Source organism: Duganella lactea, assembly GCF_009857505.1.
Classification (GTDB): domain Bacteria; phylum Pseudomonadota; class Gammaproteobacteria; order Burkholderiales; family Burkholderiaceae_D; genus Rugamonas; species Rugamonas lactea.
The window spans coordinates 1-56972 of the sequence record NZ_WWCP01000010.1 but is presented as its reverse complement, the minus strand read 5'-3'; the positions used below and the strand labels follow the sequence as shown (position 1 = coordinate 56972).

General features: G+C 64.2%; 51 protein-coding genes (1 of these 51 running past the window's edge). 30 read left to right on the top strand and 21 right to left on the bottom strand.

The window, feature by feature from the left end; translation table 11 throughout:
* The 3 genes in view from GTP44_RS10720 to trxB are tightly spaced (at most 13 nt apart) and all read left to right on the top strand, a layout consistent with a single transcriptional unit that may run on beyond the window.
* A protein-coding gene (locus GTP44_RS10720; RefSeq protein WP_371867198.1) for an FAD:protein FMN transferase crosses the window boundary here: on the top strand, positions 1–119 show its final stretch. 775 nt of this gene lie to the left of the window's left edge; the window shows 119 of its 894 coding nt (coding positions 776–894); the start codon falls outside the window, past its left edge; its stop codon occupies positions 117–119.
* Positions 116–1951, top strand: a complete 1836-nt coding sequence (dsbD, locus tag GTP44_RS10715) for a protein-disulfide reductase DsbD (RefSeq protein WP_161019411.1) — start codon at positions 116–118, stop codon at positions 1949–1951. Before GTP44_RS10720 ends, dsbD begins: the two co-directional genes overlap by 4 nt.
* A gap of 13 nt (positions 1952–1964) precedes the next feature.
* Positions 1965–2912, top strand: a complete 948-nt coding sequence (trxB, locus tag GTP44_RS10710; protein WP_160990859.1) for a thioredoxin-disulfide reductase — start codon at positions 1965–1967, stop codon at positions 2910–2912.
* Positions 2913–2989: 77 nt separating this feature from the next.
* On the opposite strand, the gene GTP44_RS10705 is transcribed toward trxB, so the two are convergent.
* Positions 2990–5260 (bottom strand): TonB-dependent receptor, encoded by a 2271-nt coding sequence (locus GTP44_RS10705; protein WP_161019410.1) that lies wholly within the window; start codon positions 5258–5260, stop codon positions 2990–2992.
* A 499-nt stretch (positions 5261–5759) separates the two neighbouring features.
* Here GTP44_RS10705 and GTP44_RS10700 point away from each other — a divergent pair, with 499 nt between their 5' ends.
* The 4 genes from GTP44_RS10700 to GTP44_RS10685 all read left to right on the top strand — a co-directional run bounded on the left by GTP44_RS10700 (position 5760) and on the right by GTP44_RS10685 (position 10421).
* Complete coding sequence (locus tag GTP44_RS10700; protein WP_161019409.1) at positions 5760–6755, top strand: BMP family lipoprotein; 996 nt, start codon at positions 5760–5762, stop codon at positions 6753–6755.
* A gap of 87 nt (positions 6756–6842) precedes the next feature.
* The gene (locus GTP44_RS10695; RefSeq protein ID WP_160990862.1) at positions 6843–8372 is read left to right on the top strand and encodes an ABC transporter ATP-binding protein; all 1530 of its coding nucleotides are present in this window, start codon (positions 6843–6845) and stop codon (positions 8370–8372) included.
* Positions 8369–9442, top strand: coding sequence for an ABC transporter permease (locus GTP44_RS10690; protein ID WP_202424046.1), 1074 nt, complete (start codon positions 8369–8371; stop codon positions 9440–9442). Before GTP44_RS10695 ends, GTP44_RS10690 begins: the two co-directional genes overlap by 4 nt.
* Before the next feature lie 7 nt (positions 9443–9449).
* The gene (locus GTP44_RS10685; RefSeq protein ID WP_160990863.1) at positions 9450–10421 is read left to right on the top strand and encodes an ABC transporter permease; all 972 of its coding nucleotides are present in this window, start codon (positions 9450–9452) and stop codon (positions 10419–10421) included.
* Here the strand turns inward: GTP44_RS10685 and GTP44_RS10680 are convergent.
* Positions 10418–10774, bottom strand: coding sequence for a c-type cytochrome (locus GTP44_RS10680; protein ID WP_161019408.1), 357 nt, complete (start codon positions 10772–10774; stop codon positions 10418–10420). The two genes, GTP44_RS10685 and GTP44_RS10680, sit on opposite strands and share 4 nt — an antisense overlap.
* On the bottom strand, positions 10771–11346 hold the full coding sequence (gene nudK / locus GTP44_RS10675) for a GDP-mannose pyrophosphatase NudK (protein ID WP_161019407.1): 576 nt from the start codon (positions 11344–11346) through the stop codon (positions 10771–10773). The genes GTP44_RS10680 and nudK overlap by 4 nt, the downstream gene beginning before the upstream one ends.
* Before the next feature lie 69 nt (positions 11347–11415).
* Here nudK and GTP44_RS10670 point away from each other — a divergent pair, with 69 nt between their 5' ends.
* Positions 11416–12183: a DeoR/GlpR family DNA-binding transcription regulator gene (locus GTP44_RS10670; protein WP_161019406.1), complete on the top strand. Its 768-nt coding sequence runs from the start codon at positions 11416–11418 to the stop codon at positions 12181–12183.
* 23 nt (positions 12184–12206) lie between these two features.
* Entirely contained in the window at positions 12207–13118 is a 912-nt protein-coding gene (locus tag GTP44_RS10665) for a substrate-binding periplasmic protein (RefSeq protein ID WP_229256872.1), read from the top strand.
* 13 nt (positions 13119–13131) lie between these two features.
* Here GTP44_RS10665 and GTP44_RS10660 read toward each other — a convergent pair whose 3' ends face one another.
* From GTP44_RS10660 to puuE, 10 genes are all read right to left on the bottom strand, one after another.
* Positions 13132–14190 carry a S1/P1 nuclease gene (locus GTP44_RS10660; protein ID WP_161019405.1) on the bottom strand — a complete coding sequence of 353 codons (1059 nt, stop codon included), beginning with the start codon at positions 14188–14190 and terminating at the stop codon, positions 13132–13134.
* Complete coding sequence (locus tag GTP44_RS10655) at positions 14187–15410, bottom strand: phospholipase D-like domain-containing protein (protein WP_161019404.1); 1224 nt, start codon at positions 15408–15410, stop codon at positions 14187–14189. The genes GTP44_RS10660 and GTP44_RS10655 overlap by 4 nt, the downstream gene beginning before the upstream one ends.
* A 2-nt stretch (positions 15411–15412) precedes the next feature.
* Entirely contained in the window at positions 15413–17107 is a 1695-nt protein-coding gene (locus GTP44_RS10650; protein ID WP_161019403.1) for a bifunctional metallophosphatase/5'-nucleotidase, read from the bottom strand.
* Between the two features lie 158 nt (positions 17108–17265).
* A complete protein-coding gene (locus GTP44_RS10645; RefSeq protein WP_161019402.1) occupies positions 17266–20694 on the bottom strand; it encodes a TonB-dependent receptor in 3429 nt (1142 codons plus the stop codon).
* Between the two features lie 595 nt (positions 20695–21289).
* Positions 21290–22735 (bottom strand): amidohydrolase family protein, encoded by a 1446-nt coding sequence (locus tag GTP44_RS10640; RefSeq protein WP_161019401.1) that lies wholly within the window; start codon positions 22733–22735, stop codon positions 21290–21292.
* Positions 22736–22749: 14 nt separating this feature from the next.
* Positions 22750–24057, bottom strand: coding sequence for a guanine deaminase (gene guaD, locus GTP44_RS10635; RefSeq protein ID WP_160990871.1), 1308 nt, complete (start codon positions 24055–24057; stop codon positions 22750–22752).
* A 30-nt stretch (positions 24058–24087) separates the two neighbouring features.
* Positions 24088–25080, bottom strand: a complete 993-nt coding sequence (gene xdhC, locus GTP44_RS10630; protein WP_161019469.1) for a xanthine dehydrogenase accessory protein XdhC — start codon at positions 25078–25080, stop codon at positions 24088–24090.
* Positions 25080–27383 carry a xanthine dehydrogenase molybdopterin binding subunit gene (gene xdhB / locus GTP44_RS10625; RefSeq protein ID WP_229256871.1) on the bottom strand — a complete coding sequence of 768 codons (2304 nt, stop codon included), beginning with the start codon at positions 27381–27383 and terminating at the stop codon, positions 25080–25082. Before xdhB ends, xdhC begins: the two co-directional genes overlap by 1 nt.
* An 8-nt stretch (positions 27384–27391) precedes the next feature.
* Positions 27392–28861 carry a xanthine dehydrogenase small subunit gene (gene xdhA / locus GTP44_RS10620; RefSeq protein WP_161019400.1) on the bottom strand — a complete coding sequence of 490 codons (1470 nt, stop codon included), beginning with the start codon at positions 28859–28861 and terminating at the stop codon, positions 27392–27394.
* 7 nt (positions 28862–28868) lie between these two features.
* Complete coding sequence (puuE, locus tag GTP44_RS10615; protein ID WP_161019399.1) at positions 28869–29822, bottom strand: allantoinase PuuE; 954 nt, start codon at positions 29820–29822, stop codon at positions 28869–28871.
* Positions 29823–29931: 109 nt separating this feature from the next.
* Between puuE and uraH the strand changes: the two genes are divergently transcribed.
* The 7 genes from uraH (at position 29932) to GTP44_RS10580 (ending at position 37345) form a co-directional block, all read left to right on the top strand.
* A complete protein-coding gene (gene uraH / locus GTP44_RS10610; protein ID WP_161019398.1) occupies positions 29932–30285 on the top strand; it encodes a hydroxyisourate hydrolase in 354 nt (117 codons plus the stop codon).
* A 20-nt stretch (positions 30286–30305) separates the two neighbouring features.
* Positions 30306–31799, top strand: a complete 1494-nt coding sequence (locus tag GTP44_RS10605; RefSeq protein ID WP_161019397.1) for a tetratricopeptide repeat protein — start codon at positions 30306–30308, stop codon at positions 31797–31799.
* 3 nt (positions 31800–31802) lie between these two features.
* Positions 31803–32249: a hypothetical protein gene (locus tag GTP44_RS10600; protein ID WP_160990876.1), complete on the top strand. Its 447-nt coding sequence runs from the start codon at positions 31803–31805 to the stop codon at positions 32247–32249.
* On the top strand, positions 32246–32860 hold the full coding sequence (locus GTP44_RS10595) for a VOC family protein (protein ID WP_161019396.1): 615 nt from the start codon (positions 32246–32248) through the stop codon (positions 32858–32860). Before GTP44_RS10600 ends, GTP44_RS10595 begins: the two co-directional genes overlap by 4 nt.
* Before the next feature lie 97 nt (positions 32861–32957).
* Complete coding sequence (locus GTP44_RS10590) at positions 32958–34247, top strand: HlyC/CorC family transporter (protein ID WP_161019395.1); 1290 nt, start codon at positions 32958–32960, stop codon at positions 34245–34247.
* A gap of 124 nt (positions 34248–34371) precedes the next feature.
* Positions 34372–36105 carry a type IV-A pilus assembly ATPase PilB gene (pilB, locus tag GTP44_RS10585; protein ID WP_161019394.1) on the top strand — a complete coding sequence of 578 codons (1734 nt, stop codon included), beginning with the start codon at positions 34372–34374 and terminating at the stop codon, positions 36103–36105.
* A 10-nt stretch (positions 36106–36115) separates the two neighbouring features.
* Entirely contained in the window at positions 36116–37345 is a 1230-nt protein-coding gene (locus tag GTP44_RS10580) for a type II secretion system F family protein (protein ID WP_160990880.1), read from the top strand.
* Here the strand turns inward: GTP44_RS10580 and GTP44_RS10575 are convergent.
* Entirely contained in the window at positions 37342–38079 is a 738-nt protein-coding gene (locus GTP44_RS10575) for a sensor histidine kinase (protein WP_161019393.1), read from the bottom strand. The genes GTP44_RS10580 and GTP44_RS10575 overlap by 4 nt on opposite strands.
* Before the next feature lie 200 nt (positions 38080–38279).
* Between GTP44_RS10575 and GTP44_RS10570 the strand changes: the two genes are divergently transcribed.
* From GTP44_RS10570 to GTP44_RS10555, 4 genes are all read left to right on the top strand, one after another.
* Entirely contained in the window at positions 38280–39152 is an 873-nt protein-coding gene (locus tag GTP44_RS10570) for a prepilin peptidase (protein ID WP_161019392.1), read from the top strand.
* Positions 39149–39781, top strand: coding sequence for a dephospho-CoA kinase (coaE, locus tag GTP44_RS10565; protein ID WP_160990883.1), 633 nt, complete (start codon positions 39149–39151; stop codon positions 39779–39781). The genes GTP44_RS10570 and coaE overlap by 4 nt, the downstream gene beginning before the upstream one ends.
* 96 nt (positions 39782–39877) lie before the next feature.
* Complete coding sequence (zapD, locus tag GTP44_RS10560; protein ID WP_161019391.1) at positions 39878–40633, top strand: cell division protein ZapD; 756 nt, start codon at positions 39878–39880, stop codon at positions 40631–40633.
* A gap of 8 nt (positions 40634–40641) precedes the next feature.
* Complete coding sequence (locus GTP44_RS10555) at positions 40642–40815, top strand: DNA gyrase inhibitor YacG (RefSeq protein ID WP_160990885.1); 174 nt, start codon at positions 40642–40644, stop codon at positions 40813–40815.
* 6 nt (positions 40816–40821) lie between these two features.
* On the opposite strand, the gene GTP44_RS10550 is transcribed toward GTP44_RS10555, so the two are convergent.
* The 4 genes from GTP44_RS10550 to secA all read right to left on the bottom strand — a co-directional run bounded on the left by GTP44_RS10550 (position 40822) and on the right by secA (position 46282).
* Positions 40822–41238, bottom strand: a complete 417-nt coding sequence (locus GTP44_RS10550; RefSeq protein ID WP_161019390.1) for an NUDIX domain-containing protein — start codon at positions 41236–41238, stop codon at positions 40822–40824.
* The gene (locus tag GTP44_RS10545) at positions 41235–42104 is read right to left on the bottom strand and encodes an ATP-binding protein (RefSeq protein ID WP_161019389.1); all 870 of its coding nucleotides are present in this window, start codon (positions 42102–42104) and stop codon (positions 41235–41237) included. The genes GTP44_RS10550 and GTP44_RS10545 overlap by 4 nt, the downstream gene beginning before the upstream one ends.
* A gap of 1 nt (position 42105) precedes the next feature.
* Entirely contained in the window at positions 42106–43344 is a 1239-nt protein-coding gene (argJ, locus tag GTP44_RS10540; protein ID WP_161019388.1) for a bifunctional glutamate N-acetyltransferase/amino-acid acetyltransferase ArgJ, read from the bottom strand.
* Between the two features lie 154 nt (positions 43345–43498).
* Positions 43499–46282: a preprotein translocase subunit SecA gene (secA, locus tag GTP44_RS10535; RefSeq protein ID WP_161019387.1), complete on the bottom strand. Its 2784-nt coding sequence runs from the start codon at positions 46280–46282 to the stop codon at positions 43499–43501.
* 212 nt (positions 46283–46494) lie between these two features.
* Between secA and GTP44_RS10530 the strand changes: the two genes are divergently transcribed.
* Positions 46495–46977 (top strand): DciA family protein, encoded by a 483-nt coding sequence (locus tag GTP44_RS10530; protein WP_229256870.1) that lies wholly within the window; start codon positions 46495–46497, stop codon positions 46975–46977.
* Between the two features lie 27 nt (positions 46978–47004).
* On the opposite strand, the gene GTP44_RS10525 is transcribed toward GTP44_RS10530, so the two are convergent.
* From GTP44_RS10525 to GTP44_RS10515, 3 genes are read right to left on the bottom strand one after another with little or no spacing between them, the layout of a single operon-like run.
* On the bottom strand, positions 47005–48366 hold the full coding sequence (locus tag GTP44_RS10525; RefSeq protein ID WP_161019385.1) for a vWA domain-containing protein: 1362 nt from the start codon (positions 48364–48366) through the stop codon (positions 47005–47007).
* On the bottom strand, positions 48366–49004 hold the full coding sequence (locus tag GTP44_RS10520; protein WP_161019384.1) for a TadE/TadG family type IV pilus assembly protein: 639 nt from the start codon (positions 49002–49004) through the stop codon (positions 48366–48368). The genes GTP44_RS10525 and GTP44_RS10520 overlap by 1 nt, the downstream gene beginning before the upstream one ends.
* Positions 49001–49450: a TadE/TadG family type IV pilus assembly protein gene (locus tag GTP44_RS10515; RefSeq protein ID WP_161019383.1), complete on the bottom strand. Its 450-nt coding sequence runs from the start codon at positions 49448–49450 to the stop codon at positions 49001–49003. The genes GTP44_RS10520 and GTP44_RS10515 overlap by 4 nt, the downstream gene beginning before the upstream one ends.
* Positions 49451–49821: 371 nt before the next feature.
* On the opposite strand from GTP44_RS10515, the gene GTP44_RS10510 reads away from it, so the two are divergent.
* The 9 genes from GTP44_RS10510 to GTP44_RS10470 all read left to right on the top strand — a co-directional run.
* Positions 49822–51504 (top strand): sensor histidine kinase, encoded by a 1683-nt coding sequence (locus GTP44_RS10510; RefSeq protein ID WP_229256875.1) that lies wholly within the window; start codon positions 49822–49824, stop codon positions 51502–51504.
* A 15-nt stretch (positions 51505–51519) separates the two neighbouring features.
* Entirely contained in the window at positions 51520–52185 is a 666-nt protein-coding gene (locus GTP44_RS10505; protein WP_161019381.1) for a response regulator transcription factor, read from the top strand.
* A 6-nt stretch (positions 52186–52191) separates the two neighbouring features.
* Complete coding sequence (locus GTP44_RS10500) at positions 52192–52782, top strand: nucleotidyltransferase family protein (protein ID WP_229256869.1); 591 nt, start codon at positions 52192–52194, stop codon at positions 52780–52782.
* Positions 52783–52948: 166 nt separating this feature from the next.
* Entirely contained in the window at positions 52949–53116 is a 168-nt protein-coding gene (locus GTP44_RS10495; RefSeq protein WP_202412815.1) for a Flp family type IVb pilin, read from the top strand.
* 181 nt (positions 53117–53297) lie between these two features.
* Positions 53298–53444, top strand: a complete 147-nt coding sequence (locus GTP44_RS10490; protein WP_202424045.1) for a hypothetical protein — start codon at positions 53298–53300, stop codon at positions 53442–53444.
* Between the two features lie 115 nt (positions 53445–53559).
* Positions 53560–54135, top strand: a complete 576-nt coding sequence (locus tag GTP44_RS10485) for an A24 family peptidase (RefSeq protein WP_161019380.1) — start codon at positions 53560–53562, stop codon at positions 54133–54135.
* Between the two features lie 8 nt (positions 54136–54143).
* Positions 54144–55532: a DUF8689 domain-containing protein gene (locus GTP44_RS10480; RefSeq protein WP_229256868.1), complete on the top strand. Its 1389-nt coding sequence runs from the start codon at positions 54144–54146 to the stop codon at positions 55530–55532.
* Positions 55529–56395: a Flp pilus assembly protein CpaB gene (gene cpaB / locus GTP44_RS10475; RefSeq protein ID WP_161019379.1), complete on the top strand. Its 867-nt coding sequence runs from the start codon at positions 55529–55531 to the stop codon at positions 56393–56395. The genes GTP44_RS10480 and cpaB overlap by 4 nt, the downstream gene beginning before the upstream one ends.
* 17 nt (positions 56396–56412) lie before the next feature.
* Positions 56413–56972: pilus assembly protein N-terminal domain-containing protein (locus GTP44_RS10470; RefSeq protein WP_229256867.1), on the top strand; the 560-nt coding region annotated here is incomplete at its 3' end.

Sequence of the window (56972 nt, the reverse complement as noted above, 5' to 3'; positions counted from 1 at the left end):
GCAGCTGCACCACCACCGCCATGCTGCTGGAGCAGGACGGCCTGGACTTCCTGGAACGCTGCGGCATGAGCTACCTGGCCATCGACCACACAGGACAAATTTTTCGGAGAACCACATGAAGGCGATATTTAACTGGCTGTGCGCGCTGCTGCTGGCGGCATGGCTTCCCCTGGCGGCGGCGGACGACTTCCTGCCGCCCGAGCAGGCCTTCGTACTGAAGGCGGAACTGCGCGACGCGCATACCGTCAAGCTGCACTGGGCCATTCCGCCCGGCTACCACCTTTACCGCGAGCGGCTGTCGTTCACCGGCCCCGGCGTCGGCCAGCCGCAGCTGCCACCCGGCAAGCGCAAGTTCGACGAGAACTTCGGCAAGGAGATGGAAACCTATTACAACGCGCTCGACCTCGACGTGCCGGTCAGCGGCACCGGGGCGCTGACGCTGACGGTCGGCTATCAGGGCTGCGCCGACGCCGGCCTGTGCTACCCGCCCGAGACGCGCAGCTTCACCATCGACCCGGCGGCGCTGGGCGTGCTGACGGCGCTGGCCGGCGGTAGCACCGACGCGGCGCCGGCCGCTGCAACGGCGACCACGGCTGCCGCCAGCGCCACGGCCGCGGCCGCGGCGGCACCGGAACACGCCGAGGACGACGCCTCGCTGGCCCAGCGCATGCTGCAAGGCGGCAGCGTGTGGCGCATCGGCGGCGCCTTCCTGGTGTTCGGCCTGCTGCTGTCGTTCACGCCATGCGTATTGCCGATGGTGCCCATCCTGTCGTCGATCATCGTCGGCGAGGGCAACGTGACGCGCCGGCGCGGCCTGCTGCTGGCCGCCGCCTACAGTCTCGGCATGGCGCTGGTCTACACCGCGCTCGGCGTGGCGGCCGGCATCGCCGGCGAAGGCCTGGCCGGCGCGCTGCAAAAACCGTGGGTGCTGCTGACCTTCGGCGCGCTGTTGTTCGCGCTGGCGCTGTCGATGTTCGACGTCTACCAGCTGCAACTGCCGGGCGCGCTGCAAAGCAAGTTGAGCGAATCCAGTGGCCGCCAGAGCGGCGGCAAGATCGCCGGCGTGTTCGTCATGGGCGCGCTGTCGGCGCTGATCGTCGGCCCGTGCGTGGCCGGCCCGCTGGCCGGCGCCCTGCTCTACATCAGCAAGACCGGCAACGCCGTCACCGGCGGCTGGGCGCTGTTCGCCATGGCGACCGGCATGAGCGTGCCGCTGCTGCTGACCGGACTGTCGGCCGGCAGCCTGCTGCCGCGCGCCGGCGCCTGGATGAACCACGTGAAAAGCGTGTTCGGCCTGATGCTGATCGCGGTGGCGATCTGGATGATCGGCCCGGTGCTGCCGGTGACCGCCAGCATGGCGCTGTGGGGCGCGTTCGCCATCCTGTGCGCGGTGTTCCTGCGTCCGGGCACGGCGGTGCCGGCCGGCGCCGGCATCGGCACCTATGCGGCCAAGGCGCTGGGCGTGGTGTTCCTGCTGATCGGCCTGTTCCAGCTGATCGGCGCGGCCAGCTCCGGCACCGACGTGCTGCAACCGCTGGCGCACCTGCGCGGTGGCGGCGGCGGCGCGGCCGGCGGCAACGCCGCCGAGCATGCCGAGCCACGCTTCACCCGCATCCGCACCGTGGCCGAACTGGACCAGGTACTGGCCAGCACCAGGCAGCCGGTCATGCTCGACTTCTACGCCGACTGGTGCGTGGCCTGCAAGGAGATGGAGCGCATGAACTTCTCCGACAGCCGCGTGGCCGGCGCCATGCGCGGCATGCAGCTGATCCAGGTAGACGTGACCGCCAACAACGCCGACGACCGCGCGCTGATGAAGCGCTTCCAGCTGTTCGGCCCACCCGGCATCATCCTGTTCAACGCCAGCGGCCAGGAAGTGGCGCCGGCGCGCGTGATCGGCTTCATGCCGCCCGATGCCTTCCTGCGCCAATTGCAGCGCACCGCCAGCTAAAGAGAACCAGAACATGTCCAACCATTCCCGTTTGCTGATTCTGGGCTCCGGCCCGGCCGGCTATTCCGCCGCCGTGTACGCGGCCCGCGCCAACCTGCAACCGACACTGCTCACCGGCATTCAGCAGGGCGGCCAGCTGATGACCACCACCGACGTTGAAAACTGGCCCGCCGATCCGCTCGGCGTACAAGGGCCGGAGCTGATGGAACGCTTCCAGCGCCACGCCGAACGCTTCGGCACGCGCATGTTGACCGACCATATCCACACCACCTATCTGCACGAAAAGCCGATCCGCCTGGTGGGCGACGCCGGCGAGTACACCTGCGACGCGCTGATCATCGCCACCGGCGCGTCAGCGCAATACCTCGGCCTGCCGTCGGAACAGGCGTTCATGGGACGCGGCGTGTCCGCGTGCGCCACCTGCGACGGCTTTTTCTACCGTGGCCGCGAAGTGGCCGTCATCGGCGGAGGCAACACAGCGGTCGAGGAAGCGCTGTATTTGTCCGGCCTCGCAGCGCGCGTGACGCTGGTGCACCGGCGCGACAAGTTCCGCGCCGAACCGATCCTGATCGACCGGCTGATGGACAAGGTCAAACACGGCAACGTCGCCCTGAAACTGGACACCACGCTGCAGGAGGTGTACGGCGACGAAAGCGGCGTGACCGGCGTGACGCTGCAACGCCACACCGGCGAGCTGCAACATCTGGCCGTGCACGGCCTGTTCGTGGCCATCGGCCACCGGCCCAACACCGGCATCTTTGAAGGCCAGTTGGCGATGCACAACGGCTACATCAAGACCCGCGGCGGCAGCGGCGGCATGGCGACCCAGACCTCGGTGGCCGGCGTGTTCGCGGCCGGCGACGTGCAGGACCACGTGTACCGCCAGGCCATCACCAGCGCCGGCACCGGCTGCATGGCGGCGCTGGACGCGCAACGCTATCTGGAACAGCACGATAGCTGAGGCCAAATGGACCGATCCCCGCCGGGCGGCAAGCGCGGCGGGGATCGGTGAGGGACGACAACGGCGGATGAAACGGCTTAGAAGTTCATCTTGAACGTGGCGCCGTAGGTGCGCGGTTCGTTCAGCATGCCGGTCAGGTTGTTGAACTCGATCGCGCTGAGCGGCACGATCTTGTCGGTGATGTTGCGGCCGAAGGCGGCCACTTCATACTTGCCGTCGCCCCACTTGTAGCCCACGCGCAGGCCGCCTTCGGTCAGTGGCTTGGCGGTGTACTCGACCGCGGTGTACAGGAAGAAGTTGTACTTGCTGCGGTAGCTCCAGTCGGTGATCGCATACAGCTCGCCATTGCCCACGTCGGTGCTGTACTTCAGCGAGAAGTTGGCCTGGTTGCGCGGCGCGCGCGGCATGTCGTTGCCGTCGATCAGCACGTAACCAGGGTAGCCCGGCGCGGCGACGTTGGTCGGCGTGCAGCCCATGCCCAGATTGTTGGCGCCGTTACCGCAGTACTGCACGCGCACGTTCTTGTCCTTGATCTCGGTGTCGTTGAAGCTGTAGCCCAGCGAGCCGCTGAAGCCGTAGCCCAGGTTGGCTTGCAGGTCCAGCTCGATACCCTGACCGGTGACCTTGTCGGCGTTCAGCAGGCGGTTCATGTTGACGCCGCCGCTGCCGGCAGTCAGCTGCTTGTCCTTGACGCGGTACTGGAACACGGTGGCGCTCAGGCGCGCGCGCTTGTCGAACAGATCCTGCTTGATACCGGCTTCATACGACAGCGCTTTCTCGACGCCGGCCATGGTCGGCACATCGGCCAGGCCATTCAGGCGCCCCTGCATCGACGGCGCACGGTAGCCGGTGGCCACGCGCACGAAGGCGTTGGTATCCTTGGTCAGCTCATAGGTGCCGCTGAGGTCCCAGCTGACATTGTCGGTCTTGCTATCCAGCGTATGCGGTACGGTAACCAGCACGTTGGCGGCGTTGTAGTCGGTGCGCGAGGCGGAGAAGTCTTTCTTGTCGTCGGTGTAGCGCAGGCCGGCGCGCAGTTTCAGCTTGTCGGACACGGCATAGTTGACCGAGCCGAAGGCTGCCCACGATTTCGATTTCTGATTCTGGCGTGCGTAAGGGATGTTCTGCGGGTTACCCGGCGCCAGGCTGTCGAAGCTGATACTGTCGATCTGGATCGCTTCGTTGAAGTAGTACAGGCCGCCGATCCATTGCAGCGGGCCCTTGTAGTTGGACTCGGCGCGGAACTCTTGCGTGAACTGCTTGTGGTTCGGCAGCAGGTCGGCGGTTTCCACCACGAACGGGATGCGGCCCGGGCCATACGGTGGCGCGTACACGGCGCCATAGCCGCCGTCCACGTCGGCGCGGCTGTTGAAGTCCAGCTTCTCGTAGCCGGTGATCGAGTGCAGCGTGATGTCGTTCAGGTTGTACTTCAGGCGAATGCTGCCGCCCTGGGTTTTCAGCTTCTGATAGTTGATGCCGTCGGTCGGGTAAGAGCCGTAGTCGAAGCCATCGACCAGATCGTTGGTGCCCTGCTTCAGAATGTTGGCGCGGAACAGCGTGGCGCTGCCGTGGTAGTTACGCTGATGATAATTGAACAGCGCCTCGAAGTCTTTGTTCGGCTTGACCAGCGCTTGCAGGCGGAAGGCGTTGTCGCCGTAGCCTTCAAAGTCCTGGGTGCCCTTGCCTGGGGTCGGGTTGGTGTTGTGCACGCGGTTGCCGCGGTGCTGGCTGGTGCCGGAGAAGCGCAGCGCCACGGTGTCGCTGACCGGGATGTTGAACGCGCCCTCGGCGGTCTTGGCCGAGTAGTTGCCGACGCCGAACTGCACATAGCCTTCCTGCTTGAACACCGGCTTGGCCGAGTCGAACTTGATCACGCCGGCCGGCGAGTTACGGCCGAACAGCGTGCCCTGCGGGCCGCGCAGCACCTCGACCTGGTCGACGTCGAACACCGGGAAGCCTTTCAGCATGGCGTTTTCCATGACGATGTCGTCCATCACGTAGCCGACCGGCTGCGAGGCGTTCAGGTCGAAGTCGGTGTTGCCCAGGCCGCGGATGTAGAACCGCGGGAAGGCGCGGCCGTAGTCGGACTCGATGTTCAGCGACGGCGTGCGGCCGGACAGGATACGGATGTCACCGGCGCCGGCGGTCAGCGTGTCCAGCTTGTCGCCCTTGATGGTGGCGATCGACATCGGCACGTCCTTGATGTTTTCCGCGCGGCGCTGGGCCGTGACGATCACGGTTTCCAGCTGGTTGGCGCTGGTTTCCTGTGCCTGTGCCAGAGGAAAAGCGCTGGCGACGGCGAGTGCGATCATGCTCGATCGCACGGCGATACTGCGTTGCTTGCTCATTGGTCCTGCTCCCTTAAGTTATATGGTGATCGTGTGGTTTTAGTTATAACGATATACACATTACCAAACATGCTAGCACGGAAGAAATCGCCGGAAAGTGAACTTTTGCAGTTCTTGATTCATATCTATTTTGTATAAATAGCCAAGAAAAAACGAATTTGTCGTACATATTGGCGCTGGTGCATAGTCATGGATCGGCCAAAACCGCGCCATTGACCGGCTTTCTCTATGAAACCGGGTGACGTAAGGCCGATGGAAGTTTGTCCATTAGGACAAAAAAGCAACACGAGAAAAATTTTTAATTCGGTGGCCGCTGTTGTTGCATTGCGACATGGATGACGAAACCAGACGAACGTTTGCCAATTGCAATTCCTGCAATCTTTTGACAAGTTACTAGCACTTACCGCCTGTAATCAGGCATTTACAGGAATAAAACGGCCAGCCAGTACATGTTCCGCCCAATAAAAATATACAATAACGAACTTCCAGGAGCCTATTCATGAAACTTTCACAACTTAGTTTGACGGTTGCAGCATTGTTTGTCGCTGCCAGCGCGTCCGCGGCAGACCCTAAGCTGGGCATCGTGTATGACGCAGGCGGCAAGTTCGACAAGTCGTTCAATCAGTCCGCTTTCGAAGGCGCCACGCGCTTCAAAAAAGAAACCAACATCAATTTCATCGAGGTGCAAGCCTCCAGCGACACCCAGGCTGAGCAGGTGATGCGCGGCCTCGCCCGCAAGAACCTGGACCTGATCGCCGCCATCGGCTTCGCCCAGCAGGCGGCCGTGCAGAAAGTCGCCAAGGAATTCCCCAAAGTCCGCTTCGTGCTGATCGACGGTGTGGCCAACGGCGCCAACGTCAACTCCATCACCTTCAAGGAAGAAGAAGGCTCCTACCTGGTGGGCGTGGCGGCGGCCATGGCGTCCAAGTCGAAGAAACTGGGCTTCATCGGCGGCGTCGACATTCCACTGATCCGTACCTTCGCCTGCGGCTACGCGCAAGGCGCCAAGTCCGTCAATCCGAAGATCGACGTCACCTCCAACATGGTCGGCACCTCGTCCGACTCGTGGAACAACCCGGCCAAGGGCGGTGAACTGGCCCGCTCGCAATTCGACCGCGGCGTTGACGTGGTGTTCGCGGTGGCCGGCGGTTCGGGCCTGGGCACGCTGCAGACGGCCAAGGAAAAAGGCAAGCTGGCGATCGGCGTCGATTCCAACCAGAATCACCTGTACCCTGGCAGCATCCTGACCTCGATGGTCAAGCGCGTCGACAACGCCGTCTATGACTCGTTCATGCAGATGAAGAACGGCACCTGGAAGGCTGGCGTCACCGCCAAGGGCCTGAAGGAAGGCGGCGTCGATTGGGCGCTGGACGAGAACAACCGCAAGCTGATCACGCCGGAAATCGAAAAGCGCGTGACGGGCGCGCGCAAGGATATCATCGACGGCAAGGTCAAGGTCATCGACATCCGTTCGGGCGCGGCCTGCCCAGCCTGATATTCGCCTGAACATTGAGCGCGCCGCCGGGGAATCGCCCCGCGCGGCGCGTTTAACATTTTATCTAACCGCACCAAAAACGATCCTATGCAGCCAGCAGTAGAATTTCGCGGCATCGCCAAGCACTTCGGCGCTGTGAAAGCGAACACGGACGTCAGCTTCGCCATCGCCAAGGGCTCGATCCACGGCCTGGTGGGCGAGAACGGCGCCGGCAAATCGACCCTGATGAGCATCCTGTACGGATACTACCGCGCCGATGGCGGGGAGATCCTGCTCGATGGCCAGGCGCGCCGCATCCACAACAGCCAGGAGGCGATCGCCCTCGGCATTGGCATGGTGCACCAGCACTTCATGCTGGTCGAGAACATGACCGTGCTCGACAACGTGATGCTGGGCAGCGAGGGCGGCTTCCAGCTCAAGCCCAAGCGCGCCAAGGTGGAGGCTGAACTGCGCGACATCTGCGCCCGCTACCGCCTCGACGTCGACCCGCTGGCCACGATTCAAGACCTGTCGGTGGGCGCGCAGCAGCGCGTCGAGATCCTCAAGCAGATCTACCGCAGCGCCAGCATCCTGATCCTGGACGAGCCGACCGCCGTGCTGACCGCGCAGGAAACCGCGTCGCTGTTCGAGATCCTGCGCCTGTTCAAGGAACAGGGCAAGACCATCATCCTGATCACCCACAAGCTGCAGGAGATCCTCGACATCACCGACACCGTCACCGTGATGCGCGGCGGTCGCGTGATCGGCGCCGTGCCGACCGCCGACACCACCAAGGAAGCGCTGGCCAACATGATGGTCGGCCGGCCGATCGAGAACAACCTGCCGCGCGCGCCGTACCATCCCGGCGCGCCGGTGCTGCAGGTGCAAGACCTGCAACTGCTGGACGACCAGGGCGTCAAGCTGCTGGCCGACATCGGCTTCACGCTGCGCGCCGGCGAGATCGTCGCGGTGGCCGGCGTGTCCGGCAACGGCCAGAGCGAGCTGATGGAAATTCTGTCGGGGATGCGCCTGCCGACCTCCGGCCAGCTCGACTTCCTCGGCCAGCCGCTGCCGTTCGCCGGCCGCGCCGACGCCGATGGCCTGCCGCGCACCTTCCGCGAACTGGGCATCGGCCACGTGCCGGAAGACCGCCTGCGCGACGGCGTGGTCAAGGCCTTCTCGGTGATGCACAACACCATCTTCGGCTACCAGGACAAGCTGAAGAACCGCTGGGGCCTGCTCAACTTCAAGGCCATCGCCGGCCGCTGCGCGGAGCTGATGCGCAACTTCGACGTGCGCCCGAACAACCACGACCTGCGCATCGGCCTGCTGTCCGGCGGCAACCAGCAGAAAGTGGTGATCGCGCGCGAAGTGCTGGCGCGGCCGAAGCTGATGCTGGTCGGCCAGCCGACCCGCGGCGTCGACATCGGCACCATCGAGAGCATCCACGCCCAGCTGCTCAAGCTGCGCGACGAGGGCGTCGCCATCTTGCTGGTCTCCGTGGAGCTGGAAGAAGTGCGCGCGCTGGCGGACCGTATTCTGGTCATGTGCGGCGGCCGCATCACCGGCGAACTGAAAATTGAAGAATTCGACACCACCCGCATCGGCCTGCTGATGGGGGGCGAACACAAATCATGAATAAAGACCTGCCACGCTGGGCAACCGCGTTTGTCATGCCCGTCCTCAACCTGCTGTCGGCCCTGCTGGTGACGGCGCTGGTGATTCACTTGCTGGGCGAGAGCCCGACCGAATCACTGGCGATCCTGATCAACAGCGCCGTCGTCAATCCGGAGGGCCTGAGCTACACGCTGTTCTACGCCTCGACTTTCATCTTCACCGGCCTGGCGGTCTCGATCGCCATGCAGGCCGGCCTGTTCAACATCGGCGCCGAAGGCCAGATGTACTTCGCCGGTCTGGGCCTGACCTTGGCCATGCTAAGCTTCGACAGCACGCTGTCGCCGTGGCTGCTGATTCCGGTCGGCATGCTCGGGGCGGCGCTGTTCGGCGCGCTGTGGGCCTTCGTGCCCGGCTACCTCCAAGCCAAGCGCGGCAGCCACGTGGTGGTCACCACCATCATGTTCAACTACATCGCCGCGTCGCTGATGAACACCGTCATCGTCAAGCTGGTGCCGGCGGGCGAGCAGAATCCGGCCAGCCGCGCCTTCAGCGCCGCCGCCGAGATGCCGCGCCTGAACCAATGGCTGCCGGTGCTGGGCGAGACGCCGCTCAACATCAGCTTCTTCATCGCCATCCTGGCGCTGGTGATCTACGGCGTGGTGGTGTCGCGTTCGGCCTGGGGCTACAAGCTGCGCGCCACCGGCCTGAACAAGCACGCCGCGCACTACGCCGGCATCCGCATCAGCAAGATGATCATCATCGTCATGCTGATCTCGGGCGCGCTGGCCGGCCTCGGCTCGGTCAACTCCATCATGGGCTCGACCCACTACCTGTCGCTGAACTTCGTCGGTGGCGCCGGCTTCATCGGCATCGCCATCGCGCTGATGGGCCGCCAGCATCCGGTCGGCATCTTCCTGTCGGCGGTGCTGTTCGGCGCGCTGACCCAGGGCGGCTTCGACCTGTCGCTGGAAAAGCAGAACATTCCGCCGGAAACCGTGATCCTGATTCAGGGCCTGATCATTCTGTTCTGCGGCGCGATGGAAAACCTGTACGCGCCGGTCATCGCCAAAGCGCTCAACTTCAAGAAGTGAGAACGATATGACCTTAGACGACCTGCATATCGGCAGTATTCTGGTGTCCACCGTGCGCAACGCGCCGGTGCTGATTTTCGCCGGCATGGCCGGCCTGTTCGCTGAACGCTCGGGCGTGATCGACATCGGCCTGGAAGGCAAGATCCTGGCGTCGGCCTTCGTCTCGGCCGCCGTTGGCTTCACCACGCAGAACCCGTGGTACGGCGTGATGGCCGGCATCCTGGTGTCGGTGCTGCTGGCAACGCTGCAAGCGTATGTGGCGATCACGCAGAAGGGCAACCAGCTGGTGGCCGGCATCGCCATCAACATCGCCATGAGCGGCTTGACCTTCGTCGTGGCGCAGTACATCTTCCAGCAGGGCGGACGCACGCCGGACCTGGGCTCGGCGCGTCTGTTCGACGTGGTGCTGCCGGGTTCGGCGGCGGTGGAAGGTATCCCCTTCATCGGCTGGCTGTATGCGCACCTGATCGGCGGCCACTCGGTGCTGGTCTACCTGGCGTTCCTGCTGGTGCCGCTGGTGCACTGGGTCATCTACCACAGCCGCTTCGGCCTGCGCCTGCGCGCCTGCGGCGAGAACCCGCACGCGGCCGATGCGGCCGGCGTCAACGTCGAGCGCCAGCGCTACATGGCGATGATCATCGCTGGCGTGCTGTGCTCCTTCTCGGGCGCCTACCTGTCGATCGTGCAGAGTGGCTTCTTCCTGCGTGACATGTCGGCCGGCGCCGGCTATCTGGCGCTGACCGCCATGGTGTTCGGCAACTGGCGTCCGCTGCACACCTTCCTCGGTTGCCTGATGTTCGGCTTCTTCGGCGCGGTGCAGATCCAGATCGAGGGCGTGGAACTGCCGGTGGTCGGCCGCGTGCCGGGCGCGCTGATCCAGATGGTGCCCTACGTGCTGACGGTGATCGTGCTGGCCGGCCTGATGGCCAAGTCGGTGGCGCCGAAGGCGCTCGGCACGCCGTTCGTGAAGTCGCGCTAAAACGTCTTCAAATAGGACAGCAGGTCGGCGACCTGCTGTTCGTCCTTGATTCCCCAGAAGCGCATGCTGGTGCCGGGCACCACGTCATGCGGCGCGCGCAGGTAGGCCGCCAGATTCTTCTCGGTCCACACCAGGCCGGACTTCTTCATCGCTTCCGAATACTTGTAGTCCCTGGTCGACGCGGCCTTGCGGCCGACGATGGCGTTCAGCTGAGGCCCGTAACCGGCGCTCGCATACGGGCCCACCGCGTGACACGATGCGCAGCGCTGGAACAGCAGCGCGCCGTTCTTCGGATCCCCCGCCGCGTGGGCCGGCGTGGCGGCCAACAAAACGATCAATAACAGTGTTTTCATAACAGATGCAACGCCGCGTATTGCAGCAGCATGATGGTTTTACCGTCGGCGATCTCGCCCGAGGCGATCATCTGTAACGCGTGATCCAGCGGCAGTTCCAGCACCTCGATATCCTCGCCCTCCTCGGCGATGCCGCCGCCCTCACTGGCGCGCGACGCGGCGTCGTACTCGGCCACGAAGAAGTACAGGCGCTCCGTCACCGAACCGGGACTCATGAAAGCCTCGAACACCTTGCGCACCTCGCCGACGCGATAACCGGTTTCCTCCTCCACCTCGGCCTTGATGCGTTCCTCCGGACTGGCCCGGTCCAGCAGGCCGGCCGCCGTCTCGATCAGGAAGCCGTCATGGCCGTTGCCGTAGGTTGGAAAGCGGAACTGCCGCACCAGCAGCACGGTGCGCCGCGCGCGGTTGTACAGCAGGATGGTGGCGCCGTTGCCACGGTCGTAGGTTTCGCGCGTCTGGCGCTGCCAGCTGCCGTCGCGGCGGCGGTAGTCGAAGGTGGTCTTCTTCAGCAGGAACCAGTCGTCGGACAGGGTCTCTACCTGATGGATGCGGATATGGTCGTCGGGCATGCTGTTCTCCTGATTGCGTTTTTTTACGATATCATGCAGTATCATGCAATATCAAGAAAATTCGTGCATATGCTGACACGCCAACGCAAGGAACTGCTGCTCGCCCGCCTGAAACAGGATGGGCAGATCGTCGCCCGCTCGCTCAGCGAGGAACTGGGTCTGTCCGAAGATACCATCCGCCGCGACCTGCGCGAGCTGGCCGCCGAAGGCCTGCTGCAACGGGTGCACGGCGGCGCGCTGCCGCTTGACCTGCCGCCGTCGCCGGCGATGGGCAAGTTCAGCGAACGCCAGCGCCTGTCCAGCGACGCCAAGCCGGCCATCGCCCGCGCCGCGGCGGCCATGATCACGCCGGGCCAGGTGGTGTTCATCGACGGCGGTACCACCGCCGTGCAGCTGGCGCGCGCGCTGCCGCCAGACCTGAGCTGCACGGTGGTGACGCACAGCCCGTCGGTGGCGGTGGAACTGGCCGAACATGCGGCGGCGGAGGTGATCCTGATCGGCGGCCGGCTGTTCAAGCATTCCATCGTGGCGATGGGCACGGCGACGCTGGAGACGATTGCCCAGATCCGCACCGACATCTACTTCATGGGCGTGTGCAGCGTGCATCCGGAATCGGGCATCAGCACTGGCGATTTCGACGAGGCCGGCATCAAGCGCGCCATCAGCGCCATGGCGCGCCGCACCGTGGTGCTGGCCTCGCCGGAGAAGCTCGATACGGCGTCGCCGTACCAGATCGCGCCGCTGTCGCACGTCAGTGCCATCATCGTCAGCGGCGACGCGCCGGAAGCGCTGCTCAAGCGTTATCGGAAACTCGGCATCGAGGTCACCAAGGCTTAACATTGGCATGGCAAACTGACTGGATGACGAAGCCTGACGCTTTTACAAAAATCCTGCGCTGGCCGCTGCTGCTGACAGCGTTATGGCTGGTGGCCGGCGCTGCCGGCGCGATGAACCGCTTGGTCTATCCGCTCACCACGCTGGACGACGCCGACAGCCGCTACGAGTACGACTGGGCAGTGCTGCGCGAGGCCTTGCGGAAGACCGAGCCGCGCTACGGGCCGTTCACGATGCGCCAGTCGACGCACGCGATGTCGTCGCCGCGGGTGGCGCAGGAACTGCTGACGCCCGGTGGCCGCATCAACATCTTCGCGCGCGCCACGTCGCCGGAGCTGGAGCGGCAATTCCTGCCGGTGCGGCTGCCGATCGACAAGGGCTTGCTGGGCTACCGCATGTTCCTGGTGCGCAGCGATGATCTGCCACGCTTCGCCGCCGTCAACACGCTGGATGATTTGCGCAAGCTGCGCGTCGGCCAGGGCGCCGGATGGATCGATGTGCCGCTGCTGCGCGACGCCGGCTTCAGCGTGGTGGAAGGCAGTAGCTATCCCGGGCTGTTCGCGATGCTGAGCGCGGGCCGCTTCGACTGGTTCTCGCGCGGCATCGACGAGGCCCAGCGCGAGTGGCGCGAGCGCCATGCGGCCTTCCCGCGCATGGTGATCGAACCGACCCTGTTGCTGCACTATCCGCTGCCGTTGTACTTCTTCCTGCGGCGCGACGACGAAGGCAAGCTGCTGGCGCAGCGCATCACCGACGGCATGGAGATGATGATCAAGGATGGTTCGCTCAACGCCCTGTTCCAGCGCTACAAGGGCGCGAGCATCAAGGCCGGCGCGCTGGCCGGGCGGCGCCTGCTGCAACTAAAGAATCCCCATCTGCCGCCAGAGACGCCGCTGTCGCGCGGCGAACTCTGGTTCAATCCCATCACCGGAAAATAAACCCCGTCATTGGTTACGGCCAGATCGCTTTCAGCACGGCGGCCAGATGATAGCCGCCCTGAATCAACTGCGCACGCGCGGCGGCGGACGACGGCACCGGATAGTTGTCCGGAATCGCCAGCGGCCAGACGTTATAGACCTCCCCCTTCTTGCTGGTCTGCTGCCCCATAGGACCCGGCACCACGTCGGTATAAGCCAGCTTGGCCACGGTCAGCGTCTGATCCGCCCACTGGTACGGCCAGGTCACGGGATCGCCAGTGTTGGCGGCCACCACTGGATTGCCGGCGATGACCATCTGCGCGAACTGCTCCGGCGTGCGTGCACCGATGCGGCGGAACGCGTAGTTGACCACCGTGGTATCCCAGTACGAGTGGAACGCGCGCGTGGTCGGCGCCGGACGCGCTGGCGTGGTCGCCGGCTTCTCCTCTTCCGGCGCCGCCGGAATCAGCTCCGCGCTCTTGGCCGTCAGCTTGATGTCGTCCAGTTGCAGGTTGTTGCCGCCGGTCGTGCCGAAAGCCTCCTTGTCATCCAGCTGCTTTTGCGTCGGTACCACGAAGCCGCCGTTCTTGCCGATATAACCCTCGCCCACATGCAGCGGCTGCGCGATGTCGCCGCTCAGGTGCGTCAACATCAGCAGCGCCTGGCGCGGCGTGAAGTTGTGCGGATTGGTGGTGGCGTCGCCCTTACCTTGCAGCACCGCGATGCACTGCTTCAGCGTCTGCACGATGTCATGATCGGTGGTGCCGACGCCATGGTCCTCGTAGTGCGACAGCTGGAACGGCACGTCGGTGTAGTGGTATTCGCTGTGCTGCGGATTGGCGGTGGTGTAGGCCACCATCTCCTCCGTTTGCGGGCCGCAGTAAGTGCCCTTCACACAGTCGGCCCACGAGGCCACTTTGGCCAGGCTTTCGCCGGGCAGCAGCAAGGCCCGCACCTGCTTCTCGGCGTTGCTGCCCTTGATCAGCTGATCGGCGATCGCGCCCACCGCGCGGTGGCCGTCATTGCCCCAGGCTTGGGCGTTCAGGGAAACGAAGGCGCTGCTCAGCGCCAGTATGCATGCGAGCTTCTTCATTCAGGACTGCCTTTCGCTGGCTTGGGATATTGTTTGTTGATGTCGAGCGGCTGCGCATAGGACGAGGTCCAGGTCTGCTCCTGCAACGCCGCCAGGCGCTGGGCCATCTTCTCGTTGCGCATCACCACTTCCAGATTGCGCGACAGGTCGAAGTAGCCGCCGGCCCAGTTGCTGGTGCCAACCCACGCCACCTGATTGTCGATCACCATGGTCTTGCTGTGGATGACGCGCGCGAACGGCACGAAACCGGTCGATGCCACCGGCAGCGTCACCACGCGGATCTCCACGTTTGGCAGGATGGCCAGCGATTTGAGATACACCTGCGCCGGCTGCTCCAGGTTCCAGTTGGAGACCATCAGCTTAATCTTGACGCCGCGATTGGCGGCGGCGCGCACCGCGTTGTCGATCACCGCATAGTAAGGACGCGTGCCTTTCGGACCATAGCTCAGCGGCGCGTAGTCCAGCAACTGGATGCGCACTTCGCTCTTGGCCTCCGCCAGCAGCGCCGGCAGGCCGGTTTCGGAGTCGCCCACGCCGGCCGGGTTGTATTGGTTGGGACTGGCCAACAGGAAGGTCGGCTGATGAATGTCCGGCAGCGCCGTCTTCACATTCAGCACCGGCGCGATCTGGCCGGCCGCGGTCAGCGCCTGCGCGCGCCAGTCCTGGTTGAAGATCGCCAGTACCTGGCCCACCACTTTCGGATCGGTGATGCGCAAGCCGGTTTCGTGGATATGCTCGAACGAGCGCCAGTCGAAATTCTGGCTGCCGATGAAGGCGGTTTTACCATCGACCACCAGATACTTGGCGTGGATGATGCCGTTACCGGTCAGCTTGTTGAAATCGAGGATGCGCAGGTCCAGGTTGGGAATCGCCTTCAGGCGCTCGATGGTCGGCTTCTCCGACAGGCCCACGCCCTTTTGATCGAGCAGGAAACGGATCTTCACGCCACGCTTGCCGGCCGCCTCCAGATGCTCAACGACTTTGTCGAACACGCTGCCCGGCTTGATCACCGCGTAGAACTGGCCGATGACGATTTCGCTCGTGGCGTTGTCGAACATCTCGGTCCACACCTGCGCGGGGCTGCGCAGATCGTCGCTGTGCAGCGGCGTTTCGACCGGCGCGGTCTGCACCAGCTCATAGCCGGGAATCGAAAACTCGGCGTGCGCCGGCGCGGCCAGAACACCCGCCGCCATCAGGGCGGAAACTAAAATACGGCGCATCATTACTCCCCTTGTACGTTCTTGTAGCGAGCCTGTGGTTCGGCGGAGCCGGCAGGCTTGTTGTCGCGTTCACGCTTGACCAAATACTGGGTCAGCGCATCGATGTCGCGAATATTGGTCGGGGCGCGGTTGCTGCCTTTCTTAAAGACCGGAAAACCGTCGCCGCCCTCGGCCAGGAAGTTGTTGGTCACCACGCGATAGGAGGTGTTCATGTCCAGCCGCTCGCCGTTCAGCTTCACGCTGTCCGGCACGACCCGCTGGCCTTCCGGCTTGAACTCGTCCCACGCGTAGGTGAAGCCATCCGATACTTGCAGCAGACCGCGAACGCTATCGCGGCCGCCGACCCACTGCTCTTCCAGCAGCTCGACGATCTGCGCGCCGCGCAGGTTCATCGCCACCAGCGTGTTCCCGAACGGCAGAACCGCCATGGCCTGGCCCAGCGTGACCACATTGCCGGCGGTGGATTCCAGATCCTGGCGGATGCCGCCCGAATTCTGCAGCGCGATCTGCGCGCCGAACGGACGGCCCGCCAGCAGCATGGAATCCGCCACCAGATCGCCCAGCGCGGATTCACCCTCGGTTTTTTTACCGCGCTTCACGCTCGGCAAGGCGATCTTCGCCACCGGACGCGCCAGCGCGGCAGTGCTGCTGGCGCGGGTCTTTTTCAGATAAGCGTCCAGCGCCGGATCGGCCGGCCATTTACCCGGCACCATCACTTCCTGCCGCGCGCTGACATCGCGCAGGCTGTTGCTGTTGGTGTCCACGGTCAGCGTGATGCGACTCATGACATGGCCCCCCATGTCGGACTGCGTGACCAGGCGGTCGCCCACCTTGCACAGATAGCCCTGATGCGAGTGGCCGCTGATGACCAGGCGAATCGACGGATCGAGGCGCTTGACCACATCCACGATCGGGCCTGTCAGATTGGCGCAATCCTGCTGGTCGAATTTATCGGTGGTCTTGCCGCCCTGGTGGATCAGCGCCACGAACACGCCGACGCCTTGCTTGCGCAGTTCCGGCAGCTGACGGTTGATGGCGTCCGCCTCGTCGACGAAATCCAGTCCGGCGATGCCGGACGCCAGCGACGACTCGGCGGTCTCGCGCAGCACGGTGCCGATCAAGCCGACCTTCACGCCGTGGGCGGTTTCGATTTTGTAGGCCGGCAGCACCGGCTTGCGGGTGCTCATGTCGATCACGTTGGCGGCCAGGTACTGGAACTGCGCGCCCTGATACGTGCCCTCGAATTTGCAGGCCTTGTCGGGGCGCGGCGACACGCAGCCACCCTTCTGCTGGCGCAGCAGCTCGATGCGGCCCTGGTCGAATTCGTGATTGCCGACCGAGGTCGCGCGCAGGCCAAGCAGATTCATGGCGCCGATGGTCGGCTCGTCGGCCCACATCGAGGAGATGGCCGGGCTGGCGCCGATCAAGTCGCCGGCGCCGACCAGCAGCAGTTGCGGATCTTCCTTGCGCCACGCCTGCAAGGCCGCGCCCAGCGTGTCGATGCCGCCGGCCTGGATCACGCGCTCGCCGCCGCCGTTGACGCTGTCCCAGGTGTATTTGCTGGCTTCGATATTGCCGTGGAAGTCGTTCAGCGTCACCAGCTGGACTTCGGCCACACCGGGCGGCAAGGGCGGTCGGGACAGCGCGGCGCAGCCGCTCAGCATGGCCAGCGCGATCAGGCTAAGATTTTTTTTCATTGCGTATGAATCGGGACGTAATCGAATATTGTACAGCGCAACCGAGCTGCAATTACAGGCAATCGGCGGCTGGTAAATACTACGTTACAAATAAAAAACGGCTGATGTCGCCACCAGCCGTTTTTGATCATGTGCCTTTCAGGCCAGTCTTGCCGAGCTTAGAACTCGTACTTGACGGTGGCTTGAACTGCCCACTGCGATTCGCCTTTGACCTGGCGGATATCGACCGATTCCACGTCACGCACACGGTAGATGTACTTGCCGTTAGCATCCAGACCCTGGTAGTCGACGAAGCTGCGTGCCAGACCGCCGTTGGTCTGGAAGCCGACTTCGTTGATACGGCCCCACTTCTTGTTCAGCAGATTGCCGACGTTGAAGATGTCGAACGAGATCGTGCCTTTGTGGCCAGTCCACAGACCAGGGATTTCCTGGGCGATGCGCAGGTCGATGCTGTTGGTCCATGGAGCGAAGTCGGTGTTACGCTTGACCACGCCGCCGGCAGCGCGTTTCAGCACGCCGTTACTGTTGACCACGCTCCAGAAGCGGTCTTCGTTGGCGTGGCTGGTGGCGCTGTCGCCGTAGAAGATCACTTCGCCCGAACCCGGTTTCGACGGGATGTACATCAGGTCGTTACCGGCCATGCCGTCACCGTTCAGGTCATTGTTGACGGTCCAGCTGTACGGTTTGCCCGAACGGCCTTCATAGAACAGGCCGAAGGTGGTGTTGTACGCGCCGAACAGACGCTTGCGGAAGTTAATCAGCGCGCTGATCCGGTCTTTCACCAGGTAGTTCGAGTTGGCGTTGGTCTCTTCGTTAGGATTGAAGACCGAGCGGCTGGCGAAGTTCGACGACGAGGTCGACGAGGTCAGCGGCGAGACTTCTTTGGCGTCGGTGTAGGTGTACGCCAGCGACCAGCTCCAGCCGCCGATCATCGGACGCGACAGCGACACGGTGGCGACGTTGGAACCGCCCTTGTCGGTCTTGGTGGCGACCAGCACGTTGTTGAAGGCCGAATTGCTCAATGCCTTGGCGGTGAAGCCAGTGCAAACCCCGTTGGTGAGCGAACCGCCGGTGGCGCTCCAGCACGCTGGGTTGTAGCCCTGTGCGTTGTAGTACAGCGCGCGGCCATCGGTACCGGTACGGGTAGCCGCACCCAGGTTGGCGTTCTGATAGTAGATCGCGTCACGCGCCTTGGTATTCAGGTATTCCATACCCAGCACCAGGTTGTACCATGGCAGTTCCATTTCCAGCGCGATGTTCGACTTCCATACCGACGGCTGGCGCAGGCCTTGCGCCAGCACGTCGACGTTGGCGGCCGGTACCGAACCGGTGAAGCTGGTCACCTGCTTGTTGATGTCCGGGCTATACAGGCCATCGGTCGCTGGGCAGGCTGCATAGCCGCCAATGCCGCAACCCACGGTGCGGGTCTGCACGCCGGTGTTCGAGAACGGGTTGGACAGCCATACGGTCAGAGCCGAACCCTGGAACAGGCCGGCGCCGCCGCGCACTTGCATCTTGCGCGCGGTATCGAAGGTGTAGTTGAAGCCGACGCGCGGCTGCACCAGGCTCTGGCCGTCGAAGGTGTTGGTGTTGTCAAGACCGAAGCCGCCGGTGGCGCGGGTGTTGGTGGCTGGATTGCCGGCCACCATGGCCTGCGCCACAGTCGCATTGCGCAGCGGACGGCCGCCAACGCCGGTCTTGTCCACACGCACGCCGTAGTTGACGGTCAGGTTGGAGTTGACAGTCCAGGTGTCCTGCACGAACAGGCCATAGTTCTTCATATCGAACTTCGAGACCGCATCGTCCAGCGTCAGGCCGGCGTTGGCCACCTGTACGCTGTACGAGCTTGGACGGCCGCGGCGGAAGTTCTCCAGCACCGCCGCTTCGTTCTGCGCATTGGTCGCGGTCGCGCAATTCAGGGTGCCGCCGTTCAGGAACTGATACGAAATGTTGCTGGAACAGTTGAAGGTGTAGTTGCCCCAGACGTTTTGCAGGAAGGCGTTGTACACCTCGTTCTTGCTGTAGTCCGCACCGAACTTGACTTCGTGGTCGCCCAGCGACCAGTTACCCGCGCCGTAGGCGTCGGTGGTCTTGGTGCCCAGGACGTTGCGCTGGCGGCTGTTATCGGTACCGAAGTTGATGAAGCGGTTGCCCGTCGAGATGGTCGATGGCGTGCCGGCTGGCAGCGCGCCCGAGAACTGCAGGCCGACCAGTGGCAGGCTGGCGTTCAGTTTAGGCAGCGAATCATAATCGCGGCTCGACAGCTTGAACTCGGTCGAGAAGGTCGGGGTCCAGTCGGACAGCAACTGGGCGACCTTGGTCTCAATGGTCTTGTTCTGCTGATACCACTCGGAGTTCAGCGAAATGCCGGTGGCCGACAGGCCGGAGAACTGCGGTTCGCTCTGATCGGTCTTCGAGTAGCGGAACATGGCGCGGTGGTTGTCGTTGATGTTCCAGTCGACTTTCACCAGTTTGTCGGTGACGTTCAGCGCGGTGCCGGCTGGCACCTCGCTGGTGCCGATGTCGATGCCATAGGTATTCTTGGCGATCGACTGGGCCGAGGCGATGGCCGACGACGTCACGCCGACGTTGGTCATCGAGCTGCCCAGCGGGCCGTAGGATGGCGCGGCGCGGGTCGATTCCAGCTTTTCCCAGTTCACGAACATGAACAGCTTGTCCTTGACGAGAGGGAAGCCCAGCGTGCCACCCTTGGTGGTTTCTTTGAACGGCGCTGGCGCCGCGTAGGTGTCGTTGGTGGCGTTGTAGCGGTCGCCGGCCAGCTTGTCGTTACGGAACACGTAGTAGACGCTGCCCTTGACGGTGTTGGTGCCGGACTTGGTGACGGCGTTGATGTTGCCGCCGGTGTAGCCCTTCTGGGTGACGTCATAGTTGGCGACGTTGACCTGCACCGACTGGATCGCCTCGATCGAGATCGGCTGCTTGGCGGTCGGCGAACCCGACGCTTCCAGGCCGAAGGTGTCGTTGACCGACACGCCGTCGATGGTCAGCGAGTTGTAGCGCGAGTTCTGACCGGCCACGGACATTTCGCCGCGCTCTTTGTCGGTCTGCGACACGCGTGGGTCGGCACGGGCGTAGTCTTGCAGGTTACGGTTGATCGAACCCTGGATCGCCAGTTCGGTCGCGCTGATGCTGGTGCCGGCGCCCATCGCGGTACGCGAGAATTTTTCCGAACGGCTGCTGCCGGCCACGGTCACGGACTGCATCTGCGCGGCGGCCACCGGACCGCCGAGGGTGGCGTCCACGTTGGCGGTTTCGGCCAGCTGGATGAAGACGTTCTCGCGCACTTCGGTCACGCCGTCCTTGGTAATCGTAATCGTATACGGCCCGCCGGTACGCAGACCACGCTGGACGTAACGGCCTTCAGCGTCGGTGACGACGTTGGTGACCGAACCCGACTCCGTGTGCAGGATCGACACGGTGGCGCCGGCCGCAGGCTTGCCATCGCCGACCGAAATACGGCCGCCGATCGCGGAGGTGGTGTTCTGGGCGAGGGCCGGTACTGTCGCTAGCGCGATAGACAGGCTGAGCGCAATTTGCGTCAGCTTGAGCCGTTTATGATTGATCATTGTATAACCTCAAAAAAGACTAATAGTTATATGAAACCCCGCTGGTGGCAGGTATTCCTCTTTACGTTTGCTGCAACTGGTCTGAGCCGTCAACACCCAGCGTGCCAAGGGCAGCGGGTGAGTTTAACGACCGAATGTGTCAGGGTTATGACATCAACAAGGGCGTAACAGGGGCGATGGACGCCATGTCAGCCGGTAAATCTGGCAATAAAATATTGCCTTTTTGGATCGATTCTGTGAACTATGCAATAAGCAAAAAGCGGCGACAAATTCAATTTATCTTATATATTGAGACGATAAACATATAAATAAGTCATGCTCTGGTCATCAAAACATGCATCACGTATCAGCCTGTCAACATGCGGCGAAATTATATGCCAGCCGGACCAAGATGAAATCCATTCAATATCAAATAAATAAAAAGTCTGAACCGAGATTCGAATTTATGTCGTAAGCAGGCCACATAGTTATCAGAAAAAAACTTGCCGTGGATAACTGTTGTGTTTTATATCAGCGCGAGAAATGCGCCGGGCAGGGAAACGAGTTTGTAACAACCGGGGCGTTTGTGGATTAGACGCCACAAACGCCCCGTTTTTCAGCGGCCGGCCGGCGACTTGGCGCCGGCGATCTCCGCCTCGAATTTGGTGAATTTGCCGTCCAATGCCTTCAACAAGCGTTGTTTATCGGCGTCATTGAGGAAGGAATAACGGATGCTGTCGTATGACAGTTTTTTCACTTCCGCATAATCCGGCTGGTAGCGCGCCGCATACAGCACGTATTCGCCGGACAGATTATTGCGCGACACACCGGCATCATCGGTCGACAGCACATACGGCACGCCATATTTGCGGAACAGCGTGACCGGGTGCGCCTGATCCTTGATGCCCAGGATAAAGTCGTTGCTGCTCAAATTGACTTCGACCGGGATCTTCTGATCACGCATTTTTTTCATGATGGCCAGCGGATTGCTCTCGTGGGCAATGTCCATGCCGTGGCCGATGCGGCTGGCGCCGGCGACATCGATGGCGTCCTTGATGTGGAAGGTCAGGCCTTCCGGCTCCACCATGCCCAGCGACAACTCGCCGGCGTGCAGCGCCAGTTTCACCTGCGGATATCTCGACTTGAGGAATTTGAACATCTGCATGTGCAGCGCATAGTCGCGCATCGACACATGCACGCTCTCCTGGCCGACGATGTTGACGCCGACGATCTTCGGATTCGAGGTGGCCAGCTTGAAGCTGGAGACGATCTGCGAGTACACCTGCGACGGCGACAGGAAGCGCAGCGCGAACGGCTGGTAGCGCAGCGTGAAGTTGGCATCGTCGATGCCGACACTGACCGTGTCCACATTCTTCAGGTAAGAGCTGATCCAGCCCTGGAAGGCCTGATCTTTTTCCAGCTTGGCCGACAGCGCGGCGAAATCGGCTTCGGTCACGCCGGCGGACAGCGCTTTCTTGTCAAAGTCCGCATCCTGCGCGATCGGCGCGATCTCGTAGATCGTTTCGATGTAGCTGACGTTTTCCTGAATGGCACGCTGCTTCAGGCGTTGCAGGCCATCCACCGCGTTGGTCGACGCCACCGGATTGAAATAGGCGAAGGTGTCGAAGAACTGGCGATCCGGCGGCGACTGGATGGCGCCGTGGTTGTAGAAATCCTTGTCCGACCAGCGCTGCAGCAGATTGGCCAGCACGGTGTTGTCAGTCAGGACGCCCTCACCCGACAGGCAGCCGGCGTAGGGTTTGACCTTCTCAATGGTGTAATTGGTCTTGTTGACGCAGAAGCCTTCCTTGTCCACCCACTCCAGATACTGCTCGGCGTAGATCGCGCCCGAGTAGTGGTGATGCAGATCGCCGCCCTTGGGCATCAGCGTGAAGAACATCGTCAACTCGGCCAGTTTTGGCTCCTTGCCCGGCGCGACCAGCGACGCGAAGTGGCGCTTGGTGGCTTCCTCATTGGCGTTGGCGGCGTGCGCCTGCGGCATGGCGCAGAACACGGCGGCGGCCAGTGCGGCGGCCTTCAGGCTGGCGATGTTTTTCTTCATGGTCGGGTCCTTGGTTAACTCATTTCACGGGCATGCACCTGACGGCCGGCGGCATAGGTGGCAGCGATCGCGCGGTCGTCGCCCAGCAGCGCCAAAGCGAACAGCAGCTCTTCCAGACTGTTGCCGCGCGACGTGCGCCGCTGCAGCAGCGGCGTCGCCTGCGGGTCGATGACGATGAAGTCCGCCTCTGTCCCGGCAGCGAAATTGCCGATGGTGCCTTCGAGCTGCATGCTGCGCGCGGCGCCCAGCGTGGCCAGGTAGAACATGCGCAAAGCCGGCAGATAACTGCCCTTCAAGCGCGCTACTTTATAGGCTTCATTCATTGTTTGCAACATCGAGAACGAGGTGCCACCGCCCACGTCGGTGGCCAGCGAGAGCAGCACGCCGGCATCGTCGGCGCGCTCGAAGTCGAACAGGCCGCTGCCGAGGAACAGATTGGAGGTCGGGCAGATGGCGGCGGCGGACTGGGTTTCGGCCATGCGCCGGCGGTCCTGCTCATCGAGCCAGATGCAGTGGCCATACATGGCGCGCGGGCGCATCATGCCGTAGCTGTCGTAGACGTCGATGTAGCTGCGCGAGTTGGGGAACAGCTCGCGCACCCACGCGCATTCGGCCTCGTTTTCGGATACGTGGGTCTGGATGTAGGTGTCAGGATAGGCGGCCGCCAGTTCGCCGGCCAGCTGCAACTGGCGCTCGCTGGACGTCGGCGCGAAGCGCGGCGTGATGGCGTAAAGCGCGCGGCCGCGCTTGTGCCAGCGCTGGATCAGCGCTTCGGTGTCGCGGGCGCTGGTTTCGGCGGTGTCGCGCAGGAAGTCGGGGCAGTTCCGGTCCATCATCACCTTGCCGGCCACCATGCGCAGGCCGCGCTGCTCGCTGGCGGCGAAGAAGGCGTCCACCGATTGCGGGTGTACGGTGCAGTAGACCATGGCGGTGGTGGTGCCGCAGCGTAGCAGCTCGTCGAGAAAGAAGTCGGCCACGTTGGCGGCATGCTTGCTGTCCTCGAACTGGCGTTCGGACGGGAAGGTGTAGGTTTCCAGCCATGGCAGCAAGCCTTCCGACGGCGAGGCGATCATGTCGGTCTGCGGGTAGTGGATGTGGGTGTCGATGAAGCCCGGCATCAGCAGCTTGCCGCTGTAGTCGTGCACCACGGCGCCGGCGGGAAGCGTGGCGTGCAGCGCGGCGTAGTCGCCGGCGGCTTTGACTTTGCCGTCCTCGACGATCAGCAGGCCGTCTTCGTGCCAGTCGTGAGACCGTTCGTTGAAGGCCGGATCGGCGAGAAAGTGCAGCAAGCTGCCACGATAGGCTTGCAGGTTGGTGGTCATGTTGGTCTTTCTTGAATCTGAATGCGTAGTTTAGCTTGCGACAGCCAGCCGTGCCGGCGCGTTGAGTGCGGCGGTTTGCTGCCGCTCCCACACCATCAACAATTGCGCGCACACGGAGGCGGCGATGGCGGCGGGGAGTTTGCTGGAGATGCCCGGTAATCCGATGGGGCAGACCATGTTGTCGATACGGTCTTGCGGGACGCCGCGCGCGGCCATGCGACGCTCGAATTGTACCCGCTTGGTGTGCGATCCGATCAGTCCGAACCAGCCGACGTTTTCTCTCGTCAGAATGGCTTCGGTCAGGCGCTGGTCCAGTGCGTGGCTGTGGGTCATCACGAGGTAGCTGGCGTCCGCAGGCGCAGCGGTCACGCAGGCTTCCGGCATGTCGGTCGCTTCCACGGTGACGTTGACCGGCGGGTCTGCGGGGAACATGTCCTCGCGCTCATCGACCCAGGTGACGGTGCACGGCAGCTCGCCCAGCAGGCGCATGATGGCCGTGCCGACATGGCCGGCGCCGAACAACACCAGATGCGCGCGTGGCGCCAGGCAAGGATCGGCCAGCCAGCGCCGCCCCTGCGCGTCGCGCAGCACATGCGTGCCGCGCTCGCGGTCGACGGCCGGGATGCTGGACTCGCCGGGGCCGAGCAGCAGCGCGGTGGCCGGGCCGTCGATGGCGCTGAGGCGCCAGTGGTCTTCGCGCGGTCGCGCGCGCAGACCGGCCAACACGGCGGCCAGTTCGGGGCCGACCAACTCAAACGCCAGATGCACCACGCCGCCGCAGCACTGCCCCAGCGTCGGGCCGAGCGCATAACGTTCCAGACGCGCCGTCGCCGCGCCTTTCAGCATCTCACGCGCCAACGCCACGGCGCACATTTCCAGATGCCCGCCGCCGATCGTATCGTGCTGACCGCGCGCCGTCACCAGCATCTTGGCGCCCGGCTCGCGCGGGCCGGAACCCTCGACGATCACCACAGTCACCAGCACCGCCGGTTGCGACACTTGCGTTGTCAGCCAGACATTCATCACGCCATCACTTCCACAATCGACACCGCCCGCAAGATCTCCTCGCTGGTGGCCGGCGCGTTCAATGGCGGATTCACCCGATGCCCGCCTACCGCAGAAATCGCGTCGCGAATCGCGAAGAACACCGAAAACGGCAGCAGCAATGGCGGCTCACCCACCGCCTTCGAGCGGTGGATACTGTCCTCCACGTTGCCGTTATCGAACAGCTTCACGCGGAAATCCTCAGGACAATCCGAAATCCCCGGAATCTTGTAGGTGGACGGCGCATGCGTCATCAACTTGCCCGCCGCATTCCACCACAGCTGTTCGGTGGTCAGCCAGCCCATGCCCTGAATGAACGCGCCTTCGACCTGGCCGATATCGATGGCGGGATTCAGCGAACGACCGGCATCGTACAGGGCATCGGCGCGCAACAGCTTCCACTCGCCGGTCAGCGTATCGACCACCACTTCGGAAACCGCCGCGCCATACGCATAGTACGAGAACGGATGCCCATTCATTGTCTTCGCGTCCCAGTGCAGGCCGGGGGTCGCGTAGAAACCATCGGACCACAACTGCACGCGCGCCAGATACGCCTTCTGCACCAGCTCCGCGAACAGCACATTGTGCCCGTTCACCTGCACATGGTTATCCTGGAAGCGAACCGGCTGGCCATCGTCATCGCCATACAGCTTGACCGCATACGCGGCCAGACGTTCACGAATCTGCCGCGCCGCATCCTGCGCCGCCTTGCCGTTCAAATCCGCGCCGGTAGACGCGGCGGTCGCCGAGGTATTCGCCACCTTGCTGGTATCCGTGGCCGTGATACGCACCTGCGACAGATCAAGGCCCAGTTCATGAGCGACCACCTGCATCACCTTGGTGTTGATGCCCTGCCCCATCTCCGTGCCGCCATGATTGACCAGCACCGAACCATCGACATACACATGCACCAGCGCGCCCGCCTGATTCAGGTGCGTGACATTGAACGCGATGCCGAACTTCAGCGGCGTGAACGCAATCCCCTTTTTCAGCACCGGGCTGGTGGCGTTGAATGCCTCAATCGCCTTGCGGCGCGCGCGGTATTCGCTGGTCTGCTCCAGTTCCGCCGTCAACGCCTCAATGATGTTATCGACAATCTGCTGGCCATAGGGCGTCACGTTGCGCTCAGTCTTGCCGTAGAAATTGAGCCGGCGGATATCCAGCGCATCACGCCCGAGGTTACGCGCGATCTCGTCGATGATGTACTCGATCGCAATCGCACCTTGCGGGCCGCCGAAACCGCGAAATGCCGTATTCGACTGCGTATTCGTCTTGCCGCAACCAGCGCGAATATCCACGTCCGACAGGTAGTAGGTGTTATCGAAGTGGCAGACCGCCCGCGTCGCCACGGGTCCCGACAAGTCGGCTGAGAAACCGGCTCGCAAGGTCATGTCCACGCGCGCCGCGAGAATCTTGCCGTTGTCGTCGTAGCCCACCTCGTACTCGTAGTAGAAGCAGTGACGCTTGCCGGTGACCAGCATGTCGTCATCCCGGTCGGCGCGCAGCTTGACCGGACGGCGCAACATGGACGCGGCAATGCCGGCCGATGCCGCCCACAAGGCGGACTGCGACTCCTTGCCGCCGAAGCCTCCGCCCATGCGGCGGCACTCCACTTGCACCTTGTGCGAATGCACGCCGATGGCATGCGCCACCACGTGCTGCATTTCGCTCGGATGCTGCGTAGAGCATTGCACCAGCAGGCCGTTGTCTTCTTTCGGAATCGCATAGGCGATCTGGCCTTCGAGGTAGAACTGTTCCTGGCCGCCGACAAACAACTGGCCCTTGACCACGCGCGGCGCGGCCTCGAAAGCGGCCTGGTAATCACCACGTTTCAACTGCATCGGCGGCAGCACATACGCGCCGGCGGCCTTGGCTTCCTGCGGCGTGAAGATCGCCGGCAGTTCCTCATACGCGACCACCGCCTTGCGCGCGGCGCGGCGCGCGTTGTCGTGCGTATCCGCCACCACGATGAAGATCGGCTGACCGACATACATCACTTCCTCGACAGCCAGAATCGGATCGTCATGGATGATCGGCCCGCAATCGTTGGTACCGGCAATATCAGCCGCGGTGTAGACCGCCACCACACCCGGCGCGGCGCGCACCGGCGCCAGATCCATCGCCGTGATGCGCGCATGGGCCTTGGACGACAGACCCAGCGCCGCATGCAGCGTGCCTTGCAGCTCGGGGATATCGTCGGTATAGGTGGCCTGACCCAGCACATGCAGCTCGGCCGATTCGTGCGGGCGCGATACGCCTACCGCTGTCCATTCATTCATCATGGCCTCCTTCATGCGCGGCACGCGAAAGCGTTGACGGCGTCCGCCGCGAGCGGCGCATCGGGGCGCGTCTCCAGCCAGAAGCGGCGCAACAGGTTCTGCGCCGTCTGCATGCGGTAGGTGCTGGATGCACGCATATCCGACAGCGGCGCGAAGTCCTGCTGCAACTGGTCCATCGCCACGCGCAGATTGGCCTCGCTCCAGCGCAAGCCAATCAGCGACGCTTCAGCGCGCGCGGCGCGGCGCGGCGTTGCCGCCATGCCGCCGAAGGCGATGCGCGCGTCCCGCACCGTGCCGTCTTCCAGCCTGAACGCAAACGCCGCGCACACCGCGGAGATATCCTGGTCGAAGCGCTTGGCCAGCTTGTAGGTACGGAACCGCACATTCTGCCGAGGCAGCGGCACGCGCACGGCGGCGACCAATTCGTCGGCCTGCAAATCCTTCTTCTGATAGTCCAGATAAAAAGCTTCCAGCGGCAGCACGCGCCGGCCGGATGGACCTTGCAGCACAACCTCGCTGCCCAGCGCGATCAGCCACGGCATCGAATCGCCGATCGGCGAACCGTTGGCGACATTGCCGCCCAGCGTGCCCGCGTTGCGGATCGGCAGCGACGCAAAGCGCTGCCACAATTCGCTCAGCTGCGCCGGATACAGCTCGCACAGCGCCGCATAGGCGTCATTCAGCGATACGCCCGCGCCAATTTCCAGCATGCCGTCATTCTGCCGCACGCTTTGCAGCGCGCCCACATGGCCGAGATAAATGATGTCGCCCAACGCGCGCATCTGCTTGGTGACCCACAGGCCGATGTCGGTGGAGCCGGCCAGCAGCGTCGCATGCGGATGCGCGACGCGCAGCGCCACCAACTCTTCCAGCGTGCGCGGGGCGTGGAACGACTGCCCCTGCGCTGTATAGGTCGAACCGGCCTCGCGCCGCAAGGCCTGCAACTGGCGCGCCAGCGCGTCACGGTCGAACGACACTTTCGGCAGCTCGGTCATGCGTCGCGCGGCGTCGATGATCGGCCGGTAGCCGGTGCAGCGGCACAGGTTACCGGACAGGCAGTCGTCGATCTCCTTGCGCGGCGCCGGCTGGCCGTCTTGGTCGAGGTACATGCCCCACAAGGACATCACAAAGCCCGGCGTACAGAAACCGCATTGCGAGCCGTGACACTCGACCATCGCCTGCTGCACCGGGTGCAGCGCGCCGTCCGGCTGCCGCATGTCCTCCACCGTGAACAGCGCCTTGCCGTCCAGCGTGGGCGCGAACTGGATGCAGGAGTTGACCGCCTTCATCTCCAGCTGGCCGGCGGCGTTCAGACTACCGACGACCACCGTGCAGGCGCCGCAGTCGCCCTCGGCGCAGCCTTCTTTGGTGCCGGTGCAATGCAGGTCCTCGCGCAGGTGCTGCAGCACGGTGCGAGTGGGTGCGGCGTCGTGGATTTCCTGAACTGCGCCACGGAAGTAAAAGCGTATCGGGTCGGACATCGGAATCTCATTCAGCAAATGGGTGAACCTTGCGCCAGTGTTCGGCGATATCGATACGGCGCGTGATCCAGACGTTGTCGTGGCTTTGCACGTAGTCGAGGAAACGCGCCAGCGAGGCCGCGCGCGCCGGACGTCCAACAATGCGGCAATGCAGGCCGATGGACAGCATCTTGGGCTGATTCAGGCCGTTGGGATCACCTTCGGCATACAGCACGTCGAAGGCGTCCTTCAGGTAATCGAAGAACTGCGTGCCGGCGTTGAAGCCTTGCGCGGCGGCGAAGCGCATGTCGTTGGTGTCCAGCGTGTACGGCACGATCAGTTGCGGCGCGCTGACGGCCACACCGTCAGCGTTGGTGTAGTCGACCTTCTGCCAGAATGGCAAGTCGTCGCCGTAATAGTCAGCGTCGTAGCGGAAGCCGCCGTGCTCCATCACCAGCCGGCGCGTCTGCGGCGAATCGCGGCCGGTGTACCAGCCTTGCGGTGCGCTGCCGGTCAGTTCGCGGATGATGTCCACCGCTTCTTTCATGTGCGCGCGCTCGGTGGCTTCGTCCATGTTCTGGTAGGTGATCCAGCGCAGGCCGTGGCAGGCGATTTCGTGGCCCAGTTGCTGGAACGCCGCCACCGCCTCCGGATGCCGCTTGAGCGCCATCGAAACGCCGAACACCGTCAGCGGCAGCTTGCGCTCCTCGAACATGCGCAGCAGCCGCCACAGACCGGCGCGCGATCCATATTCGTACAGCGACTCCATGCTCATGTGGCGGTTGCTGAACGAGGCCGCGCCGATGATCTCGGACAGGAAGGTCTCGGAGCCGGCGTCGCCGTGCAGCACGCTGTTCTCGCCGCCCTCTTCGTAATTCAACACGAATTGCAGGGCGACGCGGGCCTTGTCGGGCCACTGCGCGTGCGGCGGTTTCGGGCCGTAGCCGATCATGTCGCGCGGGTAGTTGTCGTAAGTGGTCATGGCGCTGGCAAGTCTATGGGGAATATAACTCTAATCATATATGCGCAGATCCGTGGCAGTATATGATTTACTGAATAGATACCTGTCACAAGCAAATATAGGACCAATCATGGGCAAACTCAGTACGCACGTTCTCGACATCGCGCAGGGCAAGCCGGGCGCCGGCGTCAAAGTGGCTTTGTATGCGGTCGGGCTGCGGGGTCGCACGCTGCTGAAGAACGACGTCACCAATGCCGACGGCCGCTGTTCCGCCCCGTTGCTGGAAGGCGATGCACTGAAACAGGGCAAATATGAGCTGGTGTTCAGCGCCGGCGACTATTTCGCGGCGCAGGGCGTGGCGCTGCCGGAGCCGCGCTTTATCGATGAGGTAACGCTGGCGTTCGGCGTCGCCCACGCGGAGCAGAACTACCATGTGCCGCTGGTGGTGTCGCCGTGGTCCTATTCGACTTACCGCGGAAGCTGAAATGATAAGATGCGGGCACTATGACTGAATCACTGGCCGCATCCCTCCTTGAACAAGCCGTCTCCCTGCATCAGCAGGGACGGCTACAGCCGGCGCAGGCGCTGTACCGGCAGGTCCTCGAACTCAATCCACGGCAATTTGATGCGCTGCATCTGCTGGGCGTGATCGCGCGCCAGCAGGGCGACGCCGCCGGCGCCATCGACCTGATCGCGCGTGCGATCGCGGTCAACGACAGCCAGGCCGCCGCCCACTGCAATCTTGGCGTGGCGCTGCTGGACCTCGGTCGGGCCGAGGAGGCGCTGGCCAGCCACGAGCGCGCGCTGGCGCTCCATCCTTCCTATGCGCTGGCCTGGAGCAATCGCGGCAACGCGCTGCGCCGGCTTGGCAGACCGGATGAGGCGCTGGACAGCTACCAGCGCGCGCTGGCGATTCAGCCGCAATACGCCGAGGCGCACTGCAACCGCGCCATCGTCCTGCAGGATCAGGGACGCTATCTGGACGCGCTGGGCGCGGCCGAGGACGCGCTCAACCTCAAAGACCGCTACGCCGACGCCTGGCTGGCACGCGGCCACGCGCTGCACTGCCTGCGCTATCTGCCGGAAGCGGTGGAAAGCTTCGACCGCGCCATTCATCTGCGTCCCGACTGGGCGGAGGCGTACAGCGCGCAAGGCGCCTCGCTGCATCGGCTGGGCGAATTCGCGGCGGCGCTGGACAGCTACGATCAGGCGCTGAAGCACAAACCCGATGACGCGCTGGCGCACTACCAACGCGGCAACGCGCTGCGCTCTTTGGGCCGGCGCGAGGAAGCCGTCGACGCCTACCGCGCCGCGCTGGCGCATGGCGACAATCCCGAAACCATCGCCTTCGCGCTGGCCTCCGTCGGCGCAGGCGAAACGCCGGCCACGCTGCCCAACGATTATGTGCGCTCGCTGTTCGACCAATACGCCAACCACTTCGACCAGCATCTGACCGAAGTACTGGGCTACAAAACGCCGGCCGTGCTGGACGCGCTGCTGCGCCACGTGGCGCCATCGTCCGAGCTATCGACGCTGGACCTGGGCTGCGGCACCGGCTTGTGCGGCCCGTACCTGCGGGCTTACTCGCGCAAGCTGCACGGCATCGACCTGTCACAACAAATGCTGGACAAGGCGGCGCAACGCGGCCTGTACGACGAACTAACCTGTGCCGACCTGCTGGCCTATCTGGACGGCCGCGACGCCGCCTTCGACCTTGCGGTCGCCGCCGACGTCTTCGTCTACATCGGCGATCTGGCGCCGGTGTTCCGCGCGGTGCACGCGGCGCTGCGTCCCGGTGGACGCTTCTGCTTCTCGGTCGAAGCCGGCGAAGGCGCCGACTACGTGCTACGCCCCTCCAACCGCTACGCTCACACGCTGGCCTACCTGCAACGCCTGGCCACAGAAACCGGCTTCACCGTACTGGCCACGCAGGCGCTGGACGCGCGCGAAGAAAACGGCGCGCCGATCGCCGCCCATGCACTGATTATGACGAGGTAGCCCATGGCTGAAAAAATCACGATGCGCAAAGTGATGACCGACGATCACATGGTCACGCTGGAGATCAGCGTCAGCAATGTCGTCTCGGTCTTTTGCAACGAAGTCTACGTCGGGCAGAGCGAGCTGGCGAATACCGTGGCGCGGCTGGAGCAGTTCAAGACGCAGATCTATGGCGGCATCTGTGATCTGCGCTTCGGCGAGTTTGGACCGGAATACGCGGCGGGTGGATTTCACGCCCGCTTACAGTTTATCGAGCGCGGGAAGATCTGCATCACGATTCACATGCAAACCAATTTCTTCGACTTCGGCAAAAAGCATGTCGCCAACGAGGCCCATATGCACTTGATGACCGAACCGGCACTGCTGGATGATTTTATACGAGCGCTGGATGCGATCAGCAACGGCCATTGTGACGAAGCCACGCTGGAAGTGCGGACGCCTTGGCAATGAAACCAGACCACATCTTCATCCGCGCGACACCTGGCGCGCCGGAAGCCGAGGCGCTGCGCGCGTTTGGTCTGACCGAGGGCAGCGGCAACGTGCATCCCGGCCAAGGCACGGCCAACCGCCGCTTCTTCTTCGCCAACGCCTTCCTCGAACTGCTGTGGATTGCCGACGCGGCGGAAGTCGCCAGCCCGCTGACCGCGCCGACCACGCTGGGCGAACGCCTGTGTGCCGACAGCGCCGCCTCGCCATTCGGCATCTGCTTCCGCGATGCCGGCACGCCGGCTTTCCCAGTGTTCGACTACCAGCCATCCTATCTGCCGCCGGGCATGAGCATCGGCATCGCCAGCGAAGCGCCGCTCTCGGAGCCGATGTGGTTCTACCTCGCCGGCGGCAAAAGCCTGCCACCGCCGCCCGATCACGCGGCGGGCCTGAACCGCATCAGCGCCGTGCGCTGCACCCTGCCGGCTGTGGCAGCCCTGTCGGCGGCGGCCCTCGGCAGCGACGTCACCTTCGCCGAAGGCAAAGAACACCTGCTGGAAATCAGCTTTGACGACGAAATGCGCGGCCTCACGCACGACTTCCGTCCCATCCTGCCACTGATCTTCCGATACTGAACAGCAGACCTGACACCGGAGTTGCACGTAACTCATCATTGACTTAGAATTTGCGCTATTGCGTTCTGCTGGCGCCTGACCGGTCTGCCACTTTCCCTTGGATACCGTTCCCCTTTGGGTGCAATTTCTTGCACTCTTCTTCCTGATTCTCTGTTCCGCCTTCTTCGCGATGGCCGAAACCGCCCTGATGGCGGCCAACAAGTATCGCCTGCGCCATGAGGCCAAGCGTGGCAGCCGCCGCGCCATCACCACGCTGTGGCTGCTCGAACGCACCGATAAGCTGCTGTCGCTGGTGCTGATCGCCAATACGCTGTTCAACGCCGCCGCCACCGCGCTGGTGACCTCGATCGCCATCCAGTCCTTCGGCCACGACGACAACGTCATCACCATTTCCACCGGCGCGGTGGCCTTCCTGCTGATCGTGTTCGCCGAGATTTCGCCCAAGGTCATCGGCGCCACCTTCCCGGAAAAAATCGCGCTGCCGACCAGCATGGTGCTGCGGCCGCTGATGGCGCTGGCCAAGCCGATGATCTGGTTCGTCAACCTGTTCGTGTCGCAATTGCTGAAGGTGTTCGGCATCACCGTCGGCGCGCACCAGCACGATCCGCGCCTGTCGCCGGAGGAACTGCGCTCGATCGTGCTGGAAGGCGGCCATTTCATCCCGCAAAAGCACAAGAGCATCCTGCTCAACCTGTTCGACCTGGAAACCATCTCGGTCGAGGACATCATGACGCCGCGCGCGCAGATCGAGGCGCTGAACCTGAACCTGCCGGTCGAGGAAATCAAGCGCGAGCTGACCACCTGCTACCACAACAAGCTGCCCGTCTACGAAGGCGAGATCAACCGCATCGTCGGCATTCTGCACGTGCGCAAGGCGGTCGCGCTGCTGAACCAGGAAGACGAACTGACCACCGAACACTTCCGCGCGCTGCTGACGACACCGTATTTCATCCCGCAAGACACGCGCCTGTTCACGCAATTGCAATATTTTCAGGAGAACAAGGAACGGCTGGGCATCATCGTCGACGAGTACGGCGAGGTGCAGGGCCTGGTCACGCTGGACGATATCATCGAAGAGATGATCGGCGAGTTCACCACCTCCACCCCGGGTGCGGCCAAGGCGGAAAGCTTCGGCTGGGACGCCAGCGGCGCCTGCCTGCTGGACGGCACCACGCCTTTACGCGACGTCAACAAGCGCCTCGACCTGCACTTCCCGCTCGACGGCCCGAAGACCCTGAACGGTATGCTGCTGGAACTATTGCAAGAAATTCCAGAGGCGCCGATCAGCCTCAAGGTCGACCAGTGCATCATCGAAGTGGTGCAGGTGCACGACCAGGCCATCAAGGTGGTCAAACTGCGGCGCGCCGACAACAAGGGCATGCGCTAAGGCCGCGCAAACGCGTAGGCGCGCGCGACAGAGCGGAGTACACTGGTGATAACGGCTTTACCAACGTAATGCCGGGGAGCATCCTTTACCGATCCGCCCTCCTCCAACCTGACCCGACGCTTGTATGGCCGCTGTCCTACCAAACGCAGTCGCAGGCGCCCCGTTGCCGGGGCTGGCGCGGGCGTTGTTGCAAGCCGGGCGGCTGACCACGAGCCAGGCCGAAGCGCTGCAAAAAAAGGCCGTCGCCGACAAGGCCGCCTTCATCGATGTGCTGCTGGCCAGCGGCGCGATCGACGCCCGGACACTGGCCGCCTTCTGCGCCGATACCTTCGCCTACCCTTTGCTGGACGTCCAGGCGCTGCACCCGGAGGCCTTGCCCGCCAAGATCATCGATAACAAGCTGATGCAGTCGCAGCGCGTCGTCGCGCTGTCGCGGCGCGGCAATAAGATGGCGGTGGCCATCTCCGATCCGACCAACACCCAGGCGCTGGACCAGATCAAGTTCCAGACCGAATCGACGGTCGAACCGGTGATCGTGGCCCACGACGCGCTGCTACAACTGCTGGCCCGCCTCGACACCAGCAGCGAGCAAAGCATCGCCGAGCTGGCCGGCGACGGCGGCGACATCCAGTTCGCCGAGGAAGAGGTGGTGGCGCCAACGCCGGCCGCCGCCGACGCCGCCAGCGAGGTCGAGGACGCGCCGGTGGTGCGCTTCCTCAACAAGATGCTGCTGGACGCGGTCAACCTGGGCGCCTCCGACCTGCACTTCGAACCGTTCGAGAAGTTCTACCGCATCCGCTTCCGCGTCGACGGCGTGCTGATCGAACACGCGCAGCCGCCGATTTCGATCAAGGACAAGCTGGTCTCGCGGATCAAGGTGCTGGCCAAGCTCGACATCGCGGAGAAACGCGTGCCGCAGGACGGCCGCATGCGCCTGATCGTCTCGCCCACCAAGACCGTCGACCTGCGGATCTCGACGCTGCCGACGCTGTTCGGCGAAAAAACCGTCATGCGCATACTCGACGCCACGCAGGCGCAGATGGGCATCGATCTGCTCGGCTACGAGCCGGCCCAGCAGCAACTGCTGCTGGACGCGATCCGGCGCCCGCACGGCATGGTGCTGGTGACCGGGCCGACCGGCTCGGGCAAGACGGTGTCGCTGTACACCTGTCTCAACCTGCTCAACCAGCCGGGCATCAACATCTCCACCGCCGAAGACCCGGCCGAGATCAACCTGCCGGGCGTCAACCAGGTCAACGTCAACGACAAGGCCGGCCTGACCTTCGCGGTGGCGCTGAGGTCCTTCCTGCGCCAGGACCCGGACGTGATCATGGTCGGCGAGATCCGCGACCTGGAAACCGCCGACATCGCCATCAAGGCGGCCCAGACCGGGCACATGGTATTTTCCACGCTGCACACCAACGACGCGCCATCCACCCTCACCCGGCTGCTGAACATGGGGGTGGCGCCGTTCAACATCGCCTCGTCGGTGATCCTGATCACCGCCCAGCGCCTGGCGCGCCGCCTGTGCGGCTGCAAGCAGCCGCTCGACATTGCACCCGAGCGGCTGCTCAAGGCCGGCTTCACGGCGGCCGAGCTGGACGGCGCATGGCGCCCCTACGGCCCGGTCGGCTGCGAGCGCTGCAACGGCGGCGGCTACAAGGGCCGCGTCGGCATCTACCAGATGATGCCGATCACGCCGGCGATCGAGGCGCTGATCCTGGCCCACGGCAACGCGCTGCAAATCGCCGCCCAGGCCGAGGCCGAGGGCGTGCGCACGCTGCGCCAGTCCGGCCTGGCCAAGGTCAAGGCCGGACTGACCAGCCTGGAAGAAGTGCTGGGCTGCACCAACGAATAGGACGGCGAACATGGCGACAGCGCGCAACGCGGGTAACCAGATCCAGGTCAAGGAATCGGTGTTCGCCTGGGAGGGCAAGGACAAGACCGGCAAGACCGTGCGCGGCGAGCTGCGCGCCGGCGGCGAGGCGGTGGTCAATGTCACGTTGCGCCGCCAGGGCATCCTGGTCACCAAGGTCAGGAAGAAGGCCTACCGCTCCGGCAAGCGCGTCACCGACAAGGACATCACGCTGTTCACCCGCCAGCTGGCGACCATGATGAAGGCCGGCGTGCCGCTGCTGCAATCGTTCGACATCGTCGGCAAGGGCCACGCCAATCCGTCGGTGTCGCGGCTGGTGATGGAGTTGCGCGCCGATATCGAGACCGGCACCAGCCTGAATCAGGCGTTCCGCAAATTCCCGCGCTACTTCGATCCACTGTTCTGCAACCTGGTGGGCGCCGGCGAACAGGCCGGCATTCTGGAGGACCTGCTGACACGGCTGGCCGTCTACAAGGAAAAGACCCAGGCCATCAAGGCCAAGATCAAGTCGGCGCTGCTGTATCCGGTGTCGATTCTGGCGGTGGCCTTTCTGGTGACGGCGGTGATCATGATCTGGGTGGTGCCGGCCTTCAAGGAGGTGTTCACCAGCTTCGGCGCCAGTCTGCCGGCGCCAACCCTGTTCGTGATGGCCATGTCGGCCTTCTTCGTACAGTGGTGGTATGTGATCTTTGGCGGGCTGGGCGCCGGCATCTACTTCTTCCTGCGCGCCTGGCAGCGTTCACCGCGGATGCAGCGCGGCATGGACCGGCTGCTGCTGCGGCTGCCGGTGTTCGGCGCGGTGGTCCGCAAGGCCGCCATCGCCCGCTGGACGCGCACGCTGTCGACCATGTTCGCCGCCGGCGTGCCGCTGGTGGAGTCGCTGGACTCGGTGGGCGGCGCGGCCGGCAACGCCGTCTATCTGGATGCCACGCGCCGCATCCAGACCGAGGTCAGCACCGGCACCAGCCTCACGGTGGCAATGCAGAACGCCGAGGTGTTTCCAAATATGGTGACGCAGATGGTCGCCATCGGCGAGGAATCCGGCGCGCTGGACGCCATGCTGGGCAAGGTGGCCGACTTCTACGAGGATGAGGTGGACGAGGCGGTGGCCGCGCTGGCCTCGCTGATGGAGCCGGCCATCATCGTCATACTCGGCGTGCTGATCGGCGGTCTGGTGGTGGCCATGTACCTGCCGATCTTCAAGCTCGGCTCGGTGGTCTAGCCCCGCCGCAGCCAGGCCGCCAGGCCGCGCCGCCGGCGCGGCGCGCGCGGCGTCTGGTAGCACACCTCGCCCGGCACCTTGAGGATCACCTCGGTGCCCTGCCGCGGCACGCTCAAGACGTCGAGGCTGGCGGCCATGGCGGCGGCGCGCTCGCGCAGCGCGGCGTAGCCGGCCGGCAGCTGCGTCATGCCGCGGCCGTTGTCGCGCACCCGCAGCGTCAGGAAGGCGCAGCCGTAGTCCAGCGACAGCTCGATGCGGCTGGCCCGCGCGTGCTGGAAGGCGTTGACCAGCGCCTCGCGCATGATGGCGTACATCTGCTCGGCGCGGTCGCCGTTGACCGGCGCCGGGTCGCCGCTGATGAGCATGCGGAACGGCACGTCGAAGGTTTCCTGCAGCGCCTGGCCGGCGGCGGCCAGGGCCTGGCTCAGCCTGTCGCCGTCGGCCAGCGGCACGCGCAGCGCCAGAATCTGGTGCCGTCCCTCGGCCAGCACCTCGTCGGCCTGGTCGAGGATTTGTTCGAGCGCGGCGCGCTCCGCGCTGTCGGCCGCCATCCGGTGGCCGACGCTCTGGAAGCGCAGGATCATGCCCTGCATGCTTTGCAGCAGCGTGTCGTGCAGGCTGGTGGCCACACGCTCGCGCTCGGCCAGCTGGCGCAGCCGGGCATGGTAGGCGCGCCGCAGGCGACGCAGGCACAGCAGACAGACAGCGCCAGCCGCCAGGCATGCTAAAAGCAAGCCGAGCAGCCAAAATAACGGTGTCTGCAAAGACGACGACAAGGACGCGCTCCGAGCGGAAGGACAGAACAGACACCTTGCCACCGTTGCCGGCGTTTTACTATCTCCCCGACGAGGGAGTGTCGGCCGAAAAACCCAGCGCAACGCCGCGCGCATGCTTTAATATGGGGCCCGTGACCATTCAAGCCCGCTAACCACCCATGCTGCACACCTCCCTGCTGTTCGCCCCCGCCGGCGACCTCGCCATCAGCCTCATCGCCGGCGTCTTCGGCCTGCTGTTCGGCAGCTTCCTCAACGTGGTGATCCACCGCCTGCCGATCATGATGCAGCGCGAGTCCGACAACTACGTGGCCGAAGAGTCCGGCAAGCCGCTGCCGCACACCGACCGCTACAACCTGATGGTGCCGCGCTCGGCCTGCCCGCACTGCCAGCACCAGATCACCGCGATGGAAAACATTCCGGTCCTCAGCTGGCTGGCGTTGCGCGGCAAGTGCCGTGGCTGCAAGGCGGCGATTTCACCGCGCTATCCACTGGTGGAGCTGCTGACCGGTGCGCTGTCGGCGCTGGTGGTGTGGCGCTTCGGCAGCGGCCAGGCCGGGCTGGCGGCGCTGTGCTTCCTGTACGTGCTGATCGCCCTGACCTTCATCGACGCCGACACCAAGCTGTTGCCGGACGACCTGACCTATCCGCTGCTGTGGGCCGGCCTGCTGGTCAACATCAACGGCACCTTCGTGCCGCTGCGGGACGCGGTGATCGGCGCGGCGGCCGGTTATCTGGCGCTGTGGTCGGTGTACTGGCTGTTCAAGCTGGCCACCGGCAAGGAAGGCATGGGCTACGGCGACTTCAAGCTGCTGGCCGCGCTGGGCGCGTGGCTGGGCTGGACCATGCTGCCGGCCATCGTGCTGCTGTCGTCGCTGGTGGGGGCGGTGGTCGGCGTCGGCCTGATCCTCTTTGCCCGACGCGCGCGCAACAATCCGATTCCGTTCGGCCCCTACCTGGCCGCCGCCGGCCTGATCGCCATGCTGTACAGCGCCCCGCTGCTGGGCCTGACCATGCGCCTGGGCCAGCCATGAGCCAGCCGCCGTTCGCCATCGGCCTGACCGGCGGCATCGGCAGCGGCAAGAGCACCGTGGCCGACATGTTCGCCGCGCGCGGCGCCACCATCGTCGATACCGACGTCATCGCCCACGCCATGACGGCGCCGCACGGGCCGGCGATGGCCGACATCGTGCGCGCCTTCGGCCCCGGGTTCGCCGACGCCAGCGGCGCCATGGACCGCGCCCGCATGCGCGCGCTGGTGTTCGCCGACGCCGGCGCCAAGGCGCGGCTGGAAGCCATCCTGCACCCGCGCATCCGCGACGCCGCGCTGGCCGCCGGCGCCGCCGCCAGCGGCAGTTATGTGATCTACGCGGTGCCGCTGCTGATCGAGTCCGGAACGTGGCGTGCGCGCGTCACCCGCGTGCTGGCGGTAGACTGTGCGGAAGAAGTGCAAATTGCCCGCGTGATGGCGCGTAACAATTTGCCGGAAGCGCAAGTCCGCGCCATCATGGCGACACAAGTGAGCCGGGCGCAAAGGCTGGCGGCGGCGGACGATGTGATTGTCAATAATGCAGGAATTGCGGAGTTGACGGCGCAGGTCGAACGTCTACACGCCGATTATCTGCACATGTGCCGCAAATTTGCTGGTAATTTCGCGGATTAGGGCAATAATGCCTTCGCAACGTTTGTAATTTTGCTTGGCTTGCTTCAAAATCACGAGAATTAATTGCTGCATGTCCATCTATAGAGGGATGTCATTTTGATCGTCTACGAATATCCTTTCAACGAGCGCATCCGCACGTTGTTGCGCCTGGAGGATTTGTACGAGAAATTCAAGTTCTTTGTGCATCAAGAACATCCGATGCAGCACCATGTGGCGCTGTCGACCATCTTCGACATGCTGGAAGTGGCCGGCCGCGCCGACCTGAAATCCGATCTGCTGCAGGAACTGGAGCGCCAGCGCCAAACGCTGCTGGGCTACCGCATGAATCCGAATGTCGAACCAGAGATGCTGGACGCCATTCTGGCCGAGGTGGACGGCGTCAGCGGCGCGCTGGTGGCGGCGCAGGGCAAGACCGGCCAGAACGTACGCGACAACGAGTGGCTGATGAGCATCCGCGGCCGCACCATCATTCCGGGCGGCGCCTGCGAATTCGACCTGCCGTCTTACTACGCCTGGCAACAGCGGCCGGCCGAGGCGCGCTTTAACGACATCATCAACTGGTTCGCGCCGCTGGCGCCGCTGTTCGACGCGCTGGCCCTGGTGCTGCGCCTGCTGCGCGATTCGGGCGGGCCGGTGAAGATGATCGCCGTGGCCGGCAGCTATCAGCAAATGTTGCAGGGCAAGGTGTATCAGATGCTGCGGCTGACGCTGGATGCATCGCAGGGGGCGATTCCGGAGATTTCCGCCAACAAGTACATGCTGTGGGTGCGCTTCACCTCGCAGGGCGGCGATCTGAAACCCAAGCCGCTGGAAGATGATGTACCATTCGAGCTGACCCTCTGTAACTTCTGACCAATCTCATGACCACTGTAGTTGAATGCCCGACCTGCGCCGCCAAAGTGGCGTGGAAGCCGGAAAACAAGTTTCGCCCGTTCTGCTCGGAACGCTGCAAGAAAATCGACCTCGGCGCATGGGCCGAGGAAAAGTACGCGATTCCCGCCGCCCCGCCCAAAGACGCCATCGACGAAGAGTAAGACCCGTTATCCCCGCGCGGCGGTGACGGGGTGGCGCACCTGCTCCAGCCACTCCAGCAGCGGTATCGTCGCTGGCAACAGCGGCTCCACGCCCACCGTCCCCTGCCACGCGAACGCCTGACCTTCCAGACTCTGCGGCTCGCCCGACCAATCACGGCTGATGAAAAAATGCAGCCGCACATGCGCGTGCGGATAGACGTACTCGACGCCGCACCACTCCTCGGCGCTGTGGATGGTCAGTCCCAGCTCCTCGACAAACTCGCGTTGCAGCGCCTGCAGGATCGTCTCGCCCGGATCGACTTTACCGCCGGGAAATTCCCAGTAGCCGTCATACGGCTTGCCCGCCGGGCGCTGGCCCAGCAGCACGTCACCGTTCGGCTTGACCAGAATGCCCACCGCGACATCGATCGGCTTCTGCGTCATGCCAGCTTCCCCGCGTAATCCTTGGCGAACTGCCACGCCACGCGGCCCGAACGCGAACCGCGCTGCAAGGCCCAGCGCAGGGCGTCGCCACGCGCCGCCGCGATCTGCGCCTCGCTGCAGCCCAGCGAGGCCAGCCAGTGCGCGACGATGGTCAGATAATCGTCCTGCCGGAACGGATAGAACGTCAGCCACAGGCCGAAGCGCTCGGACAGCGAAATCTTCTCCTCCACCGTCTCGCCCGGATGCAGATCGCCGTTCTCGTCGTGCTTGTAGCTCATGTTGTCGGACATGCGCTCCGGCAGCAGGTGGCGGCGGTTCGAGGTCGCGTAGATCAGCACATTGTCCGACTGCGCCGAGATGCTGCCGTCCAGCGCCACCTTCAGCGCCTTGTAGCCGCTCTCGCCCTCTTCAAACGACAGGTCGTCGCAGAAGATGATGAAGCGCTCCGGCCGCCCCGCGACCAGCTCGACGATGTCCGGCAGCTCGGCCAGATCGGCCTTGTCGACTTCGATCAGGCGCAAGCCATCGTTGGCGAACTGGTTCAGGCACGCCTTGATCAGCGACGACTTGCCGGTGCCGCGCGCGCCGGTCAGCAGCACGTTGTTGGCCGGCTTGCCCGCGACGAACTGCCGCGTGTTCTGCTCAATCTGCGCCTTCTGCGGGCCGATGTGCTGCAAGTCGTTCAGTGCGATGTCGGACACCTGCGTCACCGCCTGCAGATAGCTCGGACCGTTGGCGCGCTGCCGCCAGCGGAACGCGTAACCGCGCTCCCACTGCGGCTGCGGCGCGGCCGGCGGCAGAATGGCCTCGACCCGCGCCAGCAAGGCCTCGGCGCGGGCCAGGAATTGTTCGAGGGCGGCCGACATCTCAGGAACGGTAGTCGGCGTTGATCGACACGTAATCGTGCGACAGGTCGCAGGTGTACACCGTCGCGCTGGCGGCGCCGCGCGCCAGTTTGACGCGCACGGTGATCTCGGCCTGCTGCATCACGCGCTGGCCGTCCTCTTCCTTGTAGTCCGGATTGCGGCCGCCGTTCTTGGCCACCCACACCTCATCCAGGTACAGGTTCAGCTTGGACACGTCCAGATCGTCGACGCCGGCGTAGCCAATGGCGGCCAGGATACGACCCAGATTCGGGTCGGAGGCGAAGAAGGCGGTCTTGACCAGCGGCGAGTGGCCGATCGAATAGGCGATCTTGCGGCACTCCTCCACGTTGGCGCCCTGTTCCACGATGATGCTGATGAACTTGGTCGCGCCCTCGCCGTCGCGCACGATGGCTTGCGCCAGGAACAACGACAGTTCGGTGACGGCGTCGCGCAGCTGCGCGTACTCGGGCTGGTCCACCGAAGTGATTTTCAGCGTGCCGGCGCCGGTGGCGATCAGCATGAAGGAATCGTTGGTCGACGTATCGCCGTCGATGGTGATGCAGTTGAACGAACGGTCGGCCGCGTACTTGACCAGCTCATCGAGCACCGGCTGCGCCACGGCGGCGTCGAACGCCAGATAGCCGAGCATAGTCGCCATGTTCGGCTTGATCATGCCCGCGCCTTTGGAGATGCCGGTCATGGTCACGCTGTGGCCGCCGATGGTCACGCTGCGCGAGCCGGCTTTCGGCTGGGTGTCGGTGGTCATGATGGCTTCGGCGGCGTGATACCAGTTGTCGGCCTTCAGGCCGGCCACGGCTTGCGGCAGGCCGGCGATCACTTTGGCGGCCGGCAGCGGCTCCAGGATCACGCCGGTCGAGAACGGCAGTATCTGCGTCGGCGCCACGCCCAGTTGCGCGGCCAGCGCCGCGCAGGTCTGATGCGCCAGCGACAGGCCCAGTTCACCGGTACCGGCGTTGGCGTTGCCGGTATTGACCAGCAGCGCGGTGATCGGCTGGCCGCTGGTTTGGGCGGCGGCCAGGTGCGCCTTGGCGATCTGCACCGGCGCGGCGCAGAAGCGGTTCAGCGTAAACACGCCGGCCACGGTCGCGGTCGGCGCCAGTTTCATCACCAGCACATCCTTGCGGTTCGGCTTCTTGATACCGGCTTCGGCATAGCCGATTTCAACACCGGCGACAGGCTTCAGTTCGGCGGCGATGGGCAGAGGGGAATTGACGGCCATAATGTGATCTCAGAGGATGAAAAAGAGGAGCCGCTATTGTAATCCCTCACGCGGCTGCGCGGAAAAACCGGTGTCAGGTCTGACAAAAGCACACGGGCTCAACTGCTACGCAGTTGAGCCCGTGTGCTTTTGTCAGACCTGACACCGGTTTTGTTTAGGCCAGCTTACCGTGGCAAGCCTTGTACTTCTTGCCGCTGCCGCATGGGCAGGGGTCGTTGCGGCCGACTTTCAGGCCCAGCTCCATCAGCTGTTCGCCCGTCAGGTTCTGCAGTTCCGGCGGCAGGCCGCTGAATTGCGGCGGCGCCAGCAGGTCTTCCGGCGCCGCGTCCGGGTTGAAGTCGGCGTGCTGGTAGCTGACGTTTTCCAGGTGCGATTGCTGCATCGCCGCTTCCGCCGCGTCGATCTCTTCGCGCGACTGGATGCGCACCGTCATGATCAGCTTGACGACTTCGTTCTTGATCATGTCCAGCATCTGGCCGAACAGCTCGAACGCTTCGCGCTTGTATTCCTGCTTCGGATTCTTCTGCGCATAGCCGCGCAGATGGATGCCCTGACGCAGGTGGTCCAGCGCCGCCAGGTGTTCGCGCCAGTGCGAGTCGACCGATTGCAGCATGACGTTGCGCTCGAAGCCGCCGAACGATTCCTTGCCGACGATCTCGATCTTCGACTGGTACAGCACATCGGCCGCCGCCACCACGCGCTCGACGATGTCGTCGTCGGTCAGGTTCGGCTCGTCCTCGACCATCTTGGTCAGCGGCACGTCGAGCTGCCATTCGGCCGCCAGCACCGCTTCCAGCCCCTTCAGGTTCCACTGCTCCTCGACCGATTCCGCCGGCACGTATTCGCGCACCAGGTCGGTGAAGGCGCCGTGACGCAGCGACTGGATCAGTTCCGAAATATCGGTCGCCTCCAGCAGTTCGTTACGCTGCTGGTAGATCACTTTACGCTGGTCGTTGGCGACGTCGTCGTATTCCAGCAGTTGCTTACGGATGTCGAAGTTGCGCGCCTCGACCTTGCGCTGCGCGGTCTCGATCGAGCGCGAGACGATGCCCGCTTCGATCGGCTCGCCTTCCGGCATCTTCAGGCGGTCCATGACGGCGCGCACGCGGTCGCCGGCGAAGATGCGCAGCAGCGGATCGTCCAGCGACAGGAAGAAGCGCGACATGCCCGGATCGCCCTGACGCGCGGCGCGGCCACGCAGCTGGTTGTCGACGCGGCGCGATTCGTGACGCTCGGTGCCGACGATGTGCAGGCCGCCGGCGGCCACCACTTGCTCGTGCAGCGCCTGCCAGCCGTCGCGCAGCGCCTGCGCTTGCGCGGCCTTGTCGGCGTCGCTCAGGTCGGGATTGGCCTCGATGAACTGGATTTGTTTTTCAACGTTACCACCCAGCACGATGTCGGTGCCGCGGCCGGCCATATTAGTGGCGATGGTGATGGCTTTGGGCGAACCTGCCTGGGCGATGATCTCCGCTTCGCGGGCGTGCTGTTTCGCGTTCAGCACGTTGTGCGGCAGATTGGCCTTGGTCAGGATGCCCGACAGCAGCTCGGAGTTTTCAATCGAGGTGGTGCCCACCAGCACCGGCTGGCCGCGTTCGTAACACTCGCGGATTTCCAGCATCATCGCGTTGTATTTCTCTTGCGCCGATTTGTACACCTGGTCCTGACGGTCCTTGCGGGCCGATGGACGGTTCGGCGGCACCACCACGGTTTCCAGACCGTAGATTTCCTGGAACTCGTAGGCTTCGGTGTCGGCCGTGCCGGTCATGCCGGCCAGCTTGGCGTACATGCGGAAATAGTTCTGGAAGGTGATCGAGGCCAGCGTCTGGTTCTCGTTCTGGATCTTGACACCCTCTTTCGCCTCGACCGCCTGGTGCAGGCCGTCGGACCAGCGGCGGCCGGTCATCAGACGGCCGGTGAATTCATCGACGATCACCACTTCATTGTTCTGCACCACGTAGTGCTGATCCTTGAAGTACAGCGCGTGCGCGCGCAGCGCCGCGTACAGGTGGTGCACCAGCGTGATGTTGGCCGAGTCGTACAGCGAGGCGCCTTCCGGCAGCAGGCCCATCTTGGTCAGGATGGCTTCGGCCTTTTCGTGGCCGGCTTCGGTCAGCAGCACCTGGTGGGCTTTTTCGTCCTTGGTGTAGTCGCCCGGCACCTCGATCTTGCCCTTGCCGTCGGCGGTTTCCTCGCCGACTTGCAGCGTCAGCAGCGGCGGCAGTTCGTTGATCTTGTAGTACAGATCGGTGTGGTTCTCGGCCTGGCCGGAGATGATCAGCGGGGTACGGGCTTCATCGATCAGGATCGAGTCGACTTCATCGACGATGCCGAAGTTCAGCACGCGCTGCACGCGGTCCTTGGCGTCGAACACCATGTTGTCGCGCAGGTAGTCGAAGCCGAATTCGTTGTTGGTGCCGTAGGTGATGTCCGAGGCGTACGCCTGCTGCTTGGCGCTGTGCTCCATCTGTGACAGGTTGATGCCGGTGCTCAGGCCCAGCCAGCCGTACAGCTTGGACATGGTCTCGGCGTCGCGCTGCGCCAGGTAATCATTGACGGTGACGATGTGCACGCCCTTGCCGGCCAACGCGTTCAGGTAGGCCGGCAGCGTGGCGGTCAGGGTTTTACCCTCGCCGGTGCCCATCTCGGCGATTTTGCCGTAATGCAGCACCATGCCGCCGATCATCTGCACATCGAAGTGGCGCATCTTCATGACGCGCTTGGACGCCTCGCGGCAGACGGCGAAGGCTTCCGGCAGGATCTGGTCCAGCGTCTCGCCGGCGGCGAGGCGCTCCTTGAAGGCGGGCGTCTTGGCTTGCAGCTCGGCGTCCGACAGTTTTTCCATGGCCGGCTCGAGCGCATTGATCTCGCGTACCGTTTTTTGGTATTGCTTGAGCAGGCGCTGGTTGCGGCTGCCGAAAATCTTGGTCAGAAAAGACATGCTTGAATTCTTGTAAAAACGCCGTTAAAAAAAGCCCTGCGCCCTGCTGCACGGAGTTGGACTGTGGCAAAAGACGGTGATTTTATCACGCGTCCGGTGCTAGATTGGGTTATTAGCCTATATAACAATAGCCCAAAGGTGAACCGTGTCACAAAATCAAGTGATTTTAACTGCTGGTGACGATCTTTGGGCGCTGTGATATGTTTCGGCAAATGCGATTCAACTCCTCCAACATCTCGCTGAAGCGCCGCACGGCGGTGGAAGCCACCGATTTCCTGCGCCGCAACGACAAAATGGCCTCGTTACTGCCGGCCATCGAGCGCATGGCGCGGCTACAGAAAGACTGCGCCGACTGCCTGCCGGTCATGTTCCAGCACGCCGCCATCCTGTCGTTCGAGGACGGGCAACTGCTGCTATCGCTGCCGACGACGGCGCTGGCGGCCAAGCTGAAGCAGCAATTACCCAAATTACAAGACACCCTGGCGCAGCGCGGCTGGCAGGTGAGCGGCGTGCGCCTCAAGGTGCAGATGACCAAGGCGGCCGAAATCAAGGAAAAGATGCGTTCGCTGGAACTGCCGCCGGCGGCGGTGGACGCGTTCGATCAACTGAGCGCCTCGCTGGAAGCCAGCCCGCAGAACAGCGCGCTGATCGACGCGCTGAAGGCGATGGTGGCGCGCCGCCGCGCCGACGGCTAAACCCGGTGTCAGGTCTGACACCGTCCTTTACTTGGAGATGCGCAGGATGGCGGAAGCCAGCTTGGAGAAGCACGGCGTTAGATCCGACTGGGTGGCGGCGTAGCAGTACAGGCCCACCGGCTTGGCCGGGTTGTAGCAGCGCGACGGCGCGTCCACCGCGTTGGCCATGCACTTCAGCGTGTCCTCGCCGCGCTCGCCGTCGTAGCCGGTGGCCGCCTTCAGGCTGGCCCCCAGCCCCAGTGTGAATATATAGATGCCTTCGTCGCGCGATTTCGCCGCCATCGCTTCGACCAGGTTGCGCGCGGCGCGGTTGACGTTCTGGTAGTTCAGCGTGTTGGTGACCACGCGTGGCGAGTTGGTGACGATGGGGAATTCGCGCGGCGTCTGCGCCGGGTCGTTGGCCACCAGCCAGTTGGCGGCGTGGGCATTGTACCAGTCCGGCAGCGAGGCCGCCCAGCCCGGCAGGTCGGACGGCGTGCAGGTGCCGCCGATGTCGTCGTATTGCTGGTCCAGCTTGTACAGCCCGGCCGGCGCGCCGGCACCGTCGTCGTCGGTGTAGGCCACGCCCGCCGTGGTGCACAAGCCGGGAATCTTCCAGTTCAGGTAGGCGCCGATCGAGTTCGGCGTGCCGTCCGAGAAGAACACGATGACGCGCAGGTTCGAGCGGTTCAGGTTGGCCGTCGGCACGCTGTTGATCTGCTGCCGCGCCCAGTACATGCCTTCGGCCGAGGCGGTCGCGCCACTAAACGTGTAGGCCTTGATGTGATTGGTCATGCTGGCGCGATCAAAGCCGCGCGCGGTCTGCAGGATCGGGTCGTCGACGATGCCGCCGAAGGCGAAGCGCACCAGGCCGACGCGGTCGCGCGTGACGTTGAACTGGTTGAGGAAGGTGATCGCCGAACTGCGCACATTGCTGGCGGACGGCGCCAGCGAGCCGGAGACGTCCATCACCAGCACCATGTCGAGGTCCTTGCGCTTGGTTTCGGTCAGCACCGACGGCGTCAGCACGCCGCTGGCGAAGCCGCCAAACAGCACGGTCGGCAGCGTGGCCGAGGCGCTGACGGTGATCGTCACCTCGCTGCCGCTGAAGGCGACGCCGATGTCGTTCAGCGTGGCGTTCGCCATCAGGTAGTTGGGCGGGAAGTTGGCGGCGAAGAAGCGCTGCCCGGCGGCCTTGGCGTTGGCCGTCTGCTCGCTCTGGTTGTTGCCGTTGCTGATGGCGCGTGCGGCGGCCAGGCCGGCGGCGTCGGTGGCGGCGTTGAGCTTGGAGCGCACCAGGTAGCTGAGGCCGGCGCTGAAGGCGAGGCCGACCACCGCCAGCAAGGTCACCAGCGAGATCACCACCATCACCATGACGCCGCCGCGTTGTGTGTGCCGTGTACGCATCATCAGAACACCGTCATCGAATAGAAATCGGTCACCGCCGCCGGCGTGCTGAAGCCGCCGACGCTGAAGCTCTGGAACAGCATATTGAATTTGTAGAACACCTCGACCACGTAGATTACTTCGCCGTCGAGTAACTGGCCGCTCATCATCGACACCACCGGCGCGCTGCTGCCGCTGGGCACGGCGCAGGTGCCGGCGCCAGCGCCAGCGCCGCCCCAGTTGCTGCAGCTCCAGATCTTGCTGAGCGGGGCGTAGCCGCTGACGCGGTAGCCGCGGTTGGTGCCGGGGTCGTCCCAGCGGTACTGCTCCAGCACCACGCTGCGGGTGGTGCCGCCGCTGGTGCTGCCCATGATGCGGGTGATGTAGACCATGCCCAGCTTGTTCATGTCGAGCGGCGGCGCCGACGCCGCCACCTGGCCGATCAGCGTCTGGGCGTTTTCCGACAGTTGCAGCTTGCCGTAGGCGGTCATGCTGGCGGCCTCGCGGCTGATGTTAATCAGGATCATCTGCGCCTGCAGTGCGCGCGCGATGTCGACCAGCGCGATCAGCAGCAGCAGCAGCACCGGCAGCAGCAGCGCGAATTCCACGGCGGCCAGGCCGCGGCCGCGCGTGCGCCGAGGGAGCGGACGGCGCGCCGTCATTGGTTGGTCATGGTGGCGGCCACGGCGAACTTGTATTCGCCGTTGGGGAACACGGCGGCGACGATCGGCGTGGCCAGTTTCCACGTGCAGTCGAGCCGCAGCACGACGATGTCGCCGACCCCGCCCAGCAAGGGGCCGGCGTTGCCGGACGAGGAGGCGGTGCCGTTGACCGAGAAGGTCGGGCACACGCTGTCGAGATAGCCGGCGGAGTTGTTGCGGATCACGTTCATCACCGAGGCCAGCTGCGTGCTGTTGGCGTCGCTGCGCCCAGTGATGGCGTAGCGCGCGCCCTCGCGCACCGCGTACTGCATGGTCAGCGTGACGAAGAACACCAGGCTGAATTCGATCACGCCGATCAGCAGCAAAAACGCCACCGGGGCGACGATGGCCATCTCGACGACGGCCGAGCCGCGCTGACGGCGCGGGCGGGCGGGTACTTTGATCATGTTGCGTCCGTGGTACGGTGGGGTCGGGACAAACAGCGCAGGCGCGAATGGCGCGGCGCGGTGCGGTGCGGTGGCTGGCCGGCACGCTCGGTGCCGGTCGCAGCGCCACGGGAGTGCGGTGACGGTAAGCCATTGTAGTGCGATTCATGGTACTCCGCTCGGTGATTTAATCGGCGAGGTCAACCTCAACAACACGGTGTCCGGCGTGGCCGGACGGGCATCCTGGTGGCAGCGTAGCACGCTCCGGCTGGACATGGCAGCAATGTCTGCGTAGACTCGATTGCGTTAGCAACAACTATCGATACGCTATTTTGTGTAGTTTTGCTGCATAGCGACCGCCGCCGAGACCGGCGGCCTGGAGACCGACCGTGATGCCACACAGCCCCCCTGCCGCCACGCTGCAAGCCGGCGGCGACGCCGGCGGCGCCTCGATGGTGTTTGTCATGCGCCTGCTGCTGGCGCTGACCGCCCTCCTGACGCTGTGGGTCGCGCCGGGCGACCTGGGCAACCGGGACGGCGTGCGCACGCTGCTCGACGCGCTGATCTTCGGCGGCTACCTGCTGCACGCGCTGGCGCTGCTGCTGGCGGCGCGGCGCTACCGCAATCCCTTCTGGCACGGCAAGCTGGTCTACTGGATCGACCTCGGCTGGTTTGCGCTGATGGTGTACTGCACCGGCGGCGGCAACAGCTTCTTCTACCCGTTCTTCTTTTTCGTCATCCTGACCGCGTCGTTCCAGTGGGGCTTCGACGAGGGCGCGCGCATCACGCTGGGGGCGACCGGCGCGCTGACGGCGGCGACCTGGCTGGCCGACAGCCAGATCAACCACGGCCACCTGTTGCTGCGCACCGCCTTTGTGCTGGCGCTCGGTTACATGATCGCCTACTGGGGCGGGCTGGGCGTGGCGCAGCGCCGCCGCCTGAGCCTGCTGCGCGATGTCAGCCAGCTGGCCAACCCGCGCTTCGGTGTCGACCAGAGCATCGCCGCCATGCTGCGCCAGACGCGCGACTTTTACCATGCCAGCAATTGCGTGTTGCTGATGCGCGACGGCGGCGAGGCGCCGTGGCAGTTGCACTCGTCGGGCGCGCCGGACGGACGCCCCGCGCTGGCGCGCCTGTCCGAGGGCGCCGCCGCGCCGCTGCTGGCGTTCGCGCCGCAGGCGCTGGTGCAGTACGCGGCGGCGCTGCATCCGCGGCTGGCGCGCACGGTCGAATCGCGTCAGCGCCTGCCCGGCGAGACGCGCTGGCAACCGCTGCCGCCGGAAACGGTGGCGCCGCTGGCCGACCTGCTGGACGCCGGCTCGCTGATCAGCGCGCCGCTGCCCTTGCGCAAGGGCGAGGGGCGTATCTATGTGGTGGCGGCGCGGCAGCGCTTCAGCCGCAACGACGCGGTGTTTTTGCAGCAGCTGGCGGCGCAGGTGTTCCCGGTGATCGAGAACATCGTGCTGCTCGACCGGCTGGCCTCGGACGCCGCCTTCCGCGAGCGGCAAAAGATCGCGCGTGACTTGCACGACACCACGATCCAGCCGTATATCGGCCTGCGCCACGGCATCAGCGCGCTGCGCCAGTCGCTGCAATCGGATCACCCGCTGGCGGCGGAACTTGATAAACTGATCGACATGGCCACCGAGGTCATCGGCGACATGCGGCAGTTCGCGCGCACCGTGCGCAACGGCGCGGCGCAGACCGAGGCCGAGCTGCTGGTGGCCTTGCGCCGGCAGGCGCAGCAGGTGCAGCAGTTCTACGATATCCAGATCGTCATCGCGGCACAGGAGGGCTTGTCGATCAGCGACCGGCTGGCCGCCGAAGTATTTCAAATCGTGAATGAAGGCATGCACAATATCCGCAAACACACCCGCGCCCGCAGCGGCAAGATCAGCTTGAGCAACGCTGACGGCCAGCTGCGGATACGCATCGAAAACGAGACCCCGGAAGGGCCGGCCACGGCGTTCCTGCCAGGCTCGCTGGCCGAGCGCACCGCCGCGCTGGGCGGAACCATCGCCGTCGATTGCGCCACGCAAGGCACGACGGCGATCAGCATCGCCATTCCGGTATAAGCGAGGCCAACACGCATGACGACACCGATCCGCATCCTGCTGGTAGACGACCACAAGACCATGTTGTGGGGGCTGGAAAAACTGATCGACGGCGGTGGCGCCGATTTGCAACTGGTCGGCACCGCCAGCAACAACGACACCGCGCTGCAGCAGGCCGCCGCGCTGAAGCCGGACCTGATCGTACTGGACCTGGATCTGGAGGGCCGCAGCTCGATCGAGATTCTGCCGCGGCTGTTGCAGGACAATCCCGGCGTCAAGGTGATGATTTTGAGCGGCAACCGCGACCAGGGTTTGCTGACGCAGGCGGTCAAGCTGGGCGCGCGCGGCGTCGTCAGCAAGGAGGCGGCGGCCGACGTGGTGCTCAACAGCATACGCGCGGTCCAGCGCGGCGAGACGGCGCTCGACCCGGCGCTGATGAACGCGCTGCTGGGTCAGTTCTCCGCGCCGGCCCAGGCCGATCCGGAGGCGGCGCGCATCGCCTCGCTGACGCCGAAGGAGCGCAAGATCGTCGCGCTGGTGGTGGAAGGCAACGGCGCGCCGAACAAGGCGCTGGCGTCCCGGCTGTTCATCGCCGAGCCGACGCTGCGCAACAACCTCACCACCATCTATCAGAAGCTGGGCGTGGCCAACCGGCTGGAGCTGTATGTGTATGCGACCAAACATGGCCTGCAGGCGGTGTGAGTGACGATGCCTGTCGTTTTGCAAGGCTGGTCTTTGGAGGGGCGCCTGCGCCATCTCGCCGCTTCCTCGCCGTGGTTGATGCCGGCCCTGCGCGCGGCGCGCACACTGGACTTGTCATCGTGGTGCCTCGGCGCCGGCGTGGTACGCAACCTGGTGTGGGACGCGCTGCACGACTATCACACACCGTCATCGCTGGCGGATCTGGATCTCGCCTATTTCGACGCGGCCGATGTGTCGCCCGAACGCGATGCGCTGCTGCAGCGTCGGCTGGCGGAGGCGATGCCGCACATCCCGTGGGAAGTGACGAATCAGGCTGGCGTGCATCACTGGTTTGAAAGTTACTTCGGCCATGCGGTCGCGCCGCTGACATCGCTGCCGGAGGCGGTGGCGTCGTGGCCGGAGTACGCCACCTCGGTGGGCTTGTGGCTGGATGCGGACGATACGATCCATGTGATCGCGCCGCATGGACTCGATGATCTGTTCAACTGCGTGGTGCGGCGTAACCCGGCGCGCGTGAGTGTGGCGACCTATCGCCAGCGGGTGGCGCAAAAGAACTATGCCGCGCGCTGGCCGCGTGTCACGATCATCGCGCAGTGACAAATGTCACTGCAAAAGATGACGTTTGTCGGCTGTGCGGCGACGGCAAGTTGCGTAGAATGACTTTCATCGGCAGCACACAAGCAGTAACGCAGTACCTAAAACCCGAACCCCGTTTTAGTTGATGCAGTAATTCCTTACTCAACCAACTTTTACGAGGCTCATCATGAACGCAATCCACAACTTCCTCCGCAACGAAGACGGCATCACCGCCATCGAATACGCCCTGATGGCCGCCGCCATCGCCGCCGCGATCACCGCCGGCCTGGCTATCCTCGGTCCAAAAATCACCGCTTCGCTGACTTATATTTCCGGTCTGATCAAATCATCCTGATTCCAGTCTCCTTGTTGTAAGCTCCTTGTAGTTAGTTATCCGGGACCTCGGTTCCGGACTTTTTTTGCCTGAAAATAAATCATGACAAATGTCACCCGATATCGGGAGCTTTGTCCGCTGTGAAAACGATCTCATCTGTATAGACTGCGCTTTCGTCTCCCCTACTGCTGGAGTTCCTGCAATGCGCTTCCCCACCATCCACCGCGGCATTGCCCGCTTCATCGGCGACGACGACGGCGCCTCGCTGATGGAGTACGCGCTGGTCGCCGCGCTGGCGTCAGTGATCATCATCATCGCCATCCTGGCGGTGCTCAACTCCCGCACCTGAAGTCATCACGGGCGTCCACGCCACAACGATATAAAAATTTCCAGAGCGGCACACGCCACGCTGGAAATTTTCTATACACTAGGCTTCGTCTGCTCCCTTTTCAACAAGGTGATTGATGACCTTCCTGCCGTTGCTCATACTGTGCTGCTTGCTGGCACTGGCTGTCTGGAATGATGTACGCACGCGCCGCATCCCCAATGCGCTGGTGTTCGGCGGCGCCGTGCTGGGCTTGCTGTTCAACGGCGCCTTGCCCGCAGGGGATGGTCTCTTCGTGCAAGTCTTTGGTGGCATCGGCATCTGGCAAGCACTGGCCGGCCTGGCCGTCGGTCTGCTCCTGCTGCTGCCGATGTATGCGATGCGCGCGCTCGGCGCCGGCGACGTCAAACTGATGGCGATGCTCGGTGCTTTCACCGGTCCCGGCGACGTGGCTGGCATCACGCTATTGACGCTGCTGGCCGGCGGCGTGCTGGCGCTGGTGGTGGCCGGCTTCAATGGCCGCCTCAAGCCGATGCTCTACAACACCTGGCACCTGATCAAATACAGCATGCTGCGCTCGCTCGCCGGCGAGGTGCCGAAGATGGAAGCGCCGGCCACGCCGAGCGGCCGCCTGCCCTACGCGGTGGCGATCGCCGCCGGCGCCGCGCCCTACCTGGCGTTCGGCGCCGCCACCGGCCGCAACCTGTTTTTCTAAGGGGACGCATGCACATCCAGCAGACGACCGACGCCCCCGCCGATGCGCGCGCGCCGCGCACCACGGACGAAACGGGCCTGCCGTTTCTGTTCCTGGTCGAGCTGTTGTGCAAGGTACTGTTCCAACGCGGTCAGGTCCGTCTGCCCGACCTGGCTAGCCATCTGAAATTGAGTATCAGCGTGATCACGCCGCTGGTGACGCATTTACGCAACGAAAAATTATGCGAGGTCACGCGCAGCGGCGGCAGCGGCACCGACGCCGACCTGACCTATCATCTGACCGAGGCCGGCACGCAGCGCGCCGTCGCCTGCCTCAACCGCAACGCCTATGCCGGCCCGGCGCCGGTCACGCTGGCCGCCTACGTGGCGCAGATGGCGGCGCAAAGCGTGCGCCATCTGCACGTCACGCGCGCCGATGTGCAGGCCGCCTTCCACGACGTGGTGGCCAGCGCGCAGGTGCTGGACCAGCTGGGCGCGGCGATGAACTCGGGCCGCGCGATCTTCATCTACGGCCTGGCCGGCAGCGGCAAGACCTATCTGGCCGAACGCTTGTGCCATCTGCTGCGCGGCGCGATCGCCGTGCCCTACGCCATCATGATCGACGGCGAGGTCGTGCCCTTCTACGACCCGGTGCAACATCGCCCGCTGGCCGACGCGGCGCCGCGGGACGATGGCAACGACCTGCTGCGCACGCGCGACGCGCGCTGGGTACGCGACCTGCAACGGCCCACCGCGCTGACTGGCGGCGAGCTGACGCTGGAGATGCTCGACCTGCGCTTCGACCACAACACACGGCTGTATCAAGCGCCTCCTCATTTGAAAGCCAACAACGGCATCTTCATCATCGACGACCTGGGCCGCCAGCGCTGCTCGCCGCTGGAACTGATGAACCGCTGGATCGTGCCGATGGACCGTGGCGTCGATTATCTTTCCTTGCACACCGGCCTGGTTTTTCAAGTGCCGTTCGATGTGGTCGTGGTATTCTCGTCTAACTTCCTGCCCGAGCGCTTATCCGATGGCGCTTTCCTGCGCCGGCTGGGATACAAGATAGAAGTACCGCCGCAAACGCCCGCCGAATATCAGCAACTGTTCCGCCAGGCCTGCGCGCAGTACGGCATCGCATTCGACGCCGCCGCCTTCGACTATTTGCTGAGCGGCCTGCATGCCAAGGACGAGACGCCACTACTGGCCTGCTATCCACGCGACCTGATCCGTCAGGTGCGCGATCTGGCGCGCTACGAAAGCACGCCACCCGCGCTCAGCGCGCGCGCGCTGGACTGGGCCTGGCACAACTACTTCGCCGGCGCCGGCGCCCGCCGCGCCGCCGCCGATCCGCAGCCGCGGGAACGCCAACGACGCGACCCGCCCAACCCGCTTAGCCAAGGAAGGCAAGGATGAGAAATACCCGTGCTCTGACAATGATCGGTGTCGCGCTGCTGCTGGCGCTGGCCGCCGTGGTGGTGGCGGCGCAGTGGATCGCCGGCCAGTCCGCCAGCAACAGCAACAAGGTGGCGGTGGCGCTGCTCGATATCAGCATGGGTGCGCGCATCACGCCGGAACTGGTGAACATGGTCGACTGGCCGGCCAACTCGGTGCCGGCCGGCGCCGCCAGCGACGTCAAGGCGCTCGAAGGGCGCATCACCCGCGCCAACGTCCAGCGCGGCGAACCGATCACCGAGGCCAAGCTGGCGCCGGCCGGCACCCAGGGCGGGCTGTCGTCGGTGGTGGCCGAGGGCAAGCGGGCGATGACGGTGCGCGTCAACGACGTGGTCGGCGTGGCCGGCTTCGCGCTGCCGGGTAACTATGTCGACATCCTGGTCAACACGCAGAGCGACAGCTACGGCGACCACCTGGCACGCGAGCAGGCCATCTCGAAGATCGTGCTGGAGCGCATTCTGGTGCTGGCGATCGCGCAGGAATCGAGCCGCGACGATACCAAGCCGAAAGTGGTCAACGCCGTCACGCTGGAACTGACGCCGCAACAGGTGGAGCAGCTCGACCTGGCGCGCAGCGTCGGCACGCTGTCGCTGGTGCTGCGCAACCAGGTCGATCCGCAATCGGCCAACACCGAGGGCGCCACCAAAAGCAGCTTGCTCGGTGACAGCGCCATCGCCACCGCCCCGCCGCGCGCCGGCACCACGTTGCCGACGCCACCAGCGACAGCTGCGCCCGCGCCACCACCAAGGCCGCCGCGCGAGCAACGGCAAGGCGACAAGGTGGAAGTCATCAAAGGTCTGGAGCGTAGTTCACAACAATTTTAAGCATTGGAGAACGCGACTTGAGCAAGGTATCCGCTACGCCCTTCCCCTTCGTGCCGCCGGCGGCGGTTGCCGTTGCCGTGGCGGTGTTGCTGAGCGCCGCGCCGCCAGCTTTTTCAGCGCCCCCTGCGGCCAGCACCGCGCCCGCGCTTGAACTGGCGCGCGAGATCACGCTGTCGGCCGGCAAGTCGACCCTGATGCATCTGCCGTTCGCGGCCGCGCGGGTGGCGGTCGGCGACGCCAAGATCGCCGACGTGATCCTGCTCAACCCCAGCGAAATCTACCTGCTCGGCAAGACCACCGGCTCGACCAACCTGATCGTCTGGAACCGCGCCAACCAGGCCAGCGTCATCGACATCAGCGTCGACCTGGACACCGCCGGCCTGCGCCAGCAGTTCAGCGAGCTGTTCCCGACTGAACGCGACATCCGCCTGACCGTCTCCGGTAACGCGCTGATCCTGTCCGGCAGCGTGGCCGACTCGGTGCGCGCGGCGCAGGTGGTGGCGGTGGCCAGCGCCTACCTGCAACGCACCGCCCGCAGCGGCGGCAGCGGCGCCGCCGCGCCCGACGCCGCCGCCCA

Coding starts and splice junctions, on each gene's coding strand:
- dsbD (WP_161019411.1), top strand. CDS start 116: ATGAAGGCGATATTTAACTGGCTGTGCGCGCTGCTGCTGGCGGCATGG.
- trxB (WP_160990859.1), top strand. CDS start 1,965: ATGTCCAACCATTCCCGTTTGCTGATTCTGGGCTCCGGCCCGGCCGGC.
- GTP44_RS10705 (WP_161019410.1), bottom strand. CDS start 5,260: ATGAGCAAGCAACGCAGTATCGCCGTGCGATCGAGCATGATCGCACTC.
- GTP44_RS10700 (WP_161019409.1), top strand. CDS start 5,760: ATGAAACTTTCACAACTTAGTTTGACGGTTGCAGCATTGTTTGTCGCT.
- GTP44_RS10695 (WP_160990862.1), top strand. CDS start 6,843: ATGCAGCCAGCAGTAGAATTTCGCGGCATCGCCAAGCACTTCGGCGCT.
- GTP44_RS10690 (WP_202424046.1), top strand. CDS start 8,369: ATGAATAAAGACCTGCCACGCTGGGCAACCGCGTTTGTCATGCCCGTC.
- GTP44_RS10685 (WP_160990863.1), top strand. CDS start 9,450: ATGACCTTAGACGACCTGCATATCGGCAGTATTCTGGTGTCCACCGTG.
- GTP44_RS10680 (WP_161019408.1), bottom strand. CDS start 10,774: ATGAAAACACTGTTATTGATCGTTTTGTTGGCCGCCACGCCGGCCCAC.
- nudK (WP_161019407.1), bottom strand. CDS start 11,346: ATGCCCGACGACCATATCCGCATCCATCAGGTAGAGACCCTGTCCGAC.
- GTP44_RS10670 (WP_161019406.1), top strand. CDS start 11,416: ATGCTGACACGCCAACGCAAGGAACTGCTGCTCGCCCGCCTGAAACAG.
- GTP44_RS10665 (WP_229256872.1), top strand. CDS start 12,207: ATGACGAAGCCTGACGCTTTTACAAAAATCCTGCGCTGGCCGCTGCTG.
- GTP44_RS10660 (WP_161019405.1), bottom strand. CDS start 14,190: ATGAAGAAGCTCGCATGCATACTGGCGCTGAGCAGCGCCTTCGTTTCC.
- GTP44_RS10655 (WP_161019404.1), bottom strand. CDS start 15,410: ATGCGCCGTATTTTAGTTTCCGCCCTGATGGCGGCGGGTGTTCTGGCC.
- GTP44_RS10650 (WP_161019403.1), bottom strand. CDS start 17,107: ATGAAAAAAAATCTTAGCCTGATCGCGCTGGCCATGCTGAGCGGCTGC.
- GTP44_RS10645 (WP_161019402.1), bottom strand. CDS start 20,694: ATGATCAATCATAAACGGCTCAAGCTGACGCAAATTGCGCTCAGCCTG.
- GTP44_RS10640 (WP_161019401.1), bottom strand. CDS start 22,735: ATGAAGAAAAACATCGCCAGCCTGAAGGCCGCCGCACTGGCCGCCGCC.
- guaD (WP_160990871.1), bottom strand. CDS start 24,057: ATGACCACCAACCTGCAAGCCTATCGTGGCAGCTTGCTGCACTTTCTC.
- xdhC (WP_161019469.1), bottom strand. CDS start 25,080: ATGAATGTCTGGCTGACAACGCAAGTGTCGCAACCGGCGGTGCTGGTG.
- xdhB (WP_229256871.1), bottom strand. CDS start 27,383: ATGATGAATGAATGGACAGCGGTAGGCGTATCGCGCCCGCACGAATCG.
- xdhA (WP_161019400.1), bottom strand. CDS start 28,861: ATGTCCGACCCGATACGCTTTTACTTCCGTGGCGCAGTTCAGGAAATC.
- puuE (WP_161019399.1), bottom strand. CDS start 29,822: ATGACCACTTACGACAACTACCCGCGCGACATGATCGGCTACGGCCCG.
- uraH (WP_161019398.1), top strand. CDS start 29,932: ATGGGCAAACTCAGTACGCACGTTCTCGACATCGCGCAGGGCAAGCCG.
- GTP44_RS10605 (WP_161019397.1), top strand. CDS start 30,306: ATGACTGAATCACTGGCCGCATCCCTCCTTGAACAAGCCGTCTCCCTG.
- GTP44_RS10600 (WP_160990876.1), top strand. CDS start 31,803: ATGGCTGAAAAAATCACGATGCGCAAAGTGATGACCGACGATCACATG.
- GTP44_RS10595 (WP_161019396.1), top strand. CDS start 32,246: ATGAAACCAGACCACATCTTCATCCGCGCGACACCTGGCGCGCCGGAA.
- pilB (WP_161019394.1), top strand. CDS start 34,372: ATGGCCGCTGTCCTACCAAACGCAGTCGCAGGCGCCCCGTTGCCGGGG.
- GTP44_RS10580 (WP_160990880.1), top strand. CDS start 36,116: ATGGCGACAGCGCGCAACGCGGGTAACCAGATCCAGGTCAAGGAATCG.
- GTP44_RS10570 (WP_161019392.1), top strand. CDS start 38,280: ATGCTGCACACCTCCCTGCTGTTCGCCCCCGCCGGCGACCTCGCCATC.
- coaE (WP_160990883.1), top strand. CDS start 39,149: ATGAGCCAGCCGCCGTTCGCCATCGGCCTGACCGGCGGCATCGGCAGC.
- GTP44_RS10555 (WP_160990885.1), top strand. CDS start 40,642: ATGACCACTGTAGTTGAATGCCCGACCTGCGCCGCCAAAGTGGCGTGG.
- GTP44_RS10550 (WP_161019390.1), bottom strand. CDS start 41,238: ATGACGCAGAAGCCGATCGATGTCGCGGTGGGCATTCTGGTCAAGCCG.
- GTP44_RS10545 (WP_161019389.1), bottom strand. CDS start 42,104: ATGTCGGCCGCCCTCGAACAATTCCTGGCCCGCGCCGAGGCCTTGCTG.
- argJ (WP_161019388.1), bottom strand. CDS start 43,344: ATGGCCGTCAATTCCCCTCTGCCCATCGCCGCCGAACTGAAGCCTGTC.
- secA (WP_161019387.1), bottom strand. CDS start 46,282: ATGTCTTTTCTGACCAAGATTTTCGGCAGCCGCAACCAGCGCCTGCTC.
- GTP44_RS10530 (WP_229256870.1), top strand. CDS start 46,495: ATGCGATTCAACTCCTCCAACATCTCGCTGAAGCGCCGCACGGCGGTG.
- GTP44_RS10525 (WP_161019385.1), bottom strand. CDS start 48,366: ATGATGCGTACACGGCACACACAACGCGGCGGCGTCATGGTGATGGTG.
- GTP44_RS10520 (WP_161019384.1), bottom strand. CDS start 49,004: ATGACGGCGCGCCGTCCGCTCCCTCGGCGCACGCGCGGCCGCGGCCTG.
- GTP44_RS10515 (WP_161019383.1), bottom strand. CDS start 49,450: ATGATCAAAGTACCCGCCCGCCCGCGCCGTCAGCGCGGCTCGGCCGTC.
- GTP44_RS10510 (WP_229256875.1), top strand. CDS start 49,822: ATGCCACACAGCCCCCCTGCCGCCACGCTGCAAGCCGGCGGCGACGCC.
- GTP44_RS10505 (WP_161019381.1), top strand. CDS start 51,520: ATGACGACACCGATCCGCATCCTGCTGGTAGACGACCACAAGACCATG.
- GTP44_RS10500 (WP_229256869.1), top strand. CDS start 52,192: ATGCCTGTCGTTTTGCAAGGCTGGTCTTTGGAGGGGCGCCTGCGCCAT.
- GTP44_RS10495 (WP_202412815.1), top strand. CDS start 52,949: ATGAACGCAATCCACAACTTCCTCCGCAACGAAGACGGCATCACCGCC.
- GTP44_RS10490 (WP_202424045.1), top strand. CDS start 53,298: ATGCGCTTCCCCACCATCCACCGCGGCATTGCCCGCTTCATCGGCGAC.
- GTP44_RS10485 (WP_161019380.1), top strand. CDS start 53,560: ATGACCTTCCTGCCGTTGCTCATACTGTGCTGCTTGCTGGCACTGGCT.
- GTP44_RS10480 (WP_229256868.1), top strand. CDS start 54,144: ATGCACATCCAGCAGACGACCGACGCCCCCGCCGATGCGCGCGCGCCG.
- cpaB (WP_161019379.1), top strand. CDS start 55,529: ATGAGAAATACCCGTGCTCTGACAATGATCGGTGTCGCGCTGCTGCTG.